Annotated in this window: 52 protein-coding genes, 1 tRNA gene and 3 pseudogenes (2 of these 56 cut by a window edge); 20 read left to right on the top strand and 36 right to left on the bottom strand. The window is 63.0% G+C overall.

Annotation, left to right across the window (positions count from 1 at the left end; genetic code table 11):
• The 6 genes from BM118_RS18900 to BM118_RS18875 all read right to left on the bottom strand — a co-directional run.
• Nucleotides 1–227, bottom strand: partial view of an ABC transporter ATP-binding protein gene (locus BM118_RS18900; RefSeq protein WP_092186974.1) — the 5' portion only. It extends 781 nt beyond the left edge of the window; the window shows 227 of its 1008 coding nt (coding positions 1–227); its start codon is at nt 225–227; its stop codon lies off the left edge, out of view.
• Nucleotides 220–1317, bottom strand: coding sequence for an ABC transporter ATP-binding protein (locus BM118_RS18895; RefSeq protein ID WP_092186973.1), 1098 nt, complete (start codon nt 1315–1317; stop codon nt 220–222). The genes BM118_RS18900 and BM118_RS18895 overlap by 8 nt, the downstream gene beginning before the upstream one ends.
• 6 nt (nt 1318–1323) lie before the next feature.
• Entirely contained in the window at nt 1324–1536 is a 213-nt protein-coding gene (locus tag BM118_RS18890) for a hypothetical protein (protein WP_092186972.1), read from the bottom strand.
• Nucleotides 1533–2486 carry a carbohydrate ABC transporter permease gene (locus tag BM118_RS18885; RefSeq protein WP_092186971.1) on the bottom strand — a complete coding sequence of 318 codons (954 nt, stop codon included), beginning with the start codon at nt 2484–2486 and terminating at the stop codon, nt 1533–1535. The genes BM118_RS18890 and BM118_RS18885 overlap by 4 nt, the downstream gene beginning before the upstream one ends.
• Nucleotides 2483–3442, bottom strand: coding sequence for a carbohydrate ABC transporter permease (locus BM118_RS18880; protein WP_092186970.1), 960 nt, complete (start codon nt 3440–3442; stop codon nt 2483–2485). Before BM118_RS18880 ends, BM118_RS18885 begins: the two co-directional genes overlap by 4 nt.
• A 108-nt stretch (nt 3443–3550) precedes the next feature.
• A complete protein-coding gene (locus BM118_RS18875) occupies nt 3551–4882 on the bottom strand; it encodes an ABC transporter substrate-binding protein (protein WP_092186969.1) in 1332 nt (443 codons plus the stop codon).
• Between the two features lie 288 nt (nt 4883–5170).
• Between BM118_RS18875 and BM118_RS18870 the strand changes: the two genes are divergently transcribed.
• A complete protein-coding gene (locus tag BM118_RS18870; RefSeq protein WP_143099489.1) occupies nt 5171–5470 on the top strand; it encodes a hypothetical protein in 300 nt (99 codons plus the stop codon).
• Nucleotides 5471–5589: 119 nt separating this feature from the next.
• On the opposite strand, the gene BM118_RS18865 is transcribed toward BM118_RS18870, so the two are convergent.
• The 4 genes from BM118_RS18865 to BM118_RS18850 all read right to left on the bottom strand — a co-directional run bounded on the left by BM118_RS18865 (nt 5590) and on the right by BM118_RS18850 (nt 11465).
• Nucleotides 5590–7173: an adenylate/guanylate cyclase domain-containing protein gene (locus BM118_RS18865; RefSeq protein ID WP_092186967.1), complete on the bottom strand. Its 1584-nt coding sequence runs from the start codon at nt 7171–7173 to the stop codon at nt 5590–5592.
• Nucleotides 7170–9593, bottom strand: coding sequence for a response regulator (locus BM118_RS18860; RefSeq protein ID WP_177234427.1), 2424 nt, complete (start codon nt 9591–9593; stop codon nt 7170–7172). The genes BM118_RS18865 and BM118_RS18860 overlap by 4 nt, the downstream gene beginning before the upstream one ends.
• Before the next feature lie 95 nt (nt 9594–9688).
• Nucleotides 9689–10828, bottom strand: coding sequence for an FIST signal transduction protein (locus BM118_RS18855; protein ID WP_027549463.1), 1140 nt, complete (start codon nt 10826–10828; stop codon nt 9689–9691).
• A 253-nt stretch (nt 10829–11081) separates the two neighbouring features.
• Nucleotides 11082–11465 (bottom strand): response regulator, encoded by a 384-nt coding sequence (locus BM118_RS18850; protein ID WP_011085073.1) that lies wholly within the window; start codon nt 11463–11465, stop codon nt 11082–11084.
• A 1208-nt stretch (nt 11466–12673) separates the two neighbouring features.
• Between BM118_RS18850 and BM118_RS18845 the strand changes: the two genes are divergently transcribed.
• Nucleotides 12674–14470, top strand: a complete 1797-nt coding sequence (locus BM118_RS18845) for an NAD(P)/FAD-dependent oxidoreductase (RefSeq protein WP_177234426.1) — start codon at nt 12674–12676, stop codon at nt 14468–14470.
• A 226-nt stretch (nt 14471–14696) separates the two neighbouring features.
• Here the strand turns inward: BM118_RS18845 and BM118_RS18840 are convergent.
• Nucleotides 14697–14891 (bottom strand): annotated as a pseudogene (locus tag BM118_RS18840) (TOBE domain-containing protein); the annotation flags it as partial.
• A 139-nt stretch (nt 14892–15030) separates the two neighbouring features.
• On the opposite strand from BM118_RS18840, the pseudogene BM118_RS42350 reads away from it, so the two are divergent.
• Nucleotides 15031–15213, top strand: a pseudogene (locus tag BM118_RS42350) (DinB/UmuC family translesion DNA polymerase); the annotation flags it as partial.
• A gap of 85 nt (nt 15214–15298) precedes the next feature.
• Here the strand turns inward: BM118_RS42350 and BM118_RS18830 are convergent.
• The 5 genes and pseudogenes from BM118_RS18830 to BM118_RS18815 all read right to left on the bottom strand — a co-directional run bounded on the left by BM118_RS18830 (nt 15299) and on the right by BM118_RS18815 (nt 18213).
• On the bottom strand, nt 15299–15766 hold the full coding sequence (locus tag BM118_RS18830; protein WP_092186964.1) for a metallophosphoesterase family protein: 468 nt from the start codon (nt 15764–15766) through the stop codon (nt 15299–15301).
• A gap of 80 nt (nt 15767–15846) precedes the next feature.
• Nucleotides 15847–16161 (bottom strand): annotated as a pseudogene (locus tag BM118_RS18825) (Ku protein); the annotation flags it as partial.
• A 188-nt stretch (nt 16162–16349) separates the two neighbouring features.
• Nucleotides 16350–17069 (bottom strand): hypothetical protein, encoded by a 720-nt coding sequence (locus BM118_RS42090; RefSeq protein WP_210189052.1) that lies wholly within the window; start codon nt 17067–17069, stop codon nt 16350–16352.
• Nucleotides 17070–17169: 100 nt separating this feature from the next.
• A complete protein-coding gene (locus tag BM118_RS18820; protein ID WP_092186963.1) occupies nt 17170–17352 on the bottom strand; it encodes a hypothetical protein in 183 nt (60 codons plus the stop codon).
• Between the two features lie 426 nt (nt 17353–17778).
• Nucleotides 17779–18213 carry a hypothetical protein gene (locus tag BM118_RS18815; RefSeq protein WP_092186962.1) on the bottom strand — a complete coding sequence of 145 codons (435 nt, stop codon included), beginning with the start codon at nt 18211–18213 and terminating at the stop codon, nt 17779–17781.
• A gap of 186 nt (nt 18214–18399) precedes the next feature.
• Here BM118_RS18815 and BM118_RS18810 point away from each other — a divergent pair, with 186 nt between their 5' ends.
• The 4 genes from BM118_RS18810 (at nt 18400) to BM118_RS18795 (ending at nt 21608) form a co-directional block, all read left to right on the top strand.
• A complete protein-coding gene (locus BM118_RS18810; protein ID WP_210189051.1) occupies nt 18400–18999 on the top strand; it encodes a hypothetical protein in 600 nt (199 codons plus the stop codon).
• Nucleotides 19000–19113: 114 nt separating this feature from the next.
• A complete protein-coding gene (locus tag BM118_RS18805) occupies nt 19114–19800 on the top strand; it encodes a glycerophosphodiester phosphodiesterase (protein WP_092186961.1) in 687 nt (228 codons plus the stop codon).
• 338 nt (nt 19801–20138) lie between these two features.
• Nucleotides 20139–20432, top strand: a complete 294-nt coding sequence (locus BM118_RS18800; RefSeq protein ID WP_027548304.1) for a GYD domain-containing protein — start codon at nt 20139–20141, stop codon at nt 20430–20432.
• Between the two features lie 393 nt (nt 20433–20825).
• Nucleotides 20826–21608, top strand: a complete 783-nt coding sequence (locus BM118_RS18795) for a recombinase zinc ribbon domain-containing protein (protein WP_349528787.1) — start codon at nt 20826–20828, stop codon at nt 21606–21608.
• Here the strand turns inward: BM118_RS18795 and BM118_RS18790 are convergent.
• From BM118_RS18790 to mnmA, 4 genes are all read right to left on the bottom strand, one after another.
• Nucleotides 21565–21641 (bottom strand) — tRNA-Met (locus tag BM118_RS18790). The genes BM118_RS18795 and BM118_RS18790 overlap by 44 nt on opposite strands.
• 289 nt (nt 21642–21930) lie before the next feature.
• A complete protein-coding gene (locus tag BM118_RS18785) occupies nt 21931–22287 on the bottom strand; it encodes a hypothetical protein (RefSeq protein ID WP_092186960.1) in 357 nt (118 codons plus the stop codon).
• A gap of 272 nt (nt 22288–22559) precedes the next feature.
• A complete protein-coding gene (locus BM118_RS18780; protein WP_092186959.1) occupies nt 22560–23198 on the bottom strand; it encodes a class I SAM-dependent methyltransferase in 639 nt (212 codons plus the stop codon).
• 208 nt (nt 23199–23406) lie between these two features.
• Entirely contained in the window at nt 23407–24588 is a 1182-nt protein-coding gene (gene mnmA / locus BM118_RS18775) for a tRNA 2-thiouridine(34) synthase MnmA (RefSeq protein WP_092186958.1), read from the bottom strand.
• A gap of 343 nt (nt 24589–24931) precedes the next feature.
• On the opposite strand from mnmA, the gene BM118_RS18770 reads away from it, so the two are divergent.
• The 10 genes from BM118_RS18770 (at nt 24932) to BM118_RS18725 (ending at nt 36435) form a co-directional block, all read left to right on the top strand.
• Nucleotides 24932–26533 carry a flagellar hook-length control protein FliK gene (locus tag BM118_RS18770; RefSeq protein ID WP_092186957.1) on the top strand — a complete coding sequence of 534 codons (1602 nt, stop codon included), beginning with the start codon at nt 24932–24934 and terminating at the stop codon, nt 26531–26533.
• A 13-nt stretch (nt 26534–26546) separates the two neighbouring features.
• Nucleotides 26547–27254 carry a flagellar hook assembly protein FlgD gene (locus BM118_RS18765; RefSeq protein ID WP_092186956.1) on the top strand — a complete coding sequence of 236 codons (708 nt, stop codon included), beginning with the start codon at nt 26547–26549 and terminating at the stop codon, nt 27252–27254.
• A 374-nt stretch (nt 27255–27628) separates the two neighbouring features.
• The gene (gene sciP / locus BM118_RS18760; RefSeq protein ID WP_002714638.1) at nt 27629–27904 is read left to right on the top strand and encodes a CtrA inhibitor SciP; all 276 of its coding nucleotides are present in this window, start codon (nt 27629–27631) and stop codon (nt 27902–27904) included.
• 201 nt (nt 27905–28105) lie between these two features.
• Nucleotides 28106–29716, top strand: coding sequence for a flagellar basal-body MS-ring/collar protein FliF (fliF, locus tag BM118_RS18755; protein ID WP_092186955.1), 1611 nt, complete (start codon nt 28106–28108; stop codon nt 29714–29716).
• Between the two features lie 17 nt (nt 29717–29733).
• Nucleotides 29734–30825, top strand: a complete 1092-nt coding sequence (gene fliG / locus BM118_RS18750) for a flagellar motor switch protein FliG (protein WP_092186954.1) — start codon at nt 29734–29736, stop codon at nt 30823–30825.
• Nucleotides 30825–31445, top strand: coding sequence for a FliH/SctL family protein (locus BM118_RS18745; protein WP_092186953.1), 621 nt, complete (start codon nt 30825–30827; stop codon nt 31443–31445). The genes fliG and BM118_RS18745 overlap by 1 nt, the downstream gene beginning before the upstream one ends.
• A gap of 3 nt (nt 31446–31448) precedes the next feature.
• Complete coding sequence (gene fliN, locus BM118_RS18740; protein WP_011089739.1) at nt 31449–31799, top strand: flagellar motor switch protein FliN; 351 nt, start codon at nt 31449–31451, stop codon at nt 31797–31799.
• Between the two features lie 59 nt (nt 31800–31858).
• Complete coding sequence (gene flbD, locus BM118_RS18735; protein ID WP_092186952.1) at nt 31859–33244, top strand: sigma-54-dependent transcriptional regulator FlbD; 1386 nt, start codon at nt 31859–31861, stop codon at nt 33242–33244.
• A 522-nt stretch (nt 33245–33766) separates the two neighbouring features.
• Nucleotides 33767–35017, top strand: coding sequence for a vanadium-dependent haloperoxidase (locus BM118_RS18730; RefSeq protein ID WP_092186951.1), 1251 nt, complete (start codon nt 33767–33769; stop codon nt 35015–35017).
• 269 nt (nt 35018–35286) lie between these two features.
• Nucleotides 35287–36435 carry a M20 family metallopeptidase gene (locus BM118_RS18725; protein WP_092186950.1) on the top strand — a complete coding sequence of 383 codons (1149 nt, stop codon included), beginning with the start codon at nt 35287–35289 and terminating at the stop codon, nt 36433–36435.
• A gap of 95 nt (nt 36436–36530) precedes the next feature.
• Here the strand turns inward: BM118_RS18725 and BM118_RS41480 are convergent, their stop codons facing one another.
• The 10 genes from BM118_RS41480 to BM118_RS18685 all read right to left on the bottom strand — a co-directional run bounded on the left by BM118_RS41480 (nt 36531) and on the right by BM118_RS18685 (nt 44985).
• The gene (locus BM118_RS41480) at nt 36531–36686 is read right to left on the bottom strand and encodes a hypothetical protein (RefSeq protein ID WP_210189050.1); all 156 of its coding nucleotides are present in this window, start codon (nt 36684–36686) and stop codon (nt 36531–36533) included.
• 97 nt (nt 36687–36783) lie between these two features.
• Nucleotides 36784–37365, bottom strand: coding sequence for a flavin reductase family protein (locus BM118_RS18720; protein WP_092186949.1), 582 nt, complete (start codon nt 37363–37365; stop codon nt 36784–36786).
• Between the two features lie 31 nt (nt 37366–37396).
• On the bottom strand, nt 37397–38233 hold the full coding sequence (locus tag BM118_RS18715) for an ATP-binding cassette domain-containing protein (protein ID WP_092186948.1): 837 nt from the start codon (nt 38231–38233) through the stop codon (nt 37397–37399).
• A gap of 7 nt (nt 38234–38240) precedes the next feature.
• Nucleotides 38241–39047, bottom strand: a complete 807-nt coding sequence (locus BM118_RS18710; RefSeq protein ID WP_092186947.1) for an ABC transporter permease subunit — start codon at nt 39045–39047, stop codon at nt 38241–38243.
• A complete protein-coding gene (ssuD, locus tag BM118_RS18705) occupies nt 39044–40207 on the bottom strand; it encodes an FMNH2-dependent alkanesulfonate monooxygenase (protein WP_092186946.1) in 1164 nt (387 codons plus the stop codon). The genes BM118_RS18710 and ssuD overlap by 4 nt, the downstream gene beginning before the upstream one ends.
• Nucleotides 40208–40223: 16 nt before the next feature.
• Entirely contained in the window at nt 40224–40346 is a 123-nt protein-coding gene (locus BM118_RS42575) for a hypothetical protein (RefSeq protein WP_283806367.1), read from the bottom strand.
• A gap of 2 nt (nt 40347–40348) precedes the next feature.
• Nucleotides 40349–41299: a sulfonate ABC transporter substrate-binding protein gene (locus BM118_RS18700; protein WP_092186945.1), complete on the bottom strand. Its 951-nt coding sequence runs from the start codon at nt 41297–41299 to the stop codon at nt 40349–40351.
• A gap of 546 nt (nt 41300–41845) precedes the next feature.
• Nucleotides 41846–43012 carry a cytochrome P450 gene (locus BM118_RS18695; protein WP_092186944.1) on the bottom strand — a complete coding sequence of 389 codons (1167 nt, stop codon included), beginning with the start codon at nt 43010–43012 and terminating at the stop codon, nt 41846–41848.
• A 320-nt stretch (nt 43013–43332) separates the two neighbouring features.
• A complete protein-coding gene (locus BM118_RS18690; RefSeq protein ID WP_143099486.1) occupies nt 43333–43551 on the bottom strand; it encodes a hypothetical protein in 219 nt (72 codons plus the stop codon).
• A 60-nt stretch (nt 43552–43611) separates the two neighbouring features.
• Nucleotides 43612–44985 carry an OpgC domain-containing protein gene (locus tag BM118_RS18685; RefSeq protein WP_177234425.1) on the bottom strand — a complete coding sequence of 458 codons (1374 nt, stop codon included), beginning with the start codon at nt 44983–44985 and terminating at the stop codon, nt 43612–43614.
• Between the two features lie 339 nt (nt 44986–45324).
• On the opposite strand from BM118_RS18685, the gene BM118_RS18680 reads away from it, so the two are divergent.
• A complete protein-coding gene (locus BM118_RS18680) occupies nt 45325–46131 on the top strand; it encodes a response regulator transcription factor (RefSeq protein ID WP_244550171.1) in 807 nt (268 codons plus the stop codon).
• Here the strand turns inward: BM118_RS18680 and BM118_RS18675 are convergent.
• Nucleotides 46126–48381: an MASE1 domain-containing protein gene (locus tag BM118_RS18675; RefSeq protein WP_092186940.1), complete on the bottom strand. Its 2256-nt coding sequence runs from the start codon at nt 48379–48381 to the stop codon at nt 46126–46128. The two genes, BM118_RS18680 and BM118_RS18675, sit on opposite strands and share 6 nt — an antisense overlap.
• A 302-nt stretch (nt 48382–48683) precedes the next feature.
• On the bottom strand, nt 48684–49463 hold the full coding sequence (locus BM118_RS18670; protein ID WP_092186939.1) for a helix-turn-helix transcriptional regulator: 780 nt from the start codon (nt 49461–49463) through the stop codon (nt 48684–48686).
• A gap of 734 nt (nt 49464–50197) precedes the next feature.
• Between BM118_RS18670 and BM118_RS41475 the strand changes: the two genes are divergently transcribed.
• Nucleotides 50198–50341: a hypothetical protein gene (locus BM118_RS41475; protein WP_177234424.1), complete on the top strand. Its 144-nt coding sequence runs from the start codon at nt 50198–50200 to the stop codon at nt 50339–50341.
• A 579-nt stretch (nt 50342–50920) separates the two neighbouring features.
• Here the strand turns inward: BM118_RS41475 and BM118_RS18660 are convergent.
• From BM118_RS18660 to BM118_RS18645, 4 genes are read right to left on the bottom strand one after another with little or no spacing between them, the layout of a single operon-like run.
• A complete protein-coding gene (locus BM118_RS18660) occupies nt 50921–54067 on the bottom strand; it encodes an efflux RND transporter permease subunit (protein ID WP_092186937.1) in 3147 nt (1048 codons plus the stop codon).
• On the bottom strand, nt 54064–55140 hold the full coding sequence (locus BM118_RS18655; protein ID WP_092186936.1) for an efflux RND transporter periplasmic adaptor subunit: 1077 nt from the start codon (nt 55138–55140) through the stop codon (nt 54064–54066). Before BM118_RS18655 ends, BM118_RS18660 begins: the two co-directional genes overlap by 4 nt.
• Nucleotides 55137–56264, bottom strand: coding sequence for an efflux RND transporter periplasmic adaptor subunit (locus tag BM118_RS18650; protein ID WP_092186935.1), 1128 nt, complete (start codon nt 56262–56264; stop codon nt 55137–55139). The genes BM118_RS18655 and BM118_RS18650 overlap by 4 nt, the downstream gene beginning before the upstream one ends.
• Complete coding sequence (locus tag BM118_RS18645) at nt 56261–57112, bottom strand: sensor histidine kinase family protein (protein ID WP_092186934.1); 852 nt, start codon at nt 57110–57112, stop codon at nt 56261–56263. Before BM118_RS18645 ends, BM118_RS18650 begins: the two co-directional genes overlap by 4 nt.
• A gap of 214 nt (nt 57113–57326) precedes the next feature.
• On the opposite strand from BM118_RS18645, the gene BM118_RS18640 reads away from it, so the two are divergent.
• Nucleotides 57327–57671: the 5' portion of a TetR/AcrR family transcriptional regulator gene (locus tag BM118_RS18640; protein WP_092186933.1), read on the top strand. Its footprint extends 318 nt past the window's final position; 345 of the gene's 663 nt are visible here — the first part of the coding sequence; it begins with the start codon at nt 57327–57329; its stop codon lies beyond the right edge, outside the window.

Below are 57671 nucleotides of genomic sequence, written 5' to 3'. Positions count from 1 at the left end.
TCGCGATCGGCCGGCGCGTCGCCGCTCACGTCGCGTCCGCCGATTCGGATCGAACCACGGTCGGGCATCTCCAGTCCGGCGATCAGACGCAACGTCGTCGTCTTGCCGGCACCCGTTGGCCCGAGCAAGGCAACGAATTCGCCATCGCCGATGGTCAACGACAGATCGTTGACGGCCTGCGCCTTCTTGAAGGCTTTGGAGACTGCCCTGATCTCGACCTCAGCCATGCACGCCTCCCTCATGCAATACGGTGCGGATCGCCCGGCCCGACGCCTTGTCGAAGATCGACAGCGTATCGGGGCGGAAGTCGAGCCCGACATTCTCTCCGGTCCGGAACGACACGCTGGCGGGCGACCGGGCCTTGAGTGCGCCATAGCGCGTCGTCACGGTGACGATCTGCGTTGTGCCGAGATATTCGGCTCCATAGACCTCGCCCCGCACGGCGCCGCGATCGGCGAAACGCACGTGTTCGGGCCGAACCCCGAGAACGAGATCGCTTTCCGGCAGCCCCTCGCGCGCCGCGGGAATGGCAACTTCGCGCTCGCCGAGCCGGATCGCCTGCGCGCCGGCCTGCAGGCTGCCGCGAAACGGCAGGAAGTTCATCGGCGGCGAGCCGATGAAGTCTGCAACGAAGAGCGACGCCGGCCGGTCATAGATGTCGCGCGGGCTCGCGACCTGCTCGACGACGCCGTTGTTCATCACTGCGATCATATCGGCCATCGCCATGGCCTCGAGCTGGTCGTGCGTGACGTAGACCGTAGTCGCGCCGAGCCGGTCATGCAGCGCGCGCAATTCACGGATCATCGCCTCGCGCATTTCGGTATCAAGCGCTCCCAGCGGCTCGTCCATCAGGAAGCATTTTGGCTTGCGCACGATCGCCCGTCCGAGCGCGACGCGCTGACGATCGCCGCCGGCAAGACCCGACACCGGCCGGTCGAGAAGATGCGAAATGCGCAGGATGCGCGCGGCCTCCACCACCCGCCGGTCTGACTCGGCTGCGCCGATGCCCTCGCATTTCAGGGGGAAACCGATATTTCGCCGGACATTCATATGCGGATAGAGGGCGAAGAGCTGGAACACGAAAGCGATATCACGGGCTGAGGCGCGGTTCATCGTCACGTCCTCGTCGTCGAGCCGAATGGTGCCCGCTGTCGGCAGTTCAAGCCCCGCGATCATGCGCAGCGTCGTCGTCTTGCCACAGCCGGAAGGACCCAGCAGACAGAGGAACTCGCCGTCCTCCACAGTGAAGCTGGCAGCCTTGACGGCATGGAAGTCCCCGAAGGATTTGTCGAGCGCTTCGACCCTGATCTGTGCCATTACGCTCTACTCCCTGACCTTCGAGACAATGATGAACATCACTGTGCCGAACAGCGTGGTGGCAAACGACCAGGAATAGAGCGTCAGCGAAAACGGCTGCATCAGCATGACGACACCAGCGGCAATGATCGCCGTCGCGATGGCTTCCAGCGGGCCGCGTCGAAGAATTCTGTCCGCAAAGCTGCGGCCCGGCATCGAGGAATTTGCTTCGAGGCTCATTTGCGAACGGCTCCAAAGGTGATCCCCCGCAGCAGATGCTTGCGCAAGAGCACTGTGAATACGACGATCGGCACCAGGAACAGCGTCGTGCCGGCGGCGACCGCAGGCCAGTCCTGCCCGCCCTCGCCGATGATGATCGGGATGAAGGGTGGCGCCGTCTGCGCATTGCCGGAGGTCAAGAGCACCGCGAAGGCGTATTCGTTCCAGGCGAAGATCAGGCAGAAGATCGCGGTTGCCGCAATACCGGTTGTCGCCTGCGGCAGCACCACCTTCACGAAGGCCTGAAAACGGGTGTAGCCGTCGATCATGGCCGCTTCCTCGTACTCGCGCGGGATCTCGTCGATAAACCCCTTGAGGAGCCAGACCGCGAGCGAGACGTTGACCGAGGTGTAGAGAAGGATCATGCCGAGCCTTGTGTCCGACAGCCCGATGGTGCGGTACATCAGGTAGATCGGGATCGCGACCGCGATCGGCGGCATCATCCGCGTCGACAGGATGAAGAACAGCAAATCGTCCTTCAGCGGCACCCGGAATCGCGAGAAGCCGTAGGCCGCCAACGTCCCGAGGACGACAGCGAGCACGGTCGAACCGAACGCGATGATCAGCGAATTGACAAAACGCGGCACATAATTCGACGGACCGGCGACCACCATGTTGCGGCCGCGCGCAATTTCATCGCAAAGCCCCTGAGGCGGTCCAAGCGTGCGGATGAATTCCGGCGTCTGGCGCGAGCGCGTGGTGAAGAGATTGCAGAAACCTTCGAGCGACGGGGTGAAGACGACCTTGGGTGGATAGGAGATCGCATCGTCCGGTGACTTGAACGAGGTGAGAACGATCCAGACCAGCGGAATCATGGTGATCACGGCGTAGAGAACCACGAGTGAACCCGCGAGTCGCCGGGTGCCGGGCGATGGCTCGACGACGGAATGGGCTGTGTTGGCGATGCTCATCGGCTCTTCACCCGGTTCAGCGCCTTGACATAGATGTTGGCCAGGCCAAACACCGTCACGAACAGAATGATCGCAAAGGCCGAGGAATAGCCCGTCCGCCAGCTCTCGAAGGCCGCCCGCTTGAGCGTGATCGAGGCAACCTCGGTGGTCGACCCCGGCCCGCCACCAGTGAGCAGGTTGACCATGTCGAACATCTTGAAGTTCTCGATGCCGCGGAACAGCACGGCGAGCATGATGAATGGCAACGCCATCGGCAGCGTGATCGACCAGAATTGCCGCCATTTTGATGCGCGGTCGACCTCCGCCGCCTCATAGATGTAGTCTGGAATCGATCGCAGGCCGGCAAGGCAGATCAGCATCACATAAGGCGTCCACATCCAGGCGTCGACGATGACGATCGCCCAGGGACTGAGCGTCACGTCGCCCAGCATCTGGAACGACGATGCGGAGCGGCCTGTGAGGAAGGCGACCACATAGTTGAACAGTCCGATTTGCGGCTGGTAGAGGAACGTCCAGAAATTACCGACCACGGCCGGCGAAAGCATCATCGGCAGCAGGATGATGGTGGTCCACATGCCGTGGCCACGGAATTTCTTGTCGATCAGGAAGGCAAGACCGAACCCAACCACGGTCTCGATGACGACGGTCCAGATCACGAAATGGGCCGTCACCTGCATCGCCGCCCAGACGTCCGGATCGGTCAGTATGGTCTGGTACCAATCGATCCCCAGCCATTTCACCGGGGCATTGGCCCGGTTGGCGCGATAGTTGGTGAACGACAGATAGATCGTCCAGACCAGCGGGAAGATATTGATCGCCAGCAGCAGCACGATCGTCGGGGTGATGAAGAGCCATGCGAGCGCCTTGTCGGACAGGCCCCGGATACGGCGCACCACGGCCGGCTGTACGGGCACGGCGCCGTAGGTAATCCGCGATGAGGCACTCAAATCATTCATGGCGTCGGGTGGTCCTGATGCGCCGCGATTGTCGGCTTCGGAAGCGAGTCCTGGTATTGCCGAAAGAATGGCCTGGAGCGCGAACGAACCGCGCTCCAGGCCGCTATCCTAGAACTTCTTGCCCTCTTCCTTGAAGATGGCTTTCCAGTCTTTCACCAGGCCGTCGAGCGCTTCCTGCGCCGTCCCCTTGTCGGCGACCACGTAGTCATGCACGCGCTTCTGCTCGGCTTGCAGGAGCTGGGCGTAGGAGGGCTCGGCCCAGAAGTCGACCACCATGCCCATCGACTTCAGGAACTCCTTGGCGAAGGGGGCGCTGTCCGGGAAGCTCGGGTCGTTCAGCACGGATTTGGCGCAGGAATAGCCGCCCAGCGCCCACCACTTCTTCTGCACATCGCCGCCGGAGAACCATTTGATGTATTGCAGCGCTTCGCCCTGGTTCTTGGAATAGGAAACCACGGAGATTCCCTGACCGCCGAGCTGGGTTGCCTGGATAGTGGCGGCCGGGTTGGAGAAGAAGCCGATCTTGTCGCCGCCGACATTCGGATCCTTGTAGAGACCCGGGAAGAAGGCGAAGAAGTTCATTTGCAACGCCACCTGGCCGGACTTGAACGCATCAAGACCTTCCGACATGTAGGAATTGGAAGCACCGGGGGGCGTGCAGCACTTGTAGAGTTCCTTGTAGGCTTCGAGCCCCTTGACGGCACCCGCCGAGTTGACAAAGCCATCCATTGCATACGGCTTGTTGGGGTCCTGATATTTGAAGCCATAGTCGTAGAGATAGTTCGAAACGCCCATGGTGATGCCTTCCGAACCGCGCTCGGTATAGATCGATGCACCATAGACCTTCTTGCCGTCGATCTCGCGCCCCTGGAAGAACTGTGCGATGTCGCGCAGCTCATCGAGCGTCTTCGGCACAGCGAGATCGCGGCCATATTTGGCCTTGAAATCTTTCTGTACGTCGGGGCGCGCAAACCAATCCTTGCGATAGGTCCAGCCCACCGCATCGCCCATGGCCGGCAGCGCCCAATAGTTCGGCGTGTTCTTCGGCCACTGCGAATAACCGACCACGGTGGCCGGCATGTAGTCGTCCATGCTGATCCCTTCCTTCTTGAAGAAATCGTTCAGCTTGACGTACTGGCCGTTCTCCGCGGCGCCGCCGATCCACTGTGAATCGCCGATGATGAGATCGCACAGCGACCCCCGTGAATTGAGTTCGTTCAGAAAGCGATCGGCATAATTGGTCCAGGGCACGAATTCGAACTTCATGCCGATCCCGGTCTTGGCGGTAAAATCCTTCGACAGTTCGACCAGCGCGTTGGCCGGGTCCCATGCGGCCCAACAAAGCGTGATGGTCTTGCCCTGCGCTTGAGCGGGCGTGGTGGCCGCTCCGACGCCGAGCGCAGCGGCAAAGGCGCCGCATGCAGCAAAAAGCACCTTCATACGATGGTTCATGCGCATCTCCCTCCGTTAAGCCGGCCATCGACATAGCGCGGCGTTCCTGCCCGCTCGAATGCTTCGAGCAGTGCGACACAGTCCGTGACGGTGTGATTCACTAAACTAGCGTTTCCTCGCGCTTTCCCGGATTCTTAAGGACCGGCGAAGCTCGATTTGTTTAGTGAAACACCATTTACTAAACATTGCAAGCGAGTTGTCGCCGCCAGGCGCTATGTGGGCTTGAAATGAGCCGGATCCCAAGCCAGCGTCCCTTATCGTGGTTTCCCTGCAAGCTTGTGGCAGCCGGACAAAACTCACAAAGCGATTAGCTCAGACGCTATAAGCGGCGGTATCAATTCGCGCGGCCCGCTGGCGCTCCAATCTCAAGGCAATTTCATTTTGCCGCGCCAGTTCAAAATCCGCTGCGGTCACCTGCCGACATTCCGGATTGCTCGCGACAACTTGGCAGCTTGGCGGCGCGAGGCGATCGCGCATCGTCCGAATGGCCAACCGGGCATCCGCACCAGTTTCGCACCAGAAGCGACCTCATCAAAACGCAACGAACGCGATCGAACGCTGGCGAAGCCGCTGTAAAATCAACGAAGCCGACCGATATCCTCCCGCTCATAACGGTCTGGTTGCAGGTTCGAGTCCTGCCGGGCCCACCACGCTTCGCCCTTCGTCGGACTACGCGTGGCGCAGCCACGCCGAGCCTAAATCCGGCTCAAGAAAAAAGTCTCCAATTTGCCCTTGCCCTTCACGTCAATGCTGCCGCGTGGCTCCAGCGCGAAGCGACCGACGAGGTGGCGGGCGATATCCCGGGACACATGGATTCGATTGGGCAGAGAGTAGGCCTCGAGCCGGCTGGCGACATTTACGGTATCGCCCCACACGTCGTAGATGAAGCGGTGTACGCCGATGATGCCGGCAACCACGGGGCCCGAATGTATGCCGATCCGGATTTGCAACGGCCAGCCGAAATGGCTGTTGACGCGTCCCAGTCGATCGATCATGCCAAGTGCCATTTTCGCGATCGCTGCGATCGCATCGGGGTTCGGATCGGGCAAAGCGGCGACGGCCATGTAGGCGTCGCCGATGGTCTTGATCTTCTCGACACCGAGCTCACGGGCAAGCGCGTCGAATTCCGAGAACAACCGGTTCAAGTACTCGACCATCGCTGCAGGCGTGACCCGTGACGAATGCTCGGTGAAGCCCACCAGATCGGCGAACAGAACGCTCACACCCTCGAAGCGGTCGGCAATCATGGCTTCGCCGTGGTTCAGACGGCCAATCACCTGTCTTGGCAGGATTGTCAGCAGCAGCCGCTCAAACTTTGCGGTCTCCTCCTCGATGCGGCGAAGATACTTCTGCTCGCGGTCGCGCCAGCGCTTCTTGTGCAAGCAAGCATTGATCCGCGCGCGCAGCAGGATCGGATCAAACGGCTTCGGCAGATAGTCCTCGGCCCCGGCCTCGATGCAGCGGACGGCGCTCTCGGTCTCCGCCAAGGCCGTGATCATGATCACCGGAATGCGGCGCAGCCGCTCATCCGCCTTCATGCGCACCAGCACATCAAGCCCGTTGATATCGGGCATCATCAAATCGAGCAGGACGAGGTCGAACTCATCGTTGGCGAGCGCCTGCAGCGCCTGCTGGCCGCCGGCCACCGAAGAGACGCGATGGCCGTCGCGGGTCAGTCGGCGCGACAGGAGGTCGCGATTGGCCTCGATATCGTCCACGACGAGAATAGAACCGGTTTCGGTGGCAGCATACTGCCGGACCGGCCCGAGGCTGCGCATCAGGTCGCTAACCATGACCGCGCCGGTCTGATCGGGAGCCAAGCTCGTCTCCTCGACATCAACCGAGAATCGCACGATGCGATCGAGGCGCAGCAACAGGTCGGTGGCCGCAGCCAGCAGGCGATCGAAATCCGCCCGCAGGGAGTCGCTTGAGAAACTGGCTGCATCCTCGCGCAGCATCTCACCATAGCCCTTGATCGCGTTGAGCGGCGTGCGCAGCTCGTGACGAAGATCCTGTTCTTGCGTGGCGGCCGCTGAGCCGGGCGGGCTCTTGGCGCGATCGCCGTCCATCAGCCGGTCGACCTTGCCGGCGAGATCCCGGGCTGCGCCGAGGATACGGTTCATATCGGGGAGGATGTCCGAACGCCCGTTCCGGGACGCCTCTTCGTGCAGGATCTCTGCGTAGCCGAGCAAGGCGTTGACCGGGGACTGCAGTTCCTGGCGAAGATGGGCAAGCTGAATGCGCCAAGCGCGCGCGCTGTCGGTGTCAATGATACTCATGGCCGATCCGCGCGCGCGCGCCGGGCGTGCAGGGGTACCAGCTCGTCAAGCGCCGCCAGCACGGCCTTGCCGCTGTATTCGCCCTTGTGCACCAAATGCTGTACCTGGCCGTTGAGGCGCGAGCGATCCTCAACGGTCAGCGTCTTTGCGGTGACGACGATGACCGGGATGCTCCGCCAGCGGGACTCGGCTCGCACCCGTGCGATGAACTCGAACCCGTCCATCTCCGGCATCATCAGATCGAGCAGAATTGCATCGGGTGAAGCCTCATTCAAACGCTCAAGACCAATCCGACCATTCTCTGCTTGCGTCACCATGCAATCGATCTGCCGCAAGGCGCGCCCCATCAGCTCGCTGGCCGACGCGTCATCCTCGACTATCAGCACGTGTCGCGGCGCGCCCCTTGGGCAGCACTTATCCACCGCGCTGACCAGTCTGTCGCGATCAATCGGCTTGACCAGGTAATCGGCGGCACCGAGCGAGAAGCCAATGCCCTGGTTGTCGACGATCGTGACCATGATCACAGGAATTTCCGCGAGTATCGCATCTTCTTTCATGGCGCTGAGCACGGCCCAGCCATCCATCTGCGGCATCAGGGCGTCGAGCGTGACGACATCGGGGTGCAGCGTGCGGGCGAGTTGCATCGCCTCCTCGCCATTGGCAGCCACGCGAACGGCGTAACCGCCGCGCTGCAGGTGTCGGCGCAGCAGCTCACGCGCATTGGGATCATCGTCGACCACGAGAACGATCGGCGCATGCTCGGGCTCGGCAGCCTGCGGACCCTCGGAACGCTTTTCTGCCGCCGAGACTGTAGTGTCCGATGCAGCGCGTGTTACCGCCGGCAGACGAACTACAAACGCCGTCCCCTTGCCGGCTTCGCTCGTCAGCGTCACGTCGCCACCCATCAGCCGGCAGAAGCTCTTGGTGATGGCGAGGCCCAGCCCCGTACCACCATAGACGCGGGTCGTCGAGTCGTCCGCCTGAGTAAAGGCCTCGAACACCTTGGCCTGCTGATCTGGCGTCATGCCGATGCCGGTATCGCGCACCTGGAACTCGATCCATTCGCCAGCCGCATTCGTGTCACGCAGCGCGGTCAGCGTTATCGTCCCGTTCCGCGTGAACTTGCAGGCATTGCTGAGAAGGTTGAACAGGGTCTGCCGCACCTTGGTCAGATCGCTGTGGATCGTGCCGATCTCGTCAGCACAGTTCGCCACCAGAGCGTTGCCGGTCTTCTTGGCCAGCGGGGTGACGGTCGCCGCGACGCTATCGATCATGGGGCGGAGCTCGAAGGTCTCGAGATAGAGCGTCATCTTGCCAGCCTCGATCTTGGAAAGATCGAGGATGTTGTCGATCAGGCCGAGCAGATGCTTGCCGGCATCCTGAATCTTGCGCAGGTCCGCCATCTCCGATTCGCGGCCGGCGCTCTGGGCGTCCTCGAACAGGATCTCACTGTAACCGATGATCGCGTTCAAGGGTGTGCGCAGTTCATGACTCATGTTGGCTACGAAGTCCGACTTCGCGCGTGTCGCCTGCTCGCTCGCCCAGATCGCCTTGTGCAGCTCGCCTTCCATGCGCTTGCGGTCGCTGATGTCGGCGAGGCCGTTGATCATCGCCGGGCGCCCTTCGAACTCGACGCGCTGAGAAGCTATGAGCGCCCAGAACTCCTCGCCTCCAACCCGCTTGAGCAGCATCTCCATGCCCTCCACATGGCCGTGCTCGGTGAGCGCGCCGATGAAGCGCTCGCGATGTTGCGGGTCTGCGTAGAGGGTTTTCGCTTGCAGGCCCAGGGCAGACGAACCTTCGAGCTCGAACATCTCGCTGAAGCGCCGATTGGCATACCGGATGATCCCGTCATCAAAGGTTACGATCGCCACCGCCATAGGCGCGGCCTCGGCGATGACGCGCAGCCGCTGTTCGCTCTCTTGGATCGCCTGCTCCGCCTTCTTCACGTCGGTGATGTCGGTGTAGGTCGCCACGGTGCCGCCGTCGTCGGTTTTGCGCTCGTTGATCTGGATCCAGCGCCCGTCGGAGCGGCGTTGCACATGCGTGCCCTTGGGATCGCGATGCTGAGCGAGGCGTTGCTCGATCCAGGCTTCGACGCGCCCCTCCGCGTCGCGGATCTCGCCGCTCGCGGTCGCGTTGCGGAGGATTGTCTCGAACGATACGCCCTGATTCACGACATTGATGCTGGCGGTGCCGTGCATGTCCCGGTACCGCCGGTTGTATATAACCAGCTTGTCGTCGGCATCGTAGAGCGAGAAACCCTCGGAGATGCTCTCGATCGCGTCGACCAACCGGCGCTGCGCCTCTGTTGCCTTGTCGCGTGCCTCCGACAGCTCCTTCGAGCTCAGCTCTTGCGAGCGCTCGACCATCGCCCGATCGCTATCGAAATCGGTGTATGCGGAATCGACGGCCGCCACGAAAGACTGCAACGCAGCCGGTACTTCGCCCTCCACACCGAGGTGCTTTCTGAGCTGGCGTCGTAGCAGCCTGTGCATCTGTGCCCTGTGACCGTTCAGTCCTCGGCGAAAGTTGTAATTGTCATGGTTTGATTGTGCAGGCGGCAGTCGCCGCCATGCGTGAAGGGGCAAAGCTCGCCGTACGAGTAGAACCCGGAAATCTTCGCATCCGCCCCGAAGACATTTCGAATTGCTTCGATTTCTTCCTCGGTGCGCTGCTTCATCACGAGCTTACGACCGACGCAGCTCACTAGAATTGCAAGGTCCGGTCGCCTGCCGCCGAGCCCGCTGAGACTGGCGTTGGCGGCAGCGGTCGCGCCGTCGACCAGATCGTCGACATTGGTCTTCATCAACTGCGCCGTTCCGCCCTGTGGGATGTCGCCCGCGAACGTCATTGACTTTTTCTGCTCGTCCACAGACAGGACGGTTCGGACGACACCCTGGCCGCCCTTTGCCTCGGTAACCAGGATGGGAAAAAGCAAGGCAGAGCTTGGCAACTGGTCGGCGTGGGGGCCCAGGTACGATTTATAGAGATCGAGCGCCGAACGCTCATCCAGCTCATAGAGGATGTTGCCTTCGGCCCGTGTGATGGTGCGCAGGGGCCCAAATGCCTGCCAGCCGCCCATCGATCCGTAGCCAATGCGCAAATCGTCGCCATACAGACCGACCGCCGCCACGCGCTGAGGGCCAGCGCCACCGTCGGCAATGACCCAAGTCTCGGCGAAGTTGGTTCCATCTCCGGAAAGGCCGCCAGTGATCGACACGCCTTCCGAGACGCCGCTCGCGAGACCGCGCGCCAGGTCGGAGCCGTTGACGTGCAAGCCGTCCGAAAGCACGAACACGTGGCGCAACGAGGCGTCGTTCAACTGCTGCGCGAGCTCCTTGCCGACGTTGTAGCTTGCCTTTGCGTCACCAATCGTAGCGGAGGCGAACCGCAGTCGCGTATGTTCGAAGTCGACAAGGGTGGCACTCACAGAGTCGTCGACGACCACGTCGCCGAGAATCTCGCCGGAAGTCGAGCAACCAAGCATGGCGGCCCCTTTGAAGTGGTCGCGCAACTCGCCCACGAGGCTGCCTGCCTGCACCAACGACCTAGCACCGAAAACAAACACGACACTCTGACGTCCGACTTCGCCAGTTGGCAAATTCGGCCGCCACCCGTCACTTTTGGACCACTTGTACTGCGCTGTTTTCATGAGTCGTCTCCATCACAAAGACAAACTCTCCGCCCCGATCGGGCCTCTGCCCCGGTCAGGACGTCCGCCTGAGCAGGGTAGCTGATCGCCGGTGCCGGCGATGAAATTCGCAGGACTGCACCCACCGCCTGGCCAGAGTCCATCCCATCTGGAGCGCGGCGAGCGGCCATTTTGCGTGTTCTTACGCCGGCCGCAATATGGCGACGACAACCTCCTGAAGCCGTGTAGCTAGCTTGTCATCTGTCCGGAATTTCTAGCTCCTCCATTGTCCCGTAGCTGCGAGCAGCGTCTCGATCTTGCCCAACAGCCTCTGCAGCTCGATCGGTTTTGTGTCGTAGTCGTCACAGCCGGCCTTGAGGGCCTTGTCCCGGTCGGTCGCCATGGCGTGCGCCGTGAGCGCGATGATAGGGATCTTGCGCAGTTCGGGCGTCGCCTTGATCTGGCGCGTCGCCTCCCAACCGTCGATCACCGGTAGGCTCATGTCCATCAAAATGAGATCTGGCCTGTCGCTCGTCGCGATCGCGACGCCGCGCGCTCCGTCCTCGGCAATGATGACCTCGTACCCACCGCGCACGAGGCGTCGCGAGAGCATATCGCGGTTCATCTCGTTGTCTTCGACCAGCAGGATCTTGGGCATCGCACCGCCTCGAGCCGGACTGTGAGCACCGCTTGCCGAGACTTCCAAATAGACGCCTGAAGAACAATTTAGCACCCAAGCCTACCTGTCGCATCACAAAAAATGGCGAGCAGTGGCGCCGACATTGAATTGAGGCGGGACGCGTGATCTGGGGCTGCGCCGACAGGTAGCTAACCACCTCTGCCACAAGGACGGCCGTGAGCCGGCGTTGCAGATGGTTGATGCGGGGTCGTTTTCCCTTGTCCGCAAGGCGAGGTCGACAGCGCTCCGTACCGCGACGCAGCTCTTGCTGCTCGCTTACGGAGATCGACGCAATCGCCGTTCCCACCAACCACCACGCGCACCGCACCAGTTTCGCACCAGAAACGACCGCGCCAAAATGCAACGAACGCGATCGAACCCGAACAAAGGCACAGCAAGATCAACGAAGCTGCACCATATCCCGCCGCTCATAACGGTCTGGTTGCAGGTTCGAGTCCTGCCGGGCCCACCAAGAATATCAGTATCTTACTTGGCCTCCGTTGCCCCCACCGCAATGAGCGCACCAGAAACCGCACCAGATACGTGCACTTTTCGTTCGTGCGCAAGTTCGCGGAAGGCGTCGGGCAAGCTCGCGTGCTGATGAGTGGATACGACAGTGCATCCACGATCATCGCCTTTTCGGTCAACGGAGAAGGGCTGACGGGAGGCAGGCGCTTCCATGCCGGCTTCTTGATCCGAGAGTGAATATCGCTGGCGGCAAAAGAACGGCTATGGGGCGCTTCACGCCGAGGCTTAGTTTCAGGGCTCCGGAGTGACCTTCCAATGGATCAAAGTCCGAACTCGGAATCCAGAGACTGGGTATTTAGCCCGCTCAGATGAGGCCAACCGACAGGTTTCCTGTACTCTCTCTATCAGCCTGCGATCAACGACGATAGCTGAAGCAGTCTCTGCCGTTGGCGATGATGTCGGCCATCTCCGGTAAAGCGGAAGTCAGCCATGACGGCAATCACGTCCTCTAAGGGCCAATTCCGGACGCATGCACCGCAGCAAATAGAGCTCTTAGTCTACCCCATCGTCGGTGGGCTCAGCGGCGTTGTTGCAGGCGAGCGCTGAGATCGCTGAAGCCGACCGGGAACCCTGCCGCGCGAGGCTGGATTCCCGCGATGGTTGGGGTAAGGTTACGCTGCCTGCGTAGAAAAATTGCAAACAACACCCGGGAGGAAGTGATGCTCGACACCACGCTTAGTGCGCGCGTCCAGGTTTCCCTCGACAAGTTTGAAGCTGCGCTTGCGGCAGGCGATCTCGACTCCGCCGTAGGAATGTTCGCTCCGGAATGCTACTGGCGCGACCTCGTTGCCTTCACCTGGAACATCAAGACGATGGAAGGCCGCGATCAGGTCCGCGACATGCTCGCGCATTGCCTCGCGCATGTGAAGCCGCGCAACTGGAAAATCGCCGAGGGTGAAACGCCAACCGAGGCCGGCGGCGTGACCGAATCTTGGATCACGTTCGAGACCGAGGTCGCGCGCGGATATGGACTCATCCGCCTGCAGAACAGTCAGATCTGGACGCTCTTGACAACCATGGCCGAACTGAAGGCCCATGAGGAAAAGGCTGGCTTCAGCCGACCGCTCGGCGCCAGGCATGGCGTCAATCCCGGCGCCAAGACCTGGAAGGAACTGCGTGACGAGGAAGTCGAGCAACTTGGCTTCAAGACCCAGCCCTACGTGCTTGTCATCGGCGGCGGACAGGGAGGCATTGCGCTCGGGGCCCGGCTGCGCCAACTCGGTGTGCCGACGATCATCGTCGAAAAGAACGCACGCGCCGGCGATTCCTGGCGCAACCGCTACAAGTCGCTCTGCCTGCACGACCCCGTCTGGTACGATCACCTGCCCTACATCGATTTCCCCAAGAACTGGCCTGTGTTCTCGCCCAAGGACAAAATCGGCGATTGGCTGGAAATGTACACCAAGGTCATGGAGCTGAACTACTGGTCGAACACCACGGCCAAACGCGCCAGTTGGGACGACACCAACAAGGAATGGACCGTCATCGTCGAACGCGACGGCAAGGAGATTACTCTGCGGCCCAGGCAGCTTGTGTTCGCGACCGGCATGTCGGCCAAGCCGAACATGCCGAAAATCAAAGGCATGGAAGCGTTTAAGGGCGAGCAACACCATTCCTCACGCCATCCCGGCTCCGGCGGCTACAAAGGCAAGAAGGTGGTGGTGATCGGCTCGAACAATTCGGCCCATGACATCTGCGCCGCGCTGTACGAGGCCGGCATCGACGTAACGATGGTGCAGCGCTCGACGACCCACATTGTGCGCTCGGATTCGCTGATGGCGACCCTCGGTGATCTTTATTCCGAACGTGCCGTCCGCAGCGGAATGACCACGGCAAAGGCCGATCTGATCTTCGCTTCACTGCCCTACCGGATCTTGAATCAGTTTCAAAAGCCGGTCTACGACAAGATCCGTCAGGACGACGCCGCTTTCTATGCCGGGCTGGAGAAGGCCGGCTTCAGGCTCGACTTCGGTGACGACGATTCCGGGCTATTCATGAAATATCTGCGCCGCGGCTCGGGCTATTACATCGACGTCGGCGCCTCACAGCTTATCATTGACGGAAAAATCAAACTGTTTGCTGGACAGGTCGAGGAAATCACGCCCAACGGCGTCAGGCTCGACAACGGCAAGGAATTGCCAGCGGACGTAATCGTCTATGCCACCGGCTATAGCTCGATGAACGGCTTTGTCGCCGATCTCGTGAATCCGGAAATGGCCGACAAAGTCGGCAAGGTCTGGGGCCTCGGCTCGAATACGACAAAGGACCCCGGCCCATGGGAAGGTGAGCAGCGCAACATGTGGAAGCCGACGCAGCAGGAAGGCTTATGGTTCCACGGCGGCAATCTGCATCAGTCGCGACATTACTCGCAATTCCTTTCCCTGCAGTTGAAGGCGCGCTACGAGAGCATCCCGACGCCGGTCTACGGCCTGCAGACTGTCCATCACAAGGCCTGAAATTGCCGAGCGCACAGCGGGGCTCGCGGATTGCGAGCCCCTTGCCATTTCCGGGTCTTTGCACTCACCAGCGCAATGTTCGCCTTATCAGCGCGCAGCAGAAAGGGCTCGGGAATGGTTAGGCCAAGTGCCTTCGCACTCTCCGGGCGTCATCGAAGCTGGTGACAGGGAGGTCACCGGTTCTGAGAGAATTCCCCTCGCCAGTGGAATTGGCCAATTGCCGCCGTTAGATGGCCGCCTCGGTCTGCCCGTCGAGAACGTGAAGCCTAGAGGGCCGCATGGCAACGCGCAGCTTGTCGCCCACGCTCACCCTCGCGGTCGGCTCGACGCTCGCCACCATGATGCTCTCGCCGACCTTCATATCGAGCAGGATTTCCGAGCCGAGTTGCTCGACCACCTCAATCACAGCATCGAAGGACGGGGCCGACGAGGCGGCCCTTTCCTTTGAGAGACGATCCCTGTCTGTGCATCATGCGCACCGCGTTCGAAGTCTGCCTGCCGACTTGGGACACCAACAGCACCTCATATCGACGCAACCTTGATGACATCCAACGTCCCGCATCACGCGGAGCCGGTCGGTCCCAAATTCCGTATCGAGCCGGGACAACTTGGAGAGTTTGGCGATAGCCCTGCTGCAGGCCGAGATGCCCTTTCCGAAGTCGGCTCGCCTTCTGGGCGTGTCACTGTCGTCGCTGCAAACGCTGGGGAACGACGATGTCGAGCCTCAGCTCGATCTCCCCATCTGGCGCTGCCTATGGGCGCGGCCCGTGGCTCAGTGGCCGAAACGGCGCCGAAAGTTTCGCCTGACTGGACGTGCGGCGGCGCGGCCTATCCAACTTCAAGATCGTGGATGATCGGTTTCAGACCGTCGGGCGTGATTTCGAGGCGCGCAAGCGTGATCGGTAGCTTGAAGCGTCGGCGCCCAGCACTGCCGGGATTCAGGTAGAGCAAGCCGTCTACGGTGTTGATCTTCGGCACGTGGGAGTGGCCGGAAACAATGACATCGATGCCTTCAGCTACGGGGTCGACCTGCAGAGTGTTGAGGTCGTGCAGAACGTAGAACTGCCGTCCGGCGAGCCGCACGAACTCGGTTTCGGCAAATTCGGTGGCCCAATCGCCCGTGTCCACGTTCCCTCTGATCGCCGTGACGGGAGCAATTCTCCGCAGCGCGGTAATGATCTCGGGATCGCCGATGTCGCCGCCGTGAATGATGTGGTCGACATGGGCCAGCATGCGAAGAGCCTCCGGCCTGAGCAGGCCGTGCGTATCCGAGATGATGCCGATGGTGAAGGTCATCGAAGTGTCCGGTTGAAGCACTTTATCGCGCGTTGCGCTGCGGCTTCCTGATGCACCGCGTTGCCCCGGACATCAACCGCCTAAGCCGACTTCCGCCGCTGGCCCGTCGCGGGTTTCTTCGCCACTGCTTCCTTCGCCGGCTTCTTGCCTTGGATCGGCATCAACATCTCTTTCTGGCCCGCCGCCGCCCTGCGCGGCTTCTTGGCGGGCTTTGCTGCCTTCGCCGGCGCAGCCTCCCGACCGACGCTCTGCCGCAGCGCCTCCATCAGATCGACCACGTTTTCGCCTTTGGGCCGCTCCTTCGGGCGGATGGCCTTGCCTGCGCGCTTCTGGTTGATCAGGTCAACGAGCGCGGTCTCGTAGTGATCCTCGAATTTTTCGGGGTCGAACGTGCCCATCGAGACCGCAGCCTTCAGTTTCTCCAGATGATTGGCGACGATCTCTCCTTGGTGTCAATGATCGCATCAAGCTGGCGAACTAACGTCGATCTATCTCGCCCTTAAGGGGGCTTCCCTTTCCACTGTGCTCTCGCGTCCCCCTGATACTGCTCTTTGAGAGCTTTGCCCTCGGGCGTTGTGGTGGATCAGTTGTGATCTTGATCGCTGATGATGATCGAAAGGGCGCTCAATTGAAAACCTGCGTTTGCCATTCTATCGAATGGGACAGCATCGCTGGCTTGAAGAGCATCGCCGCCAGTCACATGTGATAAGGATCGGGGATCGTTGACCCGACACAGTGGCAACGCACCCACCGACCTCATTGAAGGTCGTGTGCGTCCAAATAAGAGCGAGCACGGGCTGCGTTCGAGCACCGCTCGACGCAGTACCTCTACGCAAACGCAACGGCACGAGCCGTCGAGGGAAACCTTGGCGGCTTTTTGCGTGTGGCCAGAGTAACCGGAGCGAGTTTGGAAATCGGTGATATCGTTGGGGTGTTGAAAGCGTGTGAGGCCGCCCAAGTGAGGCTGGTCTAGCTGGGAGGAAGGGCCATGGAATGGTTTAGCCGGAAAACATCGATAGCGGGTATCCAAATTTCCAATTGGATAGTCGTTCTGGTGGCTCTCGTCGTAATTTGGATTATCTATCGCTCTGCAACGTGACGGTGGCTGCTTCCCCCTACGCCGTTGCTCACGGCGCTCCAGCCATTTTGCGATTTCGCCATCGATGCAATGGATCACGCTGGCAAGGTGCGTGTCGGCGGGCTTGACGTTGCCGTAGCAGACGATGACGTCGACAGTCGGCAGCGTAGCCGACCGATGTCTGCCTTCGGGGGTAATACAGACATCCCATTTCAGGGGCGCCACGACCGTTTTTGACCCATCTGCGACATTGGGCAGCACTCAAGAAAGTGTATGACCTCACTTGATCGGCGGAATGGTTCGCCCAGGCGGCGATGTCCTGAGCCTACCCGCTAATGTTCAACTGCCGCAGCACGTCAGCGATGAGTTGCTTCACGTCCTGATGGCCACCGTTGTTGAGGGTGATGCGCGTGCCTTGTCCGTCGGGCAGTGGCGTGGCGGTCACGATCCTATCCGTGTTGATGACGATGGGCTGATCGTCCGGTTGCGTGAACTGCACGAATGCCATGAAAGATGGATCCTGTCTGGTGGGCGCGCGAGCCGCGCGCGGCGCCCCGAAACCTGCGACGCGCGGGCGTCAAGGTCAAGCCCGTGTACCGAAAACGTAAAGGCGAGGCGCTTCAAATAGCTTGCGGCGTTTATGCCCGCTCCACCCGACGCGCCGCCTCGCTTCCCGTTGAGGGCAGCACTCATCTACGCGGTTGCGGAATGACCGCTGTTGGCACAGATGCGAAGTGCGCGATGTCCGCTATTTGGTCGCTATCAGGAAAAGCGGACGTCGCGGACATCGCGTTTTTGTAGATGCGGAGGTCATGCGAGGCGGGCCGCTGCTAGAGGTGCCGTGGCGGGCGCGGTAGAGAAGCTTGGCGAGCCGCCCAGGTTCCGCGCGGTTGCTGTGAGCGCATTTCTTCCCGCACACAATCCGCGGGCGGCTTTACTGCGTCAGATATCTATATGCGACAATCAGAGCCACCATGCTCGCGAAAATCAGCAGTGCCGAGAGGGATTTTCGGATCATTGGCCTCGTCGGATGGCGCGCAGCCGATGGAGCGGACTGAGGTTTAGGCCGTCTCTGGAAGCGCACGACTTTGCCTTCTGTCGTTGGTGCGCGGGCCTTTGGTTCCGGCGCCGCGCCCACGCCTCCCATCTCGCTGTAATAAGCGCTGTAGACCTCGCGAACGGCCAGGGCCGTGGACTCGGCTTCGCTCATCGTCTCGAGTCGGGTTCGATAGTTGGTCAGAAAGCCCTGTGCGTTTGACGGAAGGTCATCGAAACCACCGAGCTTGGCCATCATGAGCCAAGTGGCAAAATCCGCCTCGGCCTTCGTGCGAGCTTTCTTGGCGATACTGGCGTTGGAGCTAGAGGACATGGTGGTCCGATCGGTTCGCCCGCCCAAACTCGCCGGCGTTCATGGCTATCGTTGGCCAGTTCGCTTAGGTATCTCGGTTGACGTCAAGTGTCCCGCCTCGCGCCTGGCTGGCGCGCCAGGATTTGCCCTGGCGCCGAAGCCGTCAAGCGCGCTGGACCAAATTAAGGGGCTTGCCCGCCGGCATCGTTGATCCGACCAATCTACTCCTTTGCCGAAGTCGTGTATCTTGAACGAGCCGAAAAGCTCGCTCATAAAACCGTCATTGAAAGGTTGGTGGCCGTGGTCCGAAGCAAAAATGCCTCGCCAACTTGGAACGATGTTAGGACCGTGCTCTTAGACTTCGATCGCGCAGGCCTTCGGGAACTGGTGCAAGACCTCTACACTGCGAGCAAAGACAACCGAGCATTCTTGCACGCCCGCTTGGGCTTGGGTCATGATCAGCTCCAGCCCTTCAAAGCAAATATTACTACCTGGATATGCCCAGACTTAATGAACAACCAGTCCGTGTCGGTTTCAAAAGCCAAGAAGGCGATTGCGGACTACAAGAAAGCGATTGGTCGCCCGGAGGGGATGGCGGAGCTGTCGATATTTTATTGCGAAGAGGCATTCGGCTTTCTAGAATCCTGCAGCATGGAAGATGAAAGCTACTTTGCTGCTCTGATCCGCATGTATGGACGGTCCCTCGAATTTGTATCGAGCCTACCTACTGCCCAGCGCGCCGCCTATCTCGAGCGTCTCGACAAGCTTAGATCACGCGGGAGCCACGTCGGCTGCGGGGCAGGATGAACTCAATAGCCTTTGGCACGCTGCCGCTCTGGACGAGCAACAGAGCGAATGACGGCTCCTTCTGTTGGATGAGGTAATCGACGAAGCGGCGCGAACATTCTACGGGGAGATTGCATGGCGCGCGCAGCTTGGCTTTACGGACTCGTCATGAAGCTTATTGCGCATCGTGGATGGTCCGCGGGTCCGGGTGAAAACTCGCTCGCCGCGTTCGCACGTGCCGCCCGTGACGGCAGAATATCTGGTGTCGAATTCGACGTCTGCCTTGCAGCGGATTCCGACACATTGGTGGTGTCACACGACCCGCCGCGTCATGTCGAGAATGCGCTTACCCTGGATGCGGCACTGTCGCTTCTTTCACCAACTGACCTTGAACTGTTTGTGGAGGTGAAGGAGACGGGACTTGTCTCTAGAGTCATCGAGAGGCTGGTTGCCAGCAATGTGGCCCGTCGCTCAGTCGTATTTGCCTTTGCCGCCGTCGCAAGATCCTTTCCGTGGGAGGGTGCGCGACCGGTGCGCCTGGGCATCATCGTCATGTACCCGTGGAACCTGAATCGTGCGGTGCGCAGGTATGCGCCGGATGTCCTCCTGCTCGGCTGGGACGCGCGCGCTTGGACGCGAGTCGCTTTTCGCGCCTGGTGGTCCGTTTTCTCGCTTGAGCAGCTTGCGCGACGCCACCACGTGCCGGTTGTGGTAGGAATCGTGCAACGCATGGACGACCTTCATTGGCTCTCGCGGCAGCGCCTCTACAGGGCGGTTGCCGACGTCGACCGCACTATCAGCCGCAGCGCCAGACCTGATTAGGCCGGCGCAAACCCGTTCGTCGCCCGTGAAATATTCGAAAGCGGCTGACAGATCGGCCTGATCTGGCGTGGCCGGCTTTTTCGGTGACGTCGCCTTTTGGCCCTAAACGACGGTTTGCGCGACGTCTGAATATTTCCGAAGTTGAGGGCAGTCCGCACTTTGGCTGCTAACGGCGCTAAACCGGACGCCACGCGGATAGCCCAATTCGGTCGAGAATGACCCCGCCACTTCGAGCCGCCCTGAGGGGATCTTGGTGGTTGGGCGGGGTCAGGCAGTGTGGCATAATCCACGACGTGGACCCGTTAAGTCCATTGCTTCTTTGTCAAAGGAGAATCGCCATGTCCACGTACATGCTTCTCTGCAATTTCACCGAGCAAGGTGTTCGGACCATCAAGGAAATGCCGCAGCGTCGAGCGGCCGCCAGGGAGTTGGGCAAAAAGTTTGGCGTTGACATCAAGGCCGGCTATCTCGCCATGGGAACATATGACCTCATCATCCACACCGAGGCCACCGACGATGAGGCCATGGCCAAGTTTCTCTTGTCGCTGGCCGCCATCGGGAATGTACGGACGACGTCGGTCAAGGTGTTCCCGGAAGCGGACGTTGACAAGATCATCGCGGGACTTGCGTAACGCAAATCAAAACGAAGGTCAGTTGTTGGCACATAACGTCGGCCAGCGCAGCGACATGTCTGAAGTTGACGGTAGACCGGAAATGACAAGCCGACCTTCAAAACAACGCTAATGACCCTTCGCGACATATTGCACCGCCGCGCGATCTCGGTCGCTAACAAAGCATATCGGAAGTTGACGGGCAGCCGTCTATAGCGGCGTTCGATGGAGCAACTGGAACAAAACAATCTGTCTCTGGTTGAATTGAGATAACTGGCTCCGGTTGGGAGCCGATGAGGCACCTTGGTTGCGTGGGAGGGGGTGCCATGACGCTATCCATGTTGAATCTCAGGTCGAAATTCACCGCATGCGCTGCCGTGCTCGCTTGCGCGATCTTCCTTTCGGTCGCGGCATATGCCAGAGGCGGCGGTGGCGGCGGCGGTGGCTTCCATGGTGGGGATGCTGTCTGGTCTGCTCCGTTGCGGTTCGTGCGGTGCGGGCATGTCAACCAATGGGCGAGACAAATCGGGGCGTGTTCGCATTCGCTGCTCAGCAGCGACGGAGAGCGGCACGTGCCCGGACGCAAAGACCTTCTATCTTGACACGGTTGAGAGCGCTGTTCTCACAGGGCTGCAGGCCGAGTTGCGTGCGCCGAAAGTTATTGCGGAGTACGTGCGTACTTACCTCGAAGAGCGAAAACGCCTCGCAATCACATCGAATGCAAAGAGGCAGCGTCTAGAACAGCAGCTCGCGCAGTTGAATCGGGAAATCGAACGGTTAGTGGACGCGATTGCAAAAGGGCACGGCGATCCATCCGTTCTCGGTCCGCAATCGACTGCCCTGGATGTCAAACGAAAGCGGATATCTGAAGAGTTGCGGAGTGAACCGCCGGCCGCAAAAGAGGTCGCGCTGCATCCAGCTATTCTCAAGCGATATGAAGAACAGCTAGGTCGGCTCGAGGAGGCGCTAACGAAGGGTATTCGTTCGGGCGACGGAGAGGCGGCCGAAGCCATCAGAGACCTGATCGACACGGTCACGGTCTTCCGAGATCCAACACGCCTCGGTGGCGTAACGGTGGAGATATCAGGCCGGTTAAACGCCCTGTTGGGGGAAAAAGCTTTCCCAAACCAAGTCAAAGGGGTGTGGGGAAAGATGGTAGCGGGAGAGGGACTCGAACCCCCGACCCCAGGATTATGATTCCCGTGCTCTAACCAGCTGAGCTACCCCGCCACAGGGCTCGCGGGGGCCGAACAAGGCCGATCTCGCGAACGCGCGGCATATAAGGAAGGGGGCGGCGGGCTGTCAATCCGCGTTTGCGAAAGCTTCCGCTTCGCCAAGGATTTCGCCTTCGCTAAAGCTTCGGCGGGACATGTTCGCGGGTGAATTTGGGCCCTTTTTGCGCCGAATCCGTCATGGCCGGGTTTGTCCCGGCCATCCACGCCTTCCTTCGCCGGCCCAAGAACGTGGATGCCCGGGACAAGCCCGGGCATGACGACGAGATTGGGGATGCGGAACGGGCCTATTTCGGCCGGACCGTCGGGTCGCCGCCGGGGCTGCCGGGAGGCGGGATGACGGGGGTCTTGCCGCCGGTTTCGGGGGCCGGGGCGTGCATGTCGGGGTCGACGCCCGCGGGCGGGCAGAGCACGCCGTCGGATTTGGCCAGCCTGTCACCGAGCGGTTCCCGGGACTGGCCGGTGGTGGTGCCGTCGGCCTGGCGGTTCAGGCGGTCCTGGGGCATGCAGTTGGCGGCATGCTGCGCCGATGGCGGCGCAGTCGCTTGCGGCGGCGTCGCAGGTAGCGGCGGGGCCTGCGCGATCGCGGCGCCTGAGGCGGCGACGACGAGGCCCGCAAAGATGAGTTTTGATGTCGTGCGCATGGGAGGGAAACGCGCGGGGCTCGCCGCCTGTTCCAGGCCAAAGCGCGATGTGATCGGGGTTTGGATCCCCTCAGGTTTCCGCATCGTCATTGCGAGCGAAGCGAAGCAATCCAGAATCCCTCCGCGGAAACAGTCTGGATTGCTTCGCTTCGCTCGCAATGACGGAGTAACTCGCGAGATATCGCGGGTGGAAAGAGCCCTCTCCCCAACCCTCTCCCGCACGCGGGAGGGGGGCGCACTGCCGGCTTGGCGGCGCGCCAGGCTCATCCCGATCACGATTTGACGTAGCGGATCAGCGAAAAGTGCCCCATCGGCGGCATCGGGCGGCGCTCGGCGAGCGTGATGCCGCCGTGTTTCGCGGCCCAGTCGACCAGGCGCTGCCACGGGAATTCCGGGCGCCAGCCGAGGCGGCGGGCGACGGGGGCAAAGGCGAGCTCGAACAGTTTTCGCGGACCACTCTCGGCGCCGATGTGGTTGACGAGGATCAGCTCGCCGCCGGGCTTGAGCACGCGCACGAACTCGTCGAGCGTGCCTTCGGGATCGGGCACGGCGGTGATGACATATTGCGCGACCACCGCGTCGAAGAAGTTTTCCGGGAAAGCGAGGTTCTTGGCGTCCATCACCGAGAGCACCTCGACATTGCTGAGCCGCATCGCGCGCACGCGCGCCTGCGCCTTGCGCAGCATCGGCTCGGAGATGTCCACGCCGCAGATCTTCGTGGTGCGCGAATAATCAGAGAGCGAGAGCCCGGTGCCGACGCCGACGTCGAGGATGCGGCCGCCGATGCGATCGGCCTCCGCGATAGTCGACTGCCTTCCGGCGTCGAACACCTTGCCGAACACGAGATCGTAGACCGGCGCCCAGCGGCCATAGGCCTTCTCGACCCCGGCCCGCGAGATGTCTGCTGCCATGCCCCCTACCCTTACTACACCTCTCCCGTAGGGAGAGGTCGGATCGCATCGAAAGATGCGATCCGGGTGAGGGGTTGCGATCTCAATAGTAGCTGCGGCCCCTCACCCGGATTGCTCAGGCGCGCAATTGCGCGCCATAGCAATCCGACCTCTCCCCGCTGGGGAGAGGTAAACCCAGCCCAACCAGTTGCGCTAAATCTCATCATCCTCAGCCGCGCACCGCTTCCACCAGCGGCCTCGCTGCGTGGCTCGCGACCTTGGCCGCGGCGCTTTGAATGAAGCCGCCGCCGAGCACGCGGGCCTGGCCGCTGGCTGCGTCGTAGAACACGCAGGCTTGTCCCGGCGAGACGCCCTCCTCGCCGGCGACGAGCTCGACCTCGTAATGGCCATTGCCGCCGCGCAGCCACGCCGGCTGCGGGCTGCGGGTCGAGCGCACGCGCACGAACATTTCGAGGCCAGCGCCGATGGCGCGGTCGATGTCGCCGTCGCCGATCCAGTTGACGTCGCGCAGCACGATGCGGTGCATCTTGAGCGCATCGCGCGGGCCGACGACGACGCGGCGGTTCGCCGCGTCGAGCCGCACCACGAACAGCGGTGCGTGGGCGGCGATGCCGAGGCCGCGGCGCTGGCCGACGGTGAAATTGGCGATGCCGTTGTGCTGGCCGAGCACGCGGCCGTCGAGATCGACGATGTCGCCGGGGTCCATCGCGTTCGGACGCAGGCGGGTGATGATGTCGGTGTAGCGGCCGGTCGGCACGAAGCAGATGTCCTGGCTGTCGTGCTTGTCGGCGACCGCAAGACCAAAGCGGCGCGCGAGCTCGCGCGTCTGCGGCTTGGTCATGTCGCCGAGCGGGAAGCGCAGGAAATCGAGCTGGTCGCGCGTGGTCGCGAACAGGAAATAGCTCTGGTCGCGATCGGCATCGGCGGCGCACACCAGCGCACGCGAGCCGTCGTCAAGATGGCGCGAGGCAACGTAGTGGCCGGTGGCGAGCGCCTGGGCGCCGAGCTCGCGCGCGGTCTTGAGGAGGTCGCGAAACTTGACCGAGCGGTTGCACTCGATGCACGGCACCGGCGTCTCGCCGAGCGCGTAAGAGTCGGCAAAGTTGTCGATGACGGATTCGCGAAAGCGGTCCTCGTAGTCGAGCACGTAATGGGGGATGCCGAGCTTGGCGGCGACGTCGCGGGCGTCGTGGATGTCCTGGCCGGCGCAGCAGGCGCCCTTGCGATGGGTCGCCGCGCCATGGTCGTAGAGCTGGAGCGTGATGCCGACGACGTCGTAGCCTTCAGCCTTGAGCAGCGCAGCCGTCGTCGAGGAATCGACGCCGCCCGACATGGCGACGACGACCCTGGTGTCCTGCGGACGGCCTTCGAGATCCAGACTGTTGAGCATGGGTTCTTAAGGTGTGACGGCGGCGTTCGACGATCCGCGATGTGCCTTGGCCGGGACATCGGCGGTCCCGGGGAACTTCGATTCCCGCAGGGGCGCGATTTCCCCAGTCGAAAGCGGCTGAGAGCGATCTCTTTAATATAGGGGGCATTCCGGTGAAGCAATCACGGGGGAGGCCGGCTTAGGGCAATTCTTGCCGGGGCGGCAGAAATGGCGGGGTCACGGAGGGCCCTGCGGCGGCAGCGTCGATCCATCAAGATATTGATTTTACTATGTAAATTTCGTCGCGCGGGGCTGGCCCGCTCCTTGCTACCCCTGTGCCGAAGATGTTTTCAAGAGGTCGCCTGTGGTCGGTCGGACGTCAGATGTAGCTGCGAGCGTGCCGGTTCCGAGCGCGCAGCAAAAGACTGCGCGCTCGCAAGGGCCGAAGGACACGTCGACGAATGACTCCTTCGGCTCGCTGGTCGACAGCAACACCCAGGCGATCAGCAACAACGCGGCCTCGCAGGCGCAGGACAGCCCGCCGCGGCGGACCGACTTGGCGTCGTCCGCCTCCGACAAGAGCCCGCGCGACACCTCCTCGACCGACCCCTCCTCGCAGAGCAAGGCGAGCGACGACACCGGCACTTCCGCGCCCGGCAGGAGCGAGGCGACGGACGATCCGGCCAAGGATCCAACCAAGACCGGCAAGACCAAGGACAAGCCGGAGGCGTCCGACGCCATATCGGCGGACAAGTCCGACGAGACCAAGGGCGACAAGGCCGACGGCACCGACGGGCTCGCCGCCGCCGTCGATGCCGCAGCGGCCGCGCAAGTGGACGCGACGCAGACCGCCGTGCCTGATCCCAGCGTCGTGGTGGCCGCGCCGGTCGTGCCTCTCGATCCGAACGCTGCGGCGAACCAGGCCAGCGATGCCGCCGCCTCGCCGCTGACGATCGCCGCCGCCGGCATCGCCGCCAGCGCCTCCACCGCGGCGCAGATCGCCGGCACCAAGACCGATACGGCGACGGCGGGCGACAAGAGCGCCAGGGCCGCGGGCGCCAAGGTCGATGCCGACACCTCGGCGACGCTCGCCGATGCTGCGACCGGCACCGCGACCGACGCCAAGACCAATGGCGGACTGATCGCCGCAGTGGACCAGGGCACGCCAAAGACCTCGTTCAAGGCCGCCGCCACCGCGCAAGGCGCGAGCGACGTCTCCAATATCGGCCAGGGCAAGGCGGACGCCGCAACCACGCAAACTCCGGCGACCGCGACGGGCGCCGCCGCGCATCCGCAAGCGGCCAAGCCGCAAGACGAGGCCGGCGCGACCGACGCGAAGGCAGGTCCCGCCGACCGCGCCGCCGATGCAGCGCCCGGCGCACCGGCCACGCACGCCCATGCGAATGCGCAAGGCCCCGTCACCACGACCGACACCAGCGCGCAGGCCGCCTCCGCCGTGCAGGCGCCGCTGACCAATACGAGTTCGACTGCGACCGCCTCGACCGCAACGCTCACCGCGACCGCGGCCACCTCGACGGCCGTGCCGATCAACGCCGTGCCGATCGAGATCGCAGCCGCCGCGCGCGCCGGCAAGACCCGCTTCGACATCAGCCTCGATCCGGTCGATCTCGGCCGCATCGACGTGCGCATCAATGTCGACCGCAACGGTCAGGTCACCTCGCATCTCACCGTCGAGAAGCCGGAAACCTTGCAGATGCTGCGGCAGGACGCGCCGCAATTGCAGCGCGCGCTCGACGATGCCGGCTTCAAGACCGGCAGCAACGGGCTCTCGTTCAGCCTGCGCGACCAGAATTCGTCGGGCCAGAACTCCGGCCAGAACAACGACAATGGCGGCAATGCCCGCCGGTTGATCATCAGCGAGGACGACACCGTTCCCGCAGCGCCCGTGGGACGCGGCTACGGCCGCATGCTCGGATCGAGCAGCGGCGTCGACATCAGAGTGTGAGGAGTATTCGGTCATGACCACCACGAATGCCGCCACCGCCCCGTCCGTCGTCTCCGGCACGACCGACATCCCGAAATCCTCCTCGTCGAACTCGCTGAGCTCGACGACGGGATCGACGCTGGCCGGCAACTTCCAGACCTTCCTGACGCTGCTGACGACGCAGCTCCAGAACCAGAACCCGCTCGATCCGCTCGACACCAACCAGTTCACCCAGCAGCTGGTGCAGTTCGCCGGCGTCGAGCAGCAGCTCAAGACCAACGACTCGCTGGCTCAGCTCGTCACGCTGCAGCAGACCACGCAGGCGACCCAGGCGCTGGGCTTCGTCGGCAAGACCGCGCTGGTCGACGGCTCGACCGCGACCATGACGAAGTCGTCGGCGACCTGGCATCTCAACGTGCCCACCGACTCGACCGTCGACATCACCATCGCCAATGCCAGCGGTCAGACCGTGTTCAACGGCAAATACACCGCCGCCGCCGGCACCGACATTCCCTTCACCTGGAACGGAATGGGCAATGACGGCACGCAATGGCCCGACGGCAAGTACACGATCTCGGCCACCGGCAAGGACGTCGCGAACAACAATGTCGGCATCGCCGCGCAGGTGCAGGGCGTGGTGTCGTCCGTCGACCTGACCCAGTCGCCGCCGCTGCTCACCATCGACGGCGCCAGCTACACCCTGAGCCAGGTGAAGAGCATCATCGCGACGAGCAGCAATTAAAGGCGCGCTGCCGTTACGACATACTCGGTGTCGTCCTGGCGAACGCCAGGACCCATAGCCACCGAAAGTCGTTTTGGAGTGAGGACGTAACCCCGAGTCTTCGTAAGAACTACCCCCTGGGGTAATGGGTCCTGGCGTTCGCCAGGACGACGGTTGAGGGGCGTTTCGGCGCCGCGCAGGCCTCGTTTTGTTAGTAAAGTATTTACGAAGACCCGCTTGGCCGGCTCGAATCCTGGTGTTCAGCCCGCCAAGCCGGCCGCGTTCCCGCAAGTTTCAACGAGAATTGTATTGAACCCTTAGGCTTAGCGGATTTTTAAGCCGCGGGGCGTAGGGTTACGGCGTGAGTTCAGTGGTTGAGAGTTTGTGAGTACGCCATGACAGAACCCCATCGCCCGAGGGTAAAATACGTCATCGGGCCGGACGGCAGTCCGCTGACGATCGCAGATCTGCCCGCACCCGGCACCAAACGCTGGGTCATCCGCCGCAAGGCTGAAGTCGTCGCCGCCGTCCGCGGCGGACTTCTCTCCCTTGAGGAGGCCTGCAGCCGTTATACGCTGACGGTCGACGAATTCCTCTCCTGGCAGTTTTCCATCGACCAGCACGGTCTGGCGGGTCTTCGCACCACCCGCATCCAGCAATATCGCCAGTAAGCGATCCGGAAATCTGCGGCTTTTGACGAAAATCGGCCTCGCCCTGCGAGGCCGATTTTTTTCATGTTCGTTCTTGTTCATTCTTGGCGCTACTTTTGTCCCAGCTCTTAACCTTCGTTAACCATATCGAAACCATCACCTAGGCAATAATTGCCCAGTCGGCCGCTCTGGAATGCGGGTCGAATTGGTCGGGGCGGTTGCTTGCAAGGTCTTGCGGACTTTTTAAAAGGTATCGGCGCCGCCCGGTTCGGGGCGATGATCGCGGTCACCGCCGCGCTCATCGGCTTCTTCGCGTTCGTCATCATGCGGGTCACCACGCCGCAGATGACGACGCTGTTCACGGACCTCTCGGTCGAAGATTCTTCCAGCATTATCAAGGACCTGGAACGCCAGGGCATCCAGTTCGAGCTGCGCAATGAGGGCACCATCATCATGGTGCCCAAGGACAAGGTGACGCGGCTGCGGATGAAGCTCGCCGAGGGCGGCCTGCCCAAGGGCGGCGGCGTCGGCTACGAGGTGTTCGACAAGTCGGACGCGCTCGGCACCACCTCTTTCGTCCAGAACATCAATCATCTGCGCGCGCTGGAAGGCGAGCTCGCCCGCACCATCCGCGCCATCGACCGCATCCAGGCCGCCCGCGTCCATTTGGTGCTGCCGGAGCGCCCGCTGTTCTCGCGCGAGGCGCCGGAGCCGTCGGCCTCGATCGTGGTGCGGGTCCGCGGCGCACTGGAGGCGCAGCAGATCAGGGCCATCCGCCATCTCGTCGCCTCCGCCGTCAACGGGCTGAAGCCGCAGCGCGTCTCGATCGTCGACGAGGCCGGCCAGCTGCTCGCCGACGGCGCCGCGACCGATCCGGAGCAGGCGCTCGGCGACGAGCGCCGCACCACCTTCGAGAAGCGGATGCGCAAGCAGGTCGAGGACATCGTCTCCTCGGTGGTCGGCACGGGCCGCGCCCGCGTCCAGCTCTCCGCCGATTTCGACTTCAACAAGATCACCCAGACCTCGGACAAGTTCGACCCCGAGGGCCGCGTGCTGCGCTCGAGCCAGACCCGCGAAGAAAGCAGCATGACCGCCGACAACAACGGCCAGGTCACGGTCAACAACGAGCTGCCGGGCAACCAGCAGAACAGCGGCGTCGCGGCCAAGGACCAGAGCAAGAAGACCGAGGAGACCAACAATTACGAGATCTCCCGCACCACCAAGACCGAGGTGACCGAGGCCGGCCGGGTCAACCGCATCTCGGTCGCGGTGCTGGTCGACGGCATCTACAGCAAGAACGAGAAAGGCGAGCTGGCCTATCAGGACCGCACCAAGGAGCAGCTCGACCGCATCGCGACCCTGGTGCGCTCGGCGATCGGCTTCGACCAGAAACGCGGCGACCAGGTCGAGGTCGTCAATCTGCGCTTTGCCGACGCCCCCTCCACCGCCCCGATCGGCGAACCTGGCGGCTTCCTCGGCATGCTCCAGTTCACCAAGGACGACGTCATGTACTTCGTCGAGCTCGGCGTGATGATGCTGCTCGGCCTGGTCGTGCTGTTCCTGGTGATCCGCCCGCTGGTCAAGCGCATCCTCGCCTCCGACGAAGTCGCCGCCGCCATCAGCGGCGTGCTCGCCGGCCCGGCCGCCTCGGAAGAGGCCGCCCCGGCCGGCCAGGCGCTGCTGCCCAGCGGCGCCGCCAGCGCGATCGACGTCGCCACCATCCAGGGCCAGGTCCACGCCCAGTCCGTTCATCGCGTCGGCGAGCTCGCCGAACGCAACCCCAACGAAACCGTCGCCATCATCCGTCAATGGCTGACCGAACCCGCGAAATGATCGAGAAGTGAACTGACATGGCCGCCAGCTTGCAAAACGCCAACTCCAACGACATCACCAGCGTGATCTCGACGCTCGGCGCCCGCCAGGGCAGCCGTGCGGGCGGCAAGTCCGAGGCCGTGGCAGGCCCCAAGCGCGCCGCGATCCTGATGCTGGCGTTGGGCGAGCAGTACGGCGGCAAGATCTGGTCGATGCTCGACGACGACGAGGTGCGCCAGCTCTCGCTGGAAATGTCGACGCTCGGCACCGTCGAGGTCGACACGGTCGAGGACATGCTGCTCGAGTTCGTCTCGCGCATGTCGGCCTCGGGCGCGCTGATGGGCAATTTCGACGCCACTGAGCGGCTGCTCCAGCAATACCTGCCGCCGGAGCGCGTCAACGGCATCATGGACGAGATCCGCGGCCCCGCGGGGCGCAACATGTGGGAGAAGCTTTCCAACGTGCAGGAAGAGGTTCTCGCCAACTATCTCAAGAACGAATATCCGCAGACCATCGCGGTGGTGCTGTCGAAGCTGAAGCCGGAGCACGCCGCGCGCGTGCTCGGTATCTTCCCCGAGGACCTCGCCCTCGACGTCGTCAACCGCATGTTGAAGATGGAGGCGGTGCAGAAGGAGGTGATCGAGAGCGTGGAGAAGACGCTACGCACCGAATTCATGTCCAACCTGTCGCAGACCCGCCGCCGCGACGCCCACGAGGTGATGGCCGAAATCTTCAACAATTTCGACCGCCAGACTGAAACCCGCTTCATCACCTCGCTGGAAGAGGACAACCGGGAATCGGCCGAGCGCATCAAGGCGCTGATGTTCACCTTCGACGACCTCGTGAAGCTGGATTCCGGCTCGGCCCAGACCCTGATGCGCAACGTCGACAAGGACAAGCTCGGCGTCGCGCTCAAGAGCGCCAACGAGGACGTCCGCAACTTCTTCTTCGGCAACATGTCCTCGCGCGCGGCCAAGATGCTCCAGGACGACATGGCGGCGATGGGCCCGGTCCGTCTGCGCGACGTCGACGAGGCGCAGGCGCTGCTGGTCAACCTCGCCAAGGACCTCGCCGCCAAGGGCGAGATCATGCTGACCAAGAACCGCGCCGACGACGAACTGGTGTATTGATGGCCGCTCCGGCAAAATTCCTGTTCGACACCGACTTCGCCGCGCCGGACCGGACGCGCGAGAAGGCCGCGTCCGCGGCTGAAATCGCCCAGAAGGTCGCGGAAGCGGAGGCGCGCGCCTATCAGGACGGCTTTGCTGCCGGCCAGCGCGAGGCCAAGGCCGAGAGCGACCGCCGCGTCGCGCTCGCCATGGAAGAGATCAACATCGCGATCCGGGGCGTCGCCTCGGGCATGGGCAGCATCGAGACCAAGATGGAGACGGAGGCGGTCGAGGTCGCGGTCGCGGTGGCGCGCAAGCTGTGCGCCGATCTGGTCGCCGCCGAGCCGCTCGGCGAGATCGTGGCGCTGGTCAAGGACTGCTTCTCGCATCTGGTCGCGACGCCGCATCTCGTCGTCCGCATCAACGACGCGCTCTACGACAGCGCCCGCGAGAAGATCGAGCGGCTTGCCAAGCAGAGCGGATTCGAGGGCCGGCTGGTGATCCTGGCCGAGCCGGAGATTGCGACCGGCGACTGCCGGATCGAATGGGCCGATGGCGGCGTCGTGCTGGAGCGCGGCGCCATCACGGCCAAGATCGACGAAATGGTCGGACGCTATATCGCGTCCCGCAGGGGGAGCTAAGCCATGAGCGACACCGACGGACAGGTCCCGCTGCCCGATCTCAACGGCCCGATGCCGCCAACCGGCACCGACGTCGGCTACAACGAGGACGAATATGCGGCGCGCGCCGCCGCCGACCTCGAGGCCGTGTTCGACGTGCCGGTGCAGGTCTCGGCCGTGCTCGGCCGCTCCAAGATGGACGTCGGCGAGCTCCTGAAGCTCGGGCCCGGCACCGTGCTGGAGCTCGACCGCCGCGTCGGCGAGGCCATCGACATCTACGTCAACAACAAGCTGGTCGCCCGCGGCGAGGTCGTCCTGGTCGAGGACAAGCTCGGCGTGACCATGACCGAAATCATCAAGACCGAACGCACCTGATTATTTGCCATTGCAGGGAATGACGCGCGGCAGCGCGACCAGACGGACAGGAGACTGACATGCGGCTTCTCATCGTTGGCACATTGAAGGGCCAGCTCACCACCGCCACCAAGATCGCGATGGAGAACGGCGCCACCGTGACCCATGCCGAGGATCACGAGCAGGCGATGCGCGTGCTGCGCGGCGGCAAGGGCGCCGACCTCCTGCTGGTCGACGTCGCCCTCGACATCCGCGACCTCGTGATGCGGCTGGAGGCCGAGCACATCCACGCCCCGATCGTCGCCTGCGGCATCACCAACGACGCCCGCGCCGCGGTCGCCGCGATCCATGCCGGCGCCAAGGAATACATCCCGCTGCCGCCGGATCCGGAGCTGATCGCCGCGGTGCTGGCCGCCGTCGCCAACGATTCCCGCGAGCTGGTCTATCGCGACGAAGCGATGGCGAAGGTGATCAAGCTCGCGCAGCAGATCGCAGGTTCCGACGCCTCGGTGATGATCACCGGCGAATCCGGAACGGGTAAGGAAGTGCTGGCCCGCTACGTCCACACCCGTTCGACCCGCGCCAAGCGCCCGTTCATCTCGATCAACTGCGCCGCGATCCCGGAGCATCTCCTGGAGTCCGAGCTGTTCGGCCACGAGAAGGGCGCCTTCACCGGCGCGATCGCCCGCCGCATCGGCAAGTTCGAGGAAGCGACCGGCGGCACGCTGCTGCTCGACGAAATCTCGGAGATGGACGTCCGCCTGCAATCGAAGCTGCTGCGCGCCATCCAGGAGCGCGTGATCGACCGCGTCGGCGGCACCAAGCCGGTGCCGGTGGACATCCGCATCATTGCGACCTCGAACCGCAATCTGGCCGAGGCCGTGCGCGAAGGCACGTTCCGCGAGGACCTGCTGTTCCGCCTCAACGTCGTCAACCTGAAGATCCCGCCGCTGCGCGAGCGTCCCCTCGACATCCTCGAGCTCGCCCAGCACTTCGTGAAGAAGTACGCCGAAGCCAACGGCGTGCCGGTGCGCCCGATCTCGGCGGAAGCGCGCCGCGTGCTCTCGACCAACCGCTGGCAGGGCAACGTCCGCGAGCTCGAAAACACCATGCACCGCTCCGTGCTGATGGCGCAGGGCGACGAGATCGGACCCGACGCGATCCTCACCCCGGACGGCGACCGCCTCGACCTCGCCAAGACGGTGCCGGCCGTGGCGCATGCCACGATGGCCGCCGAGCAGGTGACGCGCGCTCTCGTCGGCCGCACGGTGGCGGACGTCGAACGCGACCTGATCCTGGAGACGCTGAAGCACTGCCTCGGCAACCGCACCCACGCCGCCAACATCCTCGGGATCTCGATCCGCACGCTGCGCAACAAGCTCAACGAATACGCCGACGGCGGCATCCCGATCACCCCGGCGGGAACGCCGGGCGAATATCCGCGCATGCCGATGGTGGGGGCGTAAAGCTTCCACACGAATTGAGAGGATGCGAATGCCCGGGCCTGGCCCGGGCATTTTTCTTTTGCAAGTCGACTGCGCACACCTGTGATCCGTCATCCTAAGGTGTGAGGCATGGGCTGCGAAAGCAGCACATGCCGAGCCTCGAAGGATGAACGGCCCCGCCACAGCCGGGCCGTCGCCCTTCGAGGCTCGCCAAGCGGCGCATTTGCGCCGCCAGGCTCGCACCTCCAGCGACAACGGCTTCGCCGTTGCGCGGGGGTGACGGCGAACAAAGTCTCGAGGTCCGCACGAACGCTGCGACATGCGAGACAACACCGCCAAGATCACTCCCGGATATCGCTTCGCTCATCCGGGCTACGGGACCATTGTGCCGGGCGGGACCAACACGGCCGTTGGCCGCCTGCTGAGTGAAGCAGTTCACAAGCAAGAGGCGCCGGGAGCGCTAGTGTTCGGGAGCAGCGTGGCGTGATGTCCGCCGGGGGCGCATCCGCTTTGCGAACGTCCTTCAAACCGAAAGGGCAAGCCATGAACCACTTTTCGTGGACGATTTCCCGCTTATCGCTGATTGCAACGCTGATCGTGGCCGCAGCTCCGCTTGCGCGCGCCGACGTGATCATGGACTGGAACGCCAAAGCCGATGCGATCGCCACCGAGAAACAAATTCTTCCGGCGCCGCACAGCCGCGTCTTGTCCATGATGCACGTTGCAATGTTCGAGGCGGTCAACGCGATCGACCGCCGCTACGCGCCATACAAGATCTCGTTGTCAGCGGACCGCTCGACCTCGCGGGAAGCCGCAGCGGCAGTTGCGGCTCACGACGTGCTGCTCTCGATCTATCCGGACCTCAAGCCGGACCTGGATGCGACACTGACGAACGCGCTGGCACCGATTGCCGAAGGCGAGTCCAAGATCGCGGGCATCGCCCTCGGGAAAGAGGCTGCGGCGCAGATCATGGAGCTTCGTGCGAAGGATGGCAGCAACGCCGTGGAAACGTACCGGCCCCTGACCACACCGGGTGCCTATGTTCCAACCGTCGTCCCGCTTTTCTCGACCACGGGTGCGACAACGCCGTGGGTCATGGTCTCCGGATCACAGTTCCGCCCGGGACCGCCGCCGGCGCTCGATTCAGAGGTTTGGACCCGGGACGTCAACGAAATCCGCGAGGTCGGCAGCCGAGGCAGCTCAACCCGGACGCCCGAGCAAACGACGATCGGACGATTCTGGTTCTTCGTCGGTGCCCGCACCTACAACCCGATCGTGAGGCAGGCCGCAACGGCGAAGGGAATGGATCTCGTCGACTGTGCCCGGCTGTTCGCGCTGACGTCAATTGCGGGCAACGACGCCCTCGTCGCCGTGTTCGACGCAAAATACCACTACAATCTCTGGCGGCCGATCACGGCCATACGCAACGCCGACCTGACGTCGAATGCGGCAACGCCTCGTGATGCATCCTGGCTGCCGCTGGGGGAAACGCCGATGCATCCGGAATATCCCTGCGCCCACTGCATCACGTCGGCAGCGATTTCGACCGTGCTCCAGACTGTCGTTGGAGACTTCGGCGAGTTCTCGCTGACCAGTCCCACTGCACCAGGCGTCACGCGAAAGTGGTCGCGGCTCCAGGACTATAGCGACGAAGTCTCCAACGCCCGCATCTGGGCCGGCTTTCACTACCGGTTCTCGACCGAAGTCGGCAAGGACATGGGCCGGAAGGTCGGTGCGCTGACCGTCGCGACCCAGCTCCGCGGTGTGGAGGCGATGGCGCAACCGAAGCGTTAAGGCTGGTGCCCACACCCCCAGTGTCGTCCTGGCGAAAGCCAGGACCCATTACCCCAGGCAGGAGTTTGACGAAGATTCGTCGTCCGGTACTCCTACTGCCCTCCATCGATAGATTCCGCGGTATGGGTCCTGGCTTTCGCCAGGACGACGTTGGAGAGCCAGTGTGCGTCCAAACCCGCAGACGGCGGCATGGCCGCACCGCATCCGGCGACTAGGTCGCGCCTGCGCAAGGCCCTATAACCCCGCGTGAGAACCACACGAGGGTAAACATGTCGGAAGCTCAAATCACGGACTGGCTGGCGTCGCAGCGGCAGGCGATGATCGATCTCTTGCGCGATGTCGTGAACATCGATTCCGGGTCCTATGACAAGGAGGGCGTCGATGCGGTCGGTGCACGGTTCGAGCGCCACTTTACCGAGCACGGCATTCCGTTCCGGCGCGAGAACAATTCCACCTTCGGCGATGCGATCCATGCCGAGGTGACAAAGCCAGGCAGCAACGAGAAGCCGGTGCTGTTGATGGGGCATCGCGACACCGTGTTCGGCAAGGGCGAGGTCGGGCGGCGCCCGTTCACGATCCGAGACGGGCGCGCCTATGGGCCCGGCGTTGCCGACATGAAGTCCGGCCTCGTCATGAACGTGTTCGTGGCGACCGCTTTCCACAAATTCGGTGGCAGCCCGCATCCGATCAAGGTGCTGATCACCTCGGACGAGGAGATCGGCTCGCCCTCGTCACGTCCCGTGATCGAGCGCGAAGGACGCGCCGCGCGCGCGGTGTTCAACTCCGAGCCGGGCCGCCCCACAGGCAACGTCGTCACCGGCCGCAAGGGCGGCATCTTCATGCATGTCGCCATCACCGGCAAAGCCGCGCATTCCGGCGCCAATTTCGCCGCCGGCGTCAGCGCGATCGGCGAGCTCGCGCACAAGGTCGTCCAGATCCACGCGTTGACCAATCTCGACAAGGGCATCACGCTCAATGTCGGCCTCGTCTCCGGCGGCCAGTCCGTCAATACGACGGCGCCCTATGCCGAAGGCCAGATCGATCTGCGCTATGTCGATCCCGCAGACCGGGCCACGGTGATGGCCGCGATCGAGACAATCGTCGCCACCTCCTACGTGCCGGGCACGAGCGCAACTCTGACGATCAAGGGCGAGTTCGTGCCGGTGGTGCAGAGCGAGGCCTCGAAGACGCTGTTCGAGGGTTATCAAGCGGCCGCAAGACAGGTCGGCCTCACCACGCTTCAGGGCGAGTTCTCCGGCGGCTGCGCCGATTCCGGCTTCACCGCCGCAGTCGGCACGCCGACCATCTGCGGCCTCGGCCCGGTCGGCGGGCTCGCGCACACGCCGGAGGAATATCTCGAGATCGACAGCATCGTGCCGCGCGCCCAGGCGCTGGCGCTGGCGATCTTGCGGGGGTGATCCCCGTCATTCCGGGGCGATGCGAAGCATCGAACCCGGAATCTCGAGATTCCGGGTTCGCGCTTGCTCGCGCCCCGGAATGACGGTCGCGAGGCTCACGAATAGCTCGGCGCGTCCGGCTTGCGGAAGATGTGGATGGGATCGCCGGGAATGATCGGCTGGCCGCTGAACATCGCATAGGCGTAGAGCGCGAGATAGGCGATCGCCAGCGCGCCGACGGCGTAGAAGGCCCAGGTCGCAACGCGCTTCATCATTCCGCTCCTTTGCCGCCCCGGCGGGAGGCTCAGGCAGCGCTTCTAGAGCGATGAGAGCGAAAAGGCCAGTCTTCTGCGCCGAAGCCCGCGGCGATCAAATGCCGCGCCGGCCGCGCGCGGGAAGGCTGACCTCGGCGAGCCTTGCCGCGTCTTCGTCCTGGTCGACCGCCACGTACTGGCCGTGCCAATAGGCAAGCGCCGCAGTCCGCGTCGAACTCTTGACGTCCCTGACACGGCCGATGACGATGCCGTGCGAGTGCCGCTCGACGATCTCCTCGACCTCGCAATCGAAGGCCGACAATGCGCCGACCAGCAGCGGGACTCCCGAGACCGCCGTCACCCACCGGGCACCGGTGAAACGGTCTGCGCCCTTGAGCCCGCCCTTGCCGGCAAAGCGCTCGGCGACGTCGAGCTGGTCGGCGTTGAGGATGTTCACGCCGAAGGCGCCGTGACGCCGGATCAGCGGGAAGGACGAGGCATCGCGGTTGATGCTGACCAGCAGCGTCGGCGGTTCGACCGACAGCGAGGTGACCGAGGTCACCGTCATGCCGGTGATGTCCTTGCCCCGCCCGGCGGTGATGACGCTGACGCCGCCGGTGAGGTGGCGCATGGCGCCGCGGAAATCGGCGGACGAGACGGGGATTTCAGTCATGAGATCGCGAGGCACTACATTCATGGCATGGTCCCCGAAGCGGGGTTCCCTCTATTTAGGTACGATCGTCCGCCGACAAAAGGTGGCTCAGGATCGAGCCTTCGAGACCCGCAAGCTCGGCCGAGCCGCGCTCCCGCGGCCGGGCTGCGTTAACCACGACGTCATGGGCAATCCGGCCCTCCTCGATCACCAGCACCCGGTCCGCCAGCGCGACCGCCTCGGAAACGTCGTGGGTCACCAGAATCGCGGTAAAGCCCTGGTCGCGCCAGACCCGCTCCAGAAGCCGCTGCATCGAGATGCGGGTCAGCGCGTCCAGCGCACCGAGCGGCTCGTCGAAGGCCAGCACGCGCGGACGGGAGACCAGCGCGCGGCCGAGCGCGACGCGCTGCTTCTGGCCGCCCGATAGCACCGAGGGCCACTGGTCGCGCTTGTCAGCGAGGCCGACCTCGGTCAGCGCCTTCTCGGCGCGGGCATGCGCATCGGCGGATGAACGATCGCGGCCGAGACCGACCTCGACATTGGCGAGCACGCGCGCCCAGGGCAGCAGCCGCGGCTCCTGGAACATCACGCGGATATCCTCGGGCTGGACGTCACTGCCAAAGCTGATGCTGCCGGCATCGATCTTGTCCAGGCCGGCGATCAGGCGCAGCAGCGTGCTCTTGCCGCAGCCGCTCTTTCCGACGATGGCGACGAACTGGCCGGCGGGGATGTGCAGGTCGATGCCGCGCAGCACCTCGTTGTCGCCGAACGATTTGCGCAGGCCCCGGATGCTGAGCGGCAGGCCGCTGGTCTGCACCACCCGCTCCTCGCGCACCGCGCGGGCGTGAGGCGCGAAATTGGCGCGGCTGGCGAGCTCGGTTTCGGGAAGGGAGGTCCGAAGGGCTGTCTGCATGTCACTCTCAACGTTTCTGGAAGGCGGGATGCCAGGACAGCGTCGCCCGCTCCAGCACGCGGGAGGCGCTGTCGGCGAGCTTGCCGAGCAGGGCATAGATCAGGATCGAGAGCACGACGACGTCGATCAGCATGAACTCGCGCGCCTGCATCGCCATGTAGCCGAGGCCTGAGGACGCCGCGATGGTCTCGGCGACGATCAGGGTCAGCCACATAATGCCGAGTGCAAAGCGGATGCCGACAAAGATCGAGGGCAGCGCGCCCGGAAAGATCACCCGGCGGAACAATTCGCCGTCACTCATGCCGTAGATGCGGCCCATCTCGATCAGTTGAGGATCGACGGTGCGGATGCCGTGCAGCGTGTTGAGGTAGATCGGGAAGAACACACCGAGCGCCACCAGGAACAGCTTTGCGCTCTCGTCGATGCCGAACCACAGGATGACCAGCGGGATCAGCGCCAGATGCGGCACGTTGCGCACCATTTGCAGCGTGGTGTCGGTGAGCTTGGCCGAAAGCTGCGACAGGCCGTTGGCAAGCCCGAAGGCGAAGCCGATGCTGCCGCCGATCAAAAAGCCGATCGAGGCGCGCCAGAACGAGACCCAGATGTTGCGAACGAGTTCGCCGGAGAGCAGCAGCTTCCAGCCGGCGAGCGCGACGTCGCTCGGCGCCGGCAGCACGCGGACCGGCACGAAGCCGGTGACGCTCGCCACCTGCCAGATCGCGATGATGGCAATCGGCACGATCCACTGGATCAGGCCGTCGACCCGCGGCAGGCGGAAGCCGCGCGGAAGTGAAATGCTGTCGATGAGGCTCATGACTGCGACACCCGGTGCTGCGGACGGAAATCGCTGCCGACCGTCTCGCCGAACGGGCCGCCGTTGAAGTGCAGCTTGGTCACGTTGGAGGGCTGCTCCAGCGAGAGCAGCGGGAACACCAGCTCGGCGAAGCGATAGGCTTCCTCCAGATGCGGGTAGCCCGACATGATGAAGGTATCGATGCCGATGTCCTGATACTCCCTGATGCGGGCCGCGACGGTTTGGGCGTCGCCGACCAGCGCCGTGCTGGCACCGCCGCGCACCAGGCCGACACCGGCCCAGAGGTTCGGAGCGATCTCGAGCTTGTCGCGCTTGCCGCCGTGGAGCTGCGCCATGCGCTGCTGGCCGACGGAGTCCATACGGGCAAAGTTCTTCTGCGCCAGCGCGATGGTGTCGTCGCTGACATGCTTGATCAGCTCGTTGGCCGCACTCCAGGCTTCTTCATTGGTCTCGCGGACGATGACGTGAAGCCGGATGCCGAAGGAGAGTTTTCGGCCGCGCGCGCTCGCGACCTCCCTCACCTTTGCGATCTTCTCGGCGACCAGCGCCGGCGGCTCGCCCCAGGTGAGATATTTGTCGACGGTATCGACCGCGACGTCGATGCCGGCATCCGACGATCCGCCGAAATAGAGCGGCGGCCGCGGCGACTGCACCGGCGGAAACAGCAGCTTGCCGCCCTCGACGTGGATGTGCTTGCCCTCGACATTGACGGTCTTGCCGGCGAGCAGGTCGCTATAGACGTTGAGGAACTCGCGCGTGACCTCGTAGCGCTCGTCATGGCCGAGGAAGATGCCGTCGCCCTTGTTCTCGACGGGATCGCCGCCGGTGACGACGTTGACGAGGAGCCGGCCATTGGTGACGCGGTCAAGCGTCGCCGTCATGCGCGCGGCGACGCTCGGCGATTGCAGGCCGGGGCGAACGGCGACGAGATAGCGCAGCCGCTCGGTGAACGGCGCGACCGAGGAGGCTACGATCCAGGAATCCTCGCAGGACCTTCCCGTCGGCAACAGCACGCCGAAATAGCCGAGCTGGTCGGCGGCCTGCGCGATCTGGCGCAGATAGTTGAAATTGACCTCGCGGCCGCCGATGCCGGTGCCGAGATAACGGCCGTCACCATGGGTCGGCAGGAACCAGAGGATGTTGCTTTTGGATTGGCTCATGGATGGGCTCCGATGACTAGCCATAGGTCGTGCCGACGGCGGCCGCGACGATGCCGACCGACATGACGATGGCTGCGATCACGCGTTGAGCGATGCGTCTCATGTTCAGACCTTTTGAAACGGGGAGATTGGTCGGCACGATCAGGCTGCCGGATTGCGCCAGACGATGTCGCGGATGACGACCGGCTTCGGGATCAGGCCGAGCTTGTAGAAGCGGTCGGCGACGCCTTGCTGGGTCGTGACGATGTCGTCGGTGACGGGACCGATCACGAAGTTCGAGCGGTTGGCGGCGACGGTCTGGATGTCCAGCGGGACGCCGGTGATCGCGGCCAGCGATTTGGCGACTTCGTCGCGGTGCTGTTCGGCCCATTTGCCGGTCGCGGTCGTCACATCAACGATCTGTTGCAGGATGGCGCCGTGGTTCCTAGCGAAATCGCGGTTGGCGATGTAGAAGGAATTGGTCTTGGTGACCTCGCGCGAATTGATCAGGATGCGGCCGTTCTGCTTGGTCTCGCCGATCGCGAAATACGGATCCCAGATCGCCCAGGCCTCGATGCTGCCGTTGGCGAAGGCAGGGCCGGCGTCCGGGGGCGTCAGGTAGACCGGGGTGATGTCGGCATAGGTGAGGCCGGTCTTCTCCAGCGTCTGCACCACGACATTGTGGGCGCTGGACCCCTTGGTGAAGCCGATACGCTTGCCCTTCAGGTCGGCGATGGAGCGGATCGGCGAATCCTTCGGCACCAGGATGCCCTGGCCGTTGGTGATGGGCTGGCCGGCGGCATAGACGATCGCCGCACCCGCGGCCTGCGCGAACACCGGCGGGGAATCACCGACCGCGCCGTAGTCGACGCTGCCGACATTCACCGCCTCCATCATCGGGGGGCCCGAGGAGAACTCGACCCATTTCACCTCGATGCCTTGCGGGGTGAAATGTTTTTCCAGGGTGGCCTGCTGGCGCGTGATGACCAGCACGCCGGTCTTCTGGTAGCCGATACGAATTTCCTTCACCGCGCCCTGCGCGGTCGCGCGTGAGGCGAATGCCGCTGCGGCTGCGGTTCCAACGGAAATTCTCAGAAAGTCACGACGCTGCATTCCACACTCCCGGCCGCATGCGGCCGTCATTCATTCGCGTGTCGAGAATGATGGTGCGGAGCGGCAGGAGTGTCGAGACGCCGGGGAAAATAGCGATGCAAGCACTGCGCGCGAGGCGAAGTGCATGATTAATCTTTCAACCCGCCGAGCGAACGCAGATGGAATTTTTCTGCACGCAAATGTGAGCGCCGCACGGATTTGGTGCGACGATGCAGGGCCGGAACATAAAACGTCGAAAACAACCCCATGCACAGTAGCCGACCATAGCCCGATCAATGACTTACGCGGCAGGCCGAGTCGTTTGACCCGTCGGGCAAGACAGGAGCATGATGGCATGATCGGCGAATGGGAGCTGTTGTGGCGAGGCTCCCTCCACCGCCCCAACTGTCATTCCCCGCGAAGGCGGGGAATCCAGTACGCTGCGGCGTCTCCGTACCCAACAACTGTCTCTGGAATACTGGATCGCCCGCCTTCGCGGGCGATGACACCGAATGCGCACGACGAGAAGCGCGCCAAAGTCCCATTCGCGGCGTACGCACCCGCGTCCTAGTGCCCCCATCTCACCGGCAAGTTCTGTAGCCCGCGGAACGCCCAGCCGCCGATCCGCACCGGCTCGTCATCGGCGATCTCGATCCGGCTGGCACGCGCGAACACCGTCGGCAGCGCGACGTCGGCGATCATGGCGCGCGAGGCCCAGGCACCGGCGCAGAAATGCGGGCCGGCGCCGAACGCGACGCTCTTGCCGGTGTCGCGCCGCACGTCGAACTGGTCGGCGCGCTCGAAATGCTTCTCGTCGCGGTTGGCGGAGCCGAACATCAGGAACACGCGCTCGTCGAGCTCGAAGGAGACGTCGCGGATGCTCCAGGGCTTTGCGATGCGCCGCGGCGACATGCCGATCGGCGAGATCCAGCGGGCATATTCCTCGAAGACCTGGAGCCAGGAGACTTCGCCCTTGCGGACGAGATCGAGCTGCTTGGGATGGGTCAGCAGCGCCCACACCGTGCCGGCGATCGCCTTGCGCGGCTCGTTCTGGCCCCCGGAGATCGCAAGTTTCACATTTGCCCGCACGCTTTCCATCGGCATGCCCGAGGCGAGCAGGACGCCGAGGATGCTCTGGTCCGGATTCTTCCTCATCACCGGCAGCATGTCGTCGATCGCGGCATCGATGCCCGACGTCGCGGCATGGCAGCGCGCCTCGACGGCGGGATCGCCGGCGTAGTTGGCGATGCCCTCGATCATGCCCTGCGACCAGGCGTCCATCTCGGCAAAGCCGACATTGGTGAGGCCGGTGATCGACTTCAGGCATTCGCCCGAGAACGGCAGCGCAAAATCGCGCATGAAGTCGATCCGCCCCGGCCCGATCGCATCGATGATGCGGTCGGCATGGGCCTGGAATTGCGCGGTCCAGTAGCCCTTCACCGTCTTCGGCGACACCGTCGGAAACATCGCGCGGCGCTCGACCTGATGCGCCTCGCCGTCCTTGCGCATCATGTTGTGGCCCATCAGCCGGTTCATCAGGCCGGCGGGCTGGTGCGAGGAGAACACGTCGATCTGCTTCTCGGAGATCGAGATGTCGTCGCGGCTCGTCAGCAGCGTCGAGCCGAGCTGCGGCACGAAGGCGATCGGCGCCTCCCTGCGCATGGTCGCGAGCATCGGATAGGGGTCGGCCCAGAACGCGGCCGTGTCGATGTCGATGCGCGGCGCGGTGCTCAAGCTTGGCTCTCCTGCTGTGTCGCGCCAAGCTAGCGCGTTCAGGAGCTGCCGTCTGTCCCTAGCGACAGGGACAGGGGGTGCGCGCACACGGTAGCGGGTCCGCATGGCCCACAACCGCGGACATCGACAAACGCATCAACAATGTTCGTTAAGGGCCATGAAGCGACAGAGGCGACATTCCTACCGAGCGCCAGACCGAGCAGCTGTTGGAGTTGGCTGAGCGTATCGGCAGCCCGACTCAAATTGGTAACGGAGCCCTGGCAGAGGGTGTCCCCTGATTTCAGCTTACATTCGCAGCATGGCGTCCGGTTTTTGGTGTACTAGGTCAGCTTGCGCTTGCCGGTGGAAACGGTCTCGTGTGCACCCACCGGGGTGCAGGTCGTGAATACGAGCGCAAACCGGCTGCACTGCCAGTCCGCGCCGAGCGCGGCGCTGGTGGGTGATGTCAGGTTGACCGACAGAAATGCCGCTACGCAGGCAAACATCACGGACGCCGCGATCAGCATCGCTCCCTTGTGGGTCCTTGGCTGAGAAATCATGGCCTTGGCTCCTGTACGATGGCCGGAAGATTAAGGGGCAGGCTCCACAGTCCTTGTGATCTAGTCCACATCCTGACCCACACTTTTCGCTGGTGGCCCGAAGGCGTGCGCGATTGCCGGCACTGGACCCGCGCCGCAGCCGGACTCGCGCACCGGAACAAACAGCGTCTTTAGTCGATCAACCTTGTCGGCACGGGCGAGCCACGCGAGCGGAATATCAATGCCGGGCGCCCTGGCTGTCATGGGATTGATGACCAGCTCAGGCCTGGTTGGCTGCTCGACGGCCTTCGCCTGCGGCTGCTGCCTGGGTTTGATCGTGATCAAATTCAGCAGCGTCGCCACCACGATCATCACCAGGACGCCACCAACACTGAGCGCGATCTGCATCGTCAGCCCCTCCGAGATGTCGAGCAGCGCCAGGTGGCTGACCAGCGTCAACAGAACGCCAAGGCAGTAGATTGGCAGCGAATTCTGGCCACAGAGAATGGCACCACGCAGCACCGGCGTCGTCAGCCCTCGCCAATCGCGAGGCACGAGCCATACGGCCAAGACCGCAAGGGCCAGAAAATGCAGCAGTCGCAATGGAGCGAGATTCGATTTGTCCATCGGGTAAAACGGCGTCAGGAGTGCCTGCGGGACCAACGCTTCCGGCGGCTTGACGCTAAAGCTCAATGCGATGATGAGGCTGATCAGCAGATAGAGAACCGCAGGAACAAGCACGGTGCGCGAGGTCACCCACGGTCGAAATCTCTTGCCCTCGATGATCCACCACGCGCCAAGCACAAGCGGCAGCTGCCAGGCCAGCGGATTGAAGAACCATTGGCCGTTCGGCCATGCCGGGATGGTCCAGCCGAAGACGTGCACCAGTGTGTAAAGCAGCAGCGACGCGCCCAGCGTTGCGTTCGGCGCTCGCAGCAACAGCCACAGCAGCGGCGCGAACAAAAGGTGATAAAGCACGAAGAGCGGCAAGATGTCGGTATTCACCGGGCGGTATTGCAGGATCGCCGCGTGCGCGAGCGTCACGCCCGGCTGATCCAACAGAATGCGCGTATTGCTCTTGTCGGCAAGAGGGCCGCCGCCTGCGAGGTGAACCACGATGGCGCAGGCGAGGATGAGCAGGAGAAATGCGACATAGATATCCCAGCTTCGCCACAGCGTCCGGCCGATCACGCCGGTCCAGCCCCCGCTCTGCCGTGCCTTGCCGTAGGACAGCGCGCAGGTCAAACCCGAAAGAAACATGAATACTTCCGCAGCATCGCTGAAGCCGTAGTTGCGCAGCGTCAGCCAGCTCCCGATGTTGTTGGGGACATGGTCAAGAAAGATCCACCAGAGCGCGATGCCGCGGCAGGCATCAATGCGCAGATCGCGGCCGTAGCCGTTCAGCTCCGGCAGCGCGCCGGCGAATGGCTTCGGGGTTGCCGTTCGATCAAGCATCTGGTTCCCCGTCCGGCGTCCGAGCACGTTTCAAGAGGGACCGAAACTGACGAAAAACATCAGCCGCGCCGAACCCGGCCGCGAAATATGGCGACGCCTGGTAGAACCTCCTGGCGCGGGAGGCTGTCGGTTGACGATTATCGTTCAACGGCACAGCGCGTAAATCAGCCGGAGGTCCTCACGGAGGGGTTCCTAGGTCCTATGATCAAGGTACCTACGAATATCCGCAGCCTGAATCCCGCGACTCCTGTGGTCCGCACGCGCTTTTTTGGGCGTTCGGTGAGCTGATTGCAATTACAGCATACAACGGCATTCAACTTCTATCTTGAGTGCCCAACCGTGAGCCGCTGGTTGGACCAGCGACGAAAAATGGACGGTTTCGGGCCGGTCTTCCCGCCAGCCTCTTCCTCGCCAAAGACCCGAAGGCGGGTGTATGATTTCCTGAATTGGATCTCCGCGCCATGGGATGACGGAGAGCTTTTCATGAAAGTCCTTATTGTTGACGATCATGCATTGATACGCGAGGCGTTGTACGCCGTCCTGAAACAGCTGAAGCGAGAAGCCGTCATATTTGAAGCTTCGAGCAGCCGTCAGGCAGTGGACATAGTCGAGGAACATCCCGACATCAGCCTCATCTTGCTTGATATCAATTTGCCTGACAGAGACGGCTTCTCTGTCCTCCGCGAACTGCGAGACAGCTATCCGACCATTGCCATCATCATTGTTTCGTCCTCGAATGATCAAGACACAGTCAAGCGCGCTTTCAAACTTGGCGCGCTGGGTTTCATCCCTAAAACGACCGAACGAGAGGTCATGCTCAACGCCATTGAGTTGGTGTTCTCTGGCGGTATTTACATTCCCTCTGAAATTCTGGAGGAAACACCGTCTCGGCGGCTTACAAATGAACCAACGACGCCCGACTTTCTCAGGGGTCTCGGATTGACCGATCGGCAGATCGAAGTGCTTGCGCTTCTGATGAAGGGAAAAAGCAACAAGATCATTGCCAAGACGCTCAACATGGCAGTGCCGACAGTGAAAAATCACATCACGGTCGTTCTCAAGGCGCTCAGCGTAACGAGCCGAACCGAGGCAGTCATAAAAGTAGGAAAAATGGGCTGGGAATCGCCGCCGAGATCCGAGTCATGAAGCCGCCCGGGTATCCCTCCCATCGTCATGATCCATCAAGAGCTCGTGCATGACAGCGCGGAGCCGCATCGGGTCGACGGGCTTGTGCAGCAAAATGTATCCTCTATCCTTGACCTCACGTGCTGGTTCGGGTGCCGTATCGCCGCTGATGAGAATAGCTGGAATGGATGAACCAAACGCCGCATTGATTTTCTCAATGGCTCGGATCCCGGTCTTTCCGTTCGCAAGATGATAATCCGAGATGATGAGATCGGGGCGTTGTCGGCGCTCCGCAAGTCGGATAAGTGCCGCTTCGTCGGATCCGGTGGTAAGGACGGTGTATCCCCATCTGCCAAGCAATCCGCCCGTTCCCTCCTGGACAATTGGAGCATCGGCAATAACAAGAACGACCTTGCCTTCGACTGCAAAGGCCGCGGGGTGGGGAGAGTCGACGGGCTCGGCGGATGTATCGCATTCATCGACCATCGGAACCAGGATCGCGAATCGCGAACCTCGGCCCACGGTCGAAGCTAAGTCGATTGGATGGTTGAGAAGCAGGCGAAGCCTGTCGACAATAGCCAGGCCGAGCCCCATGCTGCCGTACCGGTTCCGGTCTCGGGTGGCCAGTTGAAAGAACTCGCCAAAGATATTCTGCTTCTGATCCTCGGGAATGCCGGGACCACTATCCCATACTTCGATGCGCAACATTTGACCGCGCCGGCGACAGCCGACAATGATCCCACCCCGCAATGTATAGCGCACGGCGTTGGATACCAAATTAAGCAGTATGCGTTCGAGCAGCATGGCGTCGCTCCGCACCCAGGCGTCACTTCGCCTGACGCGTAGACGCAAGCCCGTTTCTCGCGTTGCCTGGTCAAACGTCGTCTCAATTTTTTGCAACAGGCGCGCGATCGGGAATTCAGTAATTGTGGGTATGAGGATTCCAGCATCCAGCTTGGACATATCCAGCAGCGAATTGAGCATTTCATCCATTTCCTTGCGCGTCGCATCGACCAGCTCGATCGTCCTTGTCCGTTCCCCCGATCTGAGCGGCATGCGCAGCTGGGCAACGAACAAGCCCAGCGCATGCAATGGCTGCCGCAAATCGTGGCTTGCCATGGCAAGGAAGCGCGATTTTGCTGCATTGGCGAGCTCAAGCTCCTGCGTACGCTCTGCGACCTTCCGTTCGAGTTCGATCTGCGCGCGGCGCAGACGTTTCTCCCCCCTCTTGCGGACCTCGACGTCGGCGCTCAGTAGCAAGCTCGGAACCGTAATGCTGATCAGGAACATCAACACCAGCAGGAATGAAACGTTGAGGTCCGCGGTCGTGAAGGGGCCGCCGCCCGTGAGCGTCCCCCAAACCGTGATGCCGGCAAGCACCAGCGCAACTGTTGCGGTGTCACGTGGACCGCGGCGCAGCGCCGCCCACAACATTGGCAGGATCGCGAGAAAACCCAGTGGATCTCTGGTCGGCGTTTGCTCGATCAGGGGACTGAAAGCAATGAGTCCAACAGCCGCCGCGGTTGCGAGGACGCCGACCGTCTCCAAGAAATCATTGCGGTTGAAAGCATGATCGTGGCTTGATGCCCAAAGCACGATAACGGGGGCAATGACCAGCGCGCCGGTCACATCTCCCAGCCACCATGTGACCCAGGCGTCCGCGAAATTGGTCCGATCGATGTACCCGGCGGTCGCCAGGCTGGTCAGTCCAATGCTGGCGCTGATCGGCGTCGCGATCACGATGCAGATCAGAGCAAACTTCGCGACAGAATTTGGTCTCGAAAACGTATGACGTCCGCGCGACCATCGATTGATCAGGTAGGCGCCAACAACGGCCTCAAGAGTGTTGCCGGTCGCAATCGCAATTGCGGTGGCAACGGAGCCGGCGGTGGTCGCATTGGCGATCACCGCTGCAATGAAAATCGCGGGCCAGGTCCGATATCCCCACAACAGCACCGCCGCCAGCGCGAGACCCGTCGGTGGCCAGATTGGCGTTGCACTGGGATGAATAGAGGCGAGAGCGAGGCCGCCTTTTGCCAGGACGAAATAGATCACTCCAATCGCGACCAGGCCGCCGGCATACTGAGTGCCTCGGCGAAAATCTATCTCTGGCGTTAGCGATCGTGGATCGGACATCGTCGACGCCTGGACCAGGCAGTTGGATTGTCCATCATGGCTGACCTTTTGATCTCCCTGATAAGGATCGAAGATCGCTACTTTCCCGCTTACCAAGCGGTTGATCGACTCCCCTGCGTCCGATCGGTGCGCCAATGCAAAACTCGGCGAGGTGCGCTCAGATCGGATTGATCACTGCAGTCTGCCGACGGACGAAGAGATGGCGCGTGTTTGGTTCACGAGGGCAAACTCTCTGCCGATGCCGATCGGCATCGTCATCGGCTTATCGCAAATCGGGTTCGTTGAGGAAACTACCCATTTCGAGTTAGAAGAACGCGCAACTGCTGGTGAGCCCTCCCCTCGAAGGCTGAAATGGGTCAAAAGGCGACGATCCCGGCGGGCGGGCCGCGTGTCCGCTTTGCTCCTGGAAGCCGAGATCGCGGACCTAAGAGTACCCCTTAGTTCAGGCTGGAGCCGGCGAGCAGGCGCAGCACGATCGCAAACAGCTCGCTCTGCGAGGAGATGCCGAGCCGCCCATAGGCGCGCTTGCGGTAGGTCAGCGTCGAATGCACGCTGATGCCGAGCGCCTGCGAGATCGCCTCGGAGCTGAAGCCGGAGAGGATGCGCCGGCAGACCTCCTGCTCGCGCGGCGTGAGATCGGCAAGCGGCACGCGGGTGGCAAACAGCGTGGCGAGGGACTGATCGGACGTTGCACTGCGCTGAAAGTGGCGTGCGACGCTCGCCCCGATCGCAGGTGCGATCGCCCGGAGGCGTTCGCGCTGGGCGTCGCTGAAGCGGCCCTGCGCGGCGATGCGGTAGAAATTGACGTAGAAGCAGGTGTCGTCGACCCAGATCGCGGTCGCGCATTTGTCGACGATGCCGGAATCCTGGAAGAAGATCTTGCGATAGCGCGCGCCATACATGCGCGGTGCGAAGGCCGGCAGCATGATCGATGCGCCGCCCTCGCCCTCGAACATCGCATCGCGATTGGGATCGGACTCATGGAACTGTCCGGCATAGGCGGCGCCGAGGTCCGCGCCGATCGGGATGTTGCCGGCATCGAGCAGGCAGTGCGCGGCGCCCGCGCGGCTCAGCGAAAACACCATGCAATGGCCGACGGCCGCCTGCCGGCGCAGCGTGTCGATGAGCACTTCCGGAAAATCCGGCCGACCGATGGCGAGGACCGCGGGCGTGACATCGCCAGCCGCTACATTCGAGGCCATCCCGTGGGGCCGCATCGTTATCCTCCGCCAAACGTCTTTTGGCGGAGAATATCAGCAAGGGCGGCGTGCCGGAAGCTGGCCGTTACCATGCCGCCTCCGGGTCCCGGCCCGGCGCCGCAGCGCTACGCCGCTTCGGCGGAGCGCTGCGGCGTCACTCATTCGGGAAGTCCCGACGCACATCCCGATCCAGCTGCTTGTACGTGACCGCACCGCTCGACAGTTCCATCAGCGAAAGGGATCTTGAAGCCTGATCACCGATCCTTGTTGGGGACCCATTCCTCCGCGGCAGTGTCCCAATGATGGGTGTCGTCGAAGTGTTTCCAGGGTGGCCGCCTCGGCTTGCTTTCGCCCTTCCGCCGATTTGCATTCAGTGCACGGAGTTTAACGGCGAGCATCCCAACCATCATCCCCCATTCGCGAGCGTTGTATCGGGAGTTCCATTTGATTGCTGCGAGCATTGGATGCCTCCTTCAAAGCAAGAAGCTTCCGCCACATTAGCCCGGGCCAAGAACACGGGATGTAAGCTACTTCACAGTCGGCCAACATCTTCGGCATAGCCGCGGGCGATCTCAGTGCGCGGGACCGGAACCTACGTTCGCTCGATATTCGGGCGCCGGGCATAGGTCATGTTGCCGCGCGATCAAAACGCGCGCGACGAAACGTAGCATTGTCCCTGTGCGCGAAGGCACGTCCTTTCGACAGAGCGTATTTTATCGCTGGTGGACGCCCGCTCAGATGGAGGCCAGCGCATGCTTGAGCTTTGGAACAGCTGGTACGACACCCTGGCCTCGGTGGAGGCGCTTGCCATGGTCATCGTCATTGTCCTGGTGGCTGCCGGCGCTATTACGCTGGCGGACAATCGGCGGCAAAAAACGCGTCCAGCAAAGGATTGATCCAGGGGAGTACACGCCCTACTCCGCCGCCACCTTCGCCGGGGCGACGTTGATGGCGGGCTTGCCGTAGCGGTCGGTGTGCGGACTATTCGCACACCATCACGCGCCGATAACGTCTGTAAACGTAGTAGCAGTCACTGTCAGAGGAATAGCGCGAGCCGCCATAGGCGTAGGCGGCGTGAGCGCTCGCCGCATACGCGGCGCGATAGCCGTATCGGGCTCCACCAGCGTAGCGGCCGTAGCCTCCAAAGCGGCTGGAGGTAACGAATGTGGCGCGAGTGGCGTTCGCGACCGCCGGTCCGCCGCGACCGCCTCCCGAGAGAGCACCGCGCGGTGCAGCTCCAGCACCGAGGCGCGGCGCCGGGCCGCCGAGGCCGGCACGTGGCGCACCGCCAGGTCCCATCGGCGGACGAGCCGCGAAGGCCGGAGGACCTCCGGCTGCTATCGGCGGAGGCCCCGCCATGGGCGGAGGCGGCGGGAATTGCGCGGACGCCGGATTGGGCGTCAACGTCATCGTTACGAGGACCGCACCGATGGACAGCATCAGACCTGTGTTGCGAAGCATTGTACTTTCCCTTGTTAGTTCTGTGTTTCGAGAACCGGCACCGGCGTGGCCGCGGAGATCGGCTCCGGCGAAATGTCGTGCGCGGGCGCTGCGGGCTCATGCATGGACCAGTTATCGCCGTGATCAGGGTGAATTCGGAACCAGGCCACATACAGCGCCGGCAGGAACAGCAGCGTCAGCAGCGTGCCGACGATGATGCCGCCCATCATCGCGTAGGCCATCGGCCCCCAGAATATCTCGCGCGCGATCGGAATCAGCGCGAGGCTTGCCGCGGCCGCCGTCAGCAGAATTGGCCGCATACGATGCTCGGTCGCTTCCACCACCGCGTCCCAGGCTGGTCGCCCCTCCTTCCTGAGATCCTCGATCTGCACGATCAGGATCACCGAATTTCGGACAAGGATGCCGATCAGGGCGAGCACGCCGAGGATGGCGACGAAGCCGAGCGGAGCGCCGCTCGGCAGCAGCGCCATGACGACGCCGATCACGGCCAGCGGCGCGACGGCGAACACCAGGAACAGGCGATGGAAGCTCTGCAACTGGATCATCAGCACCGTGGCCATGACGAAGAGCATGAGCGGAACGACGGCGACGATCGGCGCCTGGCTCTTGGCGCTCTCCTCGACGGACCCGCCGATCCTCACCGAATAGCCGGCCGGCAGCTCCTTGGTGAATTCCGCGACTTTCGGCGCGAGCTGGTCCACGATCGTCTTGGGCTGCACGTTACCGACGATGCCGGCCTTCAACGTGATGGTCGGGATCCGCGCGCGCCGCCAGATCGTCGGCTGCTCGAGCTCGTAACGCAGATTGGCCACGGCACCGAGCGGCACGGATTGGCCACCGAGCCCGGGCAATTGCAGGTCGCGCAGGGTGTCGATGGAGGCACGTTCAGCCGCCGTCGCACGTCCCGTGACATTGACGAGATAGATGCTGTCGCGCACCTGGGTGATCGGCGTGCCCTCGAGCACGGAGTTCAAGGTGGTGGCAATGTCCTCCGAGGTGACGCCGAGCTGGCGCGCCTTGTCCTGGAGAACGTCCACCTTGACGACGCGGGCCGGCTCCATCCAGTCGAACACGACATTGCCGAGATCGGGGCTGCTCCGCACGATGCCGGCCAGCTTCTGCGCGAGGTCTCGCACCTTCGCGATGTCGGGCCCGCTCAAGCGATACTGCACGGGACGCCCCACCGGGGGGCCGACCTCGAGCAGCTTGACGTAGGTGTCGGTGCCGGGAAACGTCTTCTTCAGGTAGTCCTCGAACTGCGCCTTGACCTGGTCGCGGGCCTTGATGCCGCCCTTGGTCACGACCACCATCTGGCCGAACCAGGTGTTGGCGGTCTGCACGTCGAAGGACAGGACGAAGCGCGGCGAGCCGGTGCCGACATAGGACGACCAGTGGTCGACCGAATTGTTGCCCTGGAGCTGTTCGCGCTCGAAGCGCGCCATCTGCGCATTGGTATCGGCAATGGATGCGTTCTGCGGCAAATTCCAGTCGACCACGAGCTCAGCGCGATCCGAGGACGGGAAGAATTGCTGTTGCACGAAATTCATGCCGAACAGCGCCAGCAGGAAGGCTGCAACCGTAACGCCAATCGTCGTCCAGCGGCGATGCATGCAGAAGAGCAGGAGACGCGCGAACAACTGCGCCACGCGCCCCTTCTGTTCGTGATGGCCCCTCATCCTGGCGGGCAGGATGGTGACGCCGAGCAACGGCGTGAACAGCACCGCCACGATCCACGAGACGATCAGCGAGACGGCGATGACCACGAACAGCGTGAAGGTGAACTCGCCCGCATTGCTGCTATTGAGCCCGATCGGAATGAAGCCGGCCACGGTCACCAGCGTTCCAGTCAGCATGGGAAACGCGGTCGAGGTGTAGACGTGCGTTGCCGCCTTTTCCAGGGGATCGCCGACCTCGAGCCGCGCGACCATCATCTCGACGGCAATCATGGCATCATCGACCAGCAGGCCGAGCGCGATGATCAGGGCGCCGAGCGAAATTCGCTGCAGCGAAATGCCGGCATAGGCCATCACGACGAAGGTGATGGCGAGAACCAGCGGAATCGCGATCGCCACGACGAGGCCGGCGCGCATGCCCAGGCTGAGAAAGCTGATGCCGAGAACGATGATCACGGCCTCGAACAGCGCCTCGGTGAAACCGGACACGGCATGCTCGACAACGACGGGCTGATCGGCGACGAGGTGAACGCCGACGCCGACCGGCAAGTCGGCCGTAATTCTCGACATCTCCTCCTTCAGCGCCTCGCCGAAGTGCAGCAGATTCGCACCGGACTTCATGCCGATGGCAAGGGCGATCGCCGGCTCCCCGTTATACCTGAACAGAGTCTTGGCCGGATCGGCATAACCGCGCTTGACGGTTGCGAAGTCGGTCAGGGGAAAGAAGCGGTCGTTGATGCGCAGATTGACCGCCTTCAGACTTGCCTCTGACGTGAACTGGCCGTTCACGCGTACGCTGATGCGCTCAGGCCCCTCCTGGAATACGCCGGATGGCGCAACCGCATTCTGCCCCTGCAAGGAGCTCATGATCGCGTGAACGTCGAGGCCAAGGGCCGCGATCTTGCGGGTGGAGAATTCGAGATAGATCACCTCGTCCTGCGCGCCCAGGATGTCCACCTTGCCGACATCGGGCACGGTCAGGACCTTGGCACGGATGTCCTCCACATGATCGCGCAGCTGACGTTGGCTCAGGCCGTCGCTGGTGAAGGCATAGATGTTGCCGAACACATCGCCGAAGCGATCGTTGAAGCCGGGCCCGATCACCCCTTGCGGGAAGTCGCCCTTGATATCCGCGATCATGTTGCGAACGCGAATCCAGGTCGGCTTCACGTCGGCGGCCTTGGTGCTGTCGCGCAGATAGACGAAGACGGTGGTCTGCCCGGCAACCGTCACACTCTTGGTGTAATCGAGCGATTCCAGCTCCTCGAGCTTCTTCTCGATCCGGTCGGTGATCTGGCGCGTCATCTCCTCGGGTGACGCACCCGGCCACTGCGCCTGGACGACCATGGTCTTGATGGTGAAGTCGGGGTCTTCCTGCCGTCCCAGCTGGAGATAGGCAAAAAGACCCGCCGCCATGAAGGCGATCATGAAATACCAGACGAGCGAGCGATGACCGAGCGCCCAGTCGGAGAGATTGAACGACTTCATGGCTGCTGATCCTGTTCGATACGGACTTGCTGTCCTTGCTTGAGACTGTGGACCCCGGCGGTGACGACGCGTGCGCCAGGAGCAAGTCCGCCGGTGACGCGCGCCCCGGTTGGGCCAGCCACCACATCGATCCTTTGCAGCGACACCGTGTTGGCGGGCTGATTGACGATCCAGACGAAATTGGCGCCATCCTTGGCGAGCAGCGCCGACGCAGGCAGTCGCAGAGCCGGGCCTTGCTGCCTGCCGAGCTTTGCCGTGACGGTCGCGCCGAGCCGGAAGCTGTCAGGCGGATTGCTGAGTGCAATGCGGACCCGCCGCAGGCGCGTTACCGGATCGGCTTGCGGCGCAATCTCGCGGACGCTGCCTTCCACTTCAACCGCCGGCAGGAGCTGCAGGCTGACCGTGAACGCCAGACCGACCTCCAGCGGCAGTGGAAAGTCCGGTCCGATATCGACGACCGCTTCGCGGATATCAGGCCTTGCGATCGTCACCACGCTTTGGCCGGGGGACACCACCTGGCCGACGTCCGCACCGACTGCAGTGACCACACCGGCGAAGTCGGCCTTGATCTGCGAATAGCCGAGCTGCTCGATCGCCTTGGTCAGATTTGCCTGTTCGCGCGCAACCGTAGCTTCCGCGCCGGCACGCGCCTGCTCGGCGTTATCCAGCGTCTGCCTTGTGGTTGCGTCGGTGGCAATGAGCGTTCGCTGCCGTTCTTCGGTCGCTCGCGCGGTCGCGAACTGCGCCTCGGCCTTGGCAAGCTGGCCTTTGGCCGCGTGAACGGCGAGCTCGATGGCGGTGGAATCAATTGTGCCGACCGTCTGTCCTTCTGTCACGAGATCGCCGACGTAGACGGGACGCGTGATCAGACGTCCGAGCACGCGGAAGCCGAGATTGGTCTTGTAGCGCGGCTCGATAACGCCCACCGCAACGGCATCGTCCGCGTGGTCCGCTGCGAGAAGCAGCGACTGGACGGGCCGCACGACCTCGGACACCTTTGTCTCCTGCTGGCATCCGGCAAGCGCGAGCGCGCATGCAAGCGGACCCGCCACGATCATTGCACGGCCCGTCACGAGGGTTCTCCTTCATAAATCACGAGCTGGCCCACGCTCAAAAGCTTGCCGCCATCGACGACGACGCGCGCGCCCGGATCCAGACCTGCCTTGATCAATACTTCTCCGGCCTCGTAGCCACCGACTGTCACCGGCTTCAGCGAGACGGTCCGCGTAGCTGGATCGACGGTCCAGACCGCCGGGCTGGTGCCCGCCGCCATCAATGCACGCCAGGGCAATGCGATCTGCCGCTCGGCCGTCACTCTCACAGTTCCCGCGACGGCGCTTCCAAGCGTCATTGCGGCAGGCGGGTCCTTGATCGCCACCTTGACCCGAATGGTCGAGCTCCTGGCGTCGACGGCCGGCGAGACCTCCCGAACCTGACCGCCTGCGGTCACGGTCGCATCGGAGAGCAGCGTCAACGAAACGCTGCTTCCGTCGGCAGTTCCGAGGAAAATGGACTCATAGACGTCAAAGACGACGTCCCGCTCCCCGTCCTGCGCCAGCGAAAATACCGGTTGGGCAGCCTGTACGACCTGACCGGATTCCAGATTGCGTGCGGTGACGACACCGTCGGCTTCGGCTCGCAGCGCGGTATGGCCGAGAACGTCCTTCGCGGTTCCGAGCTGCGCTCTTGCCGCTTCAAGCACACCTTCCGCGGTTCGCAACCCTTCCTGCGCCTGGTCAAAGGCCGTGCGCGTGGTGAAGCCGCTTGCGATCAGCGCCGTCTGCCGATCGAAAGTCGCCTTTGCCACGCGCAGCTGGGATTCTGCGGCGAGAACGGCGGCGGTGGCTGCGTCGACATCGGCCTCCTGCTCGGCCGGGTCGAGAATGGCCAGCACTTCGCCGGCCTTCACGTGGGTCCCGACATCGACATAGCGCGCAAGGACGCGCCCGCTGACGCGGAACGAGAGGTCCGCCCGAAAGCGCGCCTGCACCTCACCGGTCAAGGTAATCGAGGATTGCCGGTCCCTCGGCTGCACGATTTCCGTGCGCACGACAGCGGCGCGCGCGGGAGCAATGGTGGTGCGATCGTCGCAGCCGCCGAGCGCAGCAGCAATAAGCGCGAGGGCCAGGCCGCCAAGAGGCTTCAGCAAACGCCCGGTTCGGTGGACCTTGGAGAGATTCGAATAGCGCGGGCTCATAGCGCGTCCGTGCGGTGACAGGGTGACAGGAGATTGCCCAGGATGTCCGGGCCCGTGCCGAGCGTGGCCCGTTCGTTCGGACGCGCCCGCAGGGAATCTGGATCCGCTCGCATCGCGGCCGGACGCTCGATCTGATCCGAGCGGCCGGAGCCGGGCGTCACGGACGCGTTGGTCTTCAGCCGGCGCGGCGGCCTCATGCGGCGCGTCGCCATCGACCAGCTCGCCTGCCGCTCCCGCTCGCTCAGGTGAAACGAGACCACGACGGATGTGAAGTCGGCAGCGAAGCCGTGCTCGATCCGTCCGCCGAGCCCCTTCGCAAGGTCATTGCTGATCTGGAACTCCCGGCCCAGGGCCCGCGCCGGCCGCGAGCCGTTGTCCAGCACCACGCAGTTCGCGACCGAGCCGATGCGCGACAGCTTGACCTTGATCTCGCCGGAGCGCGCGTCGAAATACGCATGCTTCGCGGCGTTGACGATGAGGTCGTGGACGATCAGGCCAAGCCGTCCGCACCGCTCCGGCTGAAGCGGGAGAGATTCGGCGGTGAGCGCCAGCCGGATCCCCATTCGGTCCAGAAAGGACTGGCGCATGGCGCAGCCCAGTCTGCGAATGTAAGTCGCGGCATCGTTGAGGACATCGCCCTCTGGCATGGCCAGCGCCCGATGCAACTCCGCGTGTCCGTGCAGCAGCTCGACCACGTCGCTCAAGGCGGCCTTGGCTTCCGCTCCGTCGGCGCGGATGACCGCGGCCGAGACCAGATCGATCGCCGAGGCGATCCCTTTATCGACCCTGTGATGCAACTCGCGCAGCAGGATGCCGTGGTGTGGGCGGTCCGGGTCGGGGCACGACATATTCACTCTCTCCTGAGGTCGACCGGACGATCGCTGGGCCAATGCACACACAGGTTTGCGGCTTCGACCGTCCGGGAGGTGTCGCCGCTGGTCCTGATGGACGTCGCGGCTATTAAATAAACTATACCGTATATTTTCTTTTTGTTGCCTTTTCCGGCCCGGCATGTCAAGTGCGATCTGCGCGCGCACAGACTCGTGACTGGAGGATCGACGGATGACCAAGAAGAGCACCCCGAAACGGGGCAGACCGACCAAAGACCTTGCCGGCGACGTCCAGGTCCGGATCCTTGACGCAGCCCAGCAGCTTTTTCTCGAGAAGGGCTATCGTAGTGCCAGCATCGACGACATTTCCGAGCTGGCGCCGGCGAGCAAGCCGACCATCTACGCGCACTTCCCCGGCAAGGAGGCACTGTTCGCGGCGGCGGTGGCCCGCACCATCAGCAGGCTGACGGATTTCGAAGGCATCGAGCCCGAGGGCCGCACCCTTCATGACAAGCTCTCGAACCTCGGCACCACCATCGTGGAAAAGCTCATCGAGGAATCGTTGGGCATGGTTCGC

The sequence above is a fragment of the Bradyrhizobium sp. cf659 genome (assembly GCF_900113725.1).
Lineage (GTDB): Bacteria > Pseudomonadota > Alphaproteobacteria > Rhizobiales > Xanthobacteraceae > Bradyrhizobium.
This window is presented reverse-complemented; position numbering and strand designations above follow the sequence as displayed.

Excerpts from the sequence above, each read along its gene's own strand:
- BM118_RS18895 (WP_092186973.1), bottom strand. The coding sequence starts at position 1,317 with ATGGCACAGATCAGGGTCGAAGCGCTCGACAAATCCTTCGGGGACTTC.
- BM118_RS18890 (WP_092186972.1), bottom strand. The coding sequence starts at position 1,536 with ATGAGCCTCGAAGCAAATTCCTCGATGCCGGGCCGCAGCTTTGCGGAC.
- BM118_RS18885 (WP_092186971.1), bottom strand. The coding sequence starts at position 2,486 with ATGAGCATCGCCAACACAGCCCATTCCGTCGTCGAGCCATCGCCCGGC.
- BM118_RS18880 (WP_092186970.1), bottom strand. The coding sequence starts at position 3,442 with ATGAATGATTTGAGTGCCTCATCGCGGATTACCTACGGCGCCGTGCCC.
- BM118_RS18875 (WP_092186969.1), bottom strand. The coding sequence starts at position 4,882 with ATGAAGGTGCTTTTTGCTGCATGCGGCGCCTTTGCCGCTGCGCTCGGC.
- BM118_RS18865 (WP_092186967.1), bottom strand. The coding sequence starts at position 7,173 with ATGAGTATCATTGACACCGACAGCGCGCGCGCTTGGCGCATTCAGCTT.
- BM118_RS18855 (WP_027549463.1), bottom strand. The coding sequence starts at position 10,828 with ATGAAAACAGCGCAGTACAAGTGGTCCAAAAGTGACGGGTGGCGGCCG.
- BM118_RS18850 (WP_011085073.1), bottom strand. The coding sequence starts at position 11,465 with ATGCCCAAGATCCTGCTGGTCGAAGACAACGAGATGAACCGCGATATG.
- BM118_RS18845 (WP_177234426.1), top strand. The coding sequence starts at position 12,674 with ATGCTCGACACCACGCTTAGTGCGCGCGTCCAGGTTTCCCTCGACAAG.
- BM118_RS18830 (WP_092186964.1), bottom strand. The coding sequence starts at position 15,766 with ATGACCTTCACCATCGGCATCATCTCGGATACGCACGGCCTGCTCAGG.
- BM118_RS18820 (WP_092186963.1), bottom strand. The coding sequence starts at position 17,352 with ATGGCATTCGTGCAGTTCACGCAACCGGACGATCAGCCCATCGTCATC.
- BM118_RS18815 (WP_092186962.1), bottom strand. The coding sequence starts at position 18,213 with ATGTCCTCTAGCTCCAACGCCAGTATCGCCAAGAAAGCTCGCACGAAG.
- BM118_RS18805 (WP_092186961.1), top strand. The coding sequence starts at position 19,114 with ATGGCGCGCGCAGCTTGGCTTTACGGACTCGTCATGAAGCTTATTGCG.
- BM118_RS18800 (WP_027548304.1), top strand. The coding sequence starts at position 20,139 with ATGTCCACGTACATGCTTCTCTGCAATTTCACCGAGCAAGGTGTTCGG.
- BM118_RS18795 (WP_349528787.1), top strand. The coding sequence starts at position 20,826 with ATGCCAGAGGCGGCGGTGGCGGCGGCGGTGGCTTCCATGGTGGGGATG.
- BM118_RS18785 (WP_092186960.1), bottom strand. The coding sequence starts at position 22,287 with ATGCGCACGACATCAAAACTCATCTTTGCGGGCCTCGTCGTCGCCGCC.
- BM118_RS18780 (WP_092186959.1), bottom strand. The coding sequence starts at position 23,198 with ATGGCAGCAGACATCTCGCGGGCCGGGGTCGAGAAGGCCTATGGCCGC.
- mnmA (WP_092186958.1), bottom strand. The coding sequence starts at position 24,588 with ATGCTCAACAGTCTGGATCTCGAAGGCCGTCCGCAGGACACCAGGGTC.
- BM118_RS18765 (WP_092186956.1), top strand. The coding sequence starts at position 26,547 with ATGACCACCACGAATGCCGCCACCGCCCCGTCCGTCGTCTCCGGCACG.
- sciP (WP_002714638.1), top strand. The coding sequence starts at position 27,629 with ATGACAGAACCCCATCGCCCGAGGGTAAAATACGTCATCGGGCCGGAC.
- fliG (WP_092186954.1), top strand. The coding sequence starts at position 29,734 with ATGGCCGCCAGCTTGCAAAACGCCAACTCCAACGACATCACCAGCGTG.
- BM118_RS18745 (WP_092186953.1), top strand. The coding sequence starts at position 30,825 with ATGGCCGCTCCGGCAAAATTCCTGTTCGACACCGACTTCGCCGCGCCG.
- fliN (WP_011089739.1), top strand. The coding sequence starts at position 31,449 with ATGAGCGACACCGACGGACAGGTCCCGCTGCCCGATCTCAACGGCCCG.
- flbD (WP_092186952.1), top strand. The coding sequence starts at position 31,859 with ATGCGGCTTCTCATCGTTGGCACATTGAAGGGCCAGCTCACCACCGCC.
- BM118_RS18730 (WP_092186951.1), top strand. The coding sequence starts at position 33,767 with ATGAACCACTTTTCGTGGACGATTTCCCGCTTATCGCTGATTGCAACG.
- BM118_RS18725 (WP_092186950.1), top strand. The coding sequence starts at position 35,287 with ATGTCGGAAGCTCAAATCACGGACTGGCTGGCGTCGCAGCGGCAGGCG.
- BM118_RS41480 (WP_210189050.1), bottom strand. The coding sequence starts at position 36,686 with ATGAAGCGCGTTGCGACCTGGGCCTTCTACGCCGTCGGCGCGCTGGCG.
- BM118_RS18720 (WP_092186949.1), bottom strand. The coding sequence starts at position 37,365 with ATGAATGTAGTGCCTCGCGATCTCATGACTGAAATCCCCGTCTCGTCC.
- BM118_RS18715 (WP_092186948.1), bottom strand. The coding sequence starts at position 38,233 with ATGCAGACAGCCCTTCGGACCTCCCTTCCCGAAACCGAGCTCGCCAGC.
- BM118_RS18710 (WP_092186947.1), bottom strand. The coding sequence starts at position 39,047 with ATGAGCCTCATCGACAGCATTTCACTTCCGCGCGGCTTCCGCCTGCCG.
- ssuD (WP_092186946.1), bottom strand. The coding sequence starts at position 40,207 with ATGAGCCAATCCAAAAGCAACATCCTCTGGTTCCTGCCGACCCATGGT.
- BM118_RS18700 (WP_092186945.1), bottom strand. The coding sequence starts at position 41,299 with ATGCAGCGTCGTGACTTTCTGAGAATTTCCGTTGGAACCGCAGCCGCA.
- BM118_RS18690 (WP_143099486.1), bottom strand. The coding sequence starts at position 43,551 with ATGATTTCTCAGCCAAGGACCCACAAGGGAGCGATGCTGATCGCGGCG.
- BM118_RS18685 (WP_177234425.1), bottom strand. The coding sequence starts at position 44,985 with ATGCTTGATCGAACGGCAACCCCGAAGCCATTCGCCGGCGCGCTGCCG.
- BM118_RS18670 (WP_092186939.1), bottom strand. The coding sequence starts at position 49,463 with ATGCGGCCCCACGGGATGGCCTCGAATGTAGCGGCTGGCGATGTCACG.
- BM118_RS41475 (WP_177234424.1), top strand. The coding sequence starts at position 50,198 with ATGCTTGAGCTTTGGAACAGCTGGTACGACACCCTGGCCTCGGTGGAG.
- BM118_RS18660 (WP_092186937.1), bottom strand. The coding sequence starts at position 54,067 with ATGAAGTCGTTCAATCTCTCCGACTGGGCGCTCGGTCATCGCTCGCTC.
- BM118_RS18650 (WP_092186935.1), bottom strand. The coding sequence starts at position 56,264 with ATGAGCCCGCGCTATTCGAATCTCTCCAAGGTCCACCGAACCGGGCGT.
- BM118_RS18645 (WP_092186934.1), bottom strand. The coding sequence starts at position 57,112 with ATGTCGTGCCCCGACCCGGACCGCCCACACCACGGCATCCTGCTGCGC.